Source organism: Alphaproteobacteria bacterium, from assembly GCA_020638555.1.
In the GTDB taxonomy this organism is placed as follows: domain Bacteria; phylum Pseudomonadota; class Alphaproteobacteria; order Bin95; family Bin95; genus JACKII01.
Genome location: JACKII010000005.1, coordinates 280683 through 322155, shown reverse-complemented (window position 1 = coordinate 322155; position 41473 = coordinate 280683). Strand labels below are relative to the sequence as shown.

Annotated in this window: 30 protein-coding genes and 1 tRNA gene (1 of these 31 running past the window's edge); 10 read left to right on the top strand and 21 right to left on the bottom strand. The window is 67.7% G+C overall.

The features are described 5' to 3' along the window. Window positions 1-110 precede the first annotated feature (110 nt). Window positions 111-290 (top strand): hypothetical protein, encoded by a 180-nt coding sequence (locus H6844_17810; protein ID MCB9931263.1) that lies wholly within the window; start codon window positions 111-113, stop codon window positions 288-290. Window positions 291-342: 52 nt separating this feature from the next. On the opposite strand, the gene glmS is transcribed toward H6844_17810, so the two are convergent. Together glmS and glmU are read right to left on the bottom strand one after the other, a co-directional pair. Further along, window positions 343-2166: a glutamine--fructose-6-phosphate transaminase (isomerizing) gene (gene glmS / locus H6844_17805; GenBank protein ID MCB9931262.1), complete on the bottom strand. Its 1824-nt coding sequence runs from the start codon at window positions 2164-2166 to the stop codon at window positions 343-345. A gap of 63 nt (window positions 2167-2229) precedes the next feature. Further along, window positions 2230-3588, bottom strand: coding sequence for a bifunctional UDP-N-acetylglucosamine diphosphorylase/glucosamine-1-phosphate N-acetyltransferase GlmU (glmU, locus tag H6844_17800; protein MCB9931261.1), 1359 nt, complete (start codon window positions 3586-3588; stop codon window positions 2230-2232). A gap of 224 nt (window positions 3589-3812) precedes the next feature. On the opposite strand from glmU, the gene H6844_17795 reads away from it, so the two are divergent. The 3 genes from H6844_17795 (at window position 3813) to chrA (ending at window position 7406) form a co-directional block, all read left to right on the top strand. After that, window positions 3813-4475 carry an HAD-IA family hydrolase gene (locus tag H6844_17795; GenBank protein MCB9931260.1) on the top strand — a complete coding sequence of 221 codons (663 nt, stop codon included), beginning with the start codon at window positions 3813-3815 and terminating at the stop codon, window positions 4473-4475. 93 nt (window positions 4476-4568) lie between these two features. Further along, window positions 4569-6143 (top strand): long-chain-fatty-acid--CoA ligase, encoded by a 1575-nt coding sequence (locus H6844_17790; protein MCB9931259.1) that lies wholly within the window; start codon window positions 4569-4571, stop codon window positions 6141-6143. 105 nt (window positions 6144-6248) lie between these two features. Beyond that, the gene (chrA, locus tag H6844_17785) at window positions 6249-7406 is read left to right on the top strand and encodes a chromate efflux transporter (protein ID MCB9931258.1); all 1158 of its coding nucleotides are present in this window, start codon (window positions 6249-6251) and stop codon (window positions 7404-7406) included. 168 nt (window positions 7407-7574) lie between these two features. On the opposite strand, the gene H6844_17780 is transcribed toward chrA, so the two are convergent. From H6844_17780 to H6844_17750, 7 genes are read right to left on the bottom strand one after another with little or no spacing between them, the layout of a single operon-like run. Beyond that, entirely contained in the window at window positions 7575-8093 is a 519-nt protein-coding gene (locus H6844_17780; protein MCB9931257.1) for a DUF2478 domain-containing protein, read from the bottom strand. 51 nt (window positions 8094-8144) lie between these two features. Beyond that, the gene (locus tag H6844_17775; protein ID MCB9931256.1) at window positions 8145-8960 is read right to left on the bottom strand and encodes a peptidylprolyl isomerase; all 816 of its coding nucleotides are present in this window, start codon (window positions 8958-8960) and stop codon (window positions 8145-8147) included. A 5-nt stretch (window positions 8961-8965) separates the two neighbouring features. Then, window positions 8966-9667, bottom strand: a complete 702-nt coding sequence (gene narI, locus H6844_17770) for a respiratory nitrate reductase subunit gamma (protein ID MCB9931255.1) — start codon at window positions 9665-9667, stop codon at window positions 8966-8968. Between the two features lie 11 nt (window positions 9668-9678). Beyond that, a complete protein-coding gene (narJ, locus tag H6844_17765; protein MCB9931254.1) occupies window positions 9679-10392 on the bottom strand; it encodes a nitrate reductase molybdenum cofactor assembly chaperone in 714 nt (237 codons plus the stop codon). Between the two features lie 2 nt (window positions 10393-10394). Beyond that, complete coding sequence (narH, locus tag H6844_17760) at window positions 10395-11921, bottom strand: nitrate reductase subunit beta (protein ID MCB9931253.1); 1527 nt, start codon at window positions 11919-11921, stop codon at window positions 10395-10397. Next, entirely contained in the window at window positions 11918-15658 is a 3741-nt protein-coding gene (locus H6844_17755; protein MCB9931252.1) for a nitrate reductase subunit alpha, read from the bottom strand. The genes narH and H6844_17755 overlap by 4 nt, the downstream gene beginning before the upstream one ends. 15 nt (window positions 15659-15673) lie before the next feature. Continuing rightward, window positions 15674-18403, bottom strand: coding sequence for an MFS transporter (locus tag H6844_17750; protein MCB9931251.1), 2730 nt, complete (start codon window positions 18401-18403; stop codon window positions 15674-15676). A gap of 258 nt (window positions 18404-18661) precedes the next feature. Here H6844_17750 and H6844_17745 point away from each other — a divergent pair, with 258 nt between their 5' ends. Next, on the top strand, window positions 18662-19360 hold the full coding sequence (locus H6844_17745; protein MCB9931250.1) for a helix-turn-helix domain-containing protein: 699 nt from the start codon (window positions 18662-18664) through the stop codon (window positions 19358-19360). 10 nt (window positions 19361-19370) lie between these two features. Here the strand turns inward: H6844_17745 and H6844_17740 are convergent, their stop codons facing one another. From H6844_17740 to H6844_17705, 8 genes are all read right to left on the bottom strand, one after another. Continuing rightward, window positions 19371-20000, bottom strand: a complete 630-nt coding sequence (locus H6844_17740) for a glutathione S-transferase family protein (protein MCB9931249.1) — start codon at window positions 19998-20000, stop codon at window positions 19371-19373. A 208-nt stretch (window positions 20001-20208) separates the two neighbouring features. Next, complete coding sequence (locus tag H6844_17735; protein MCB9931248.1) at window positions 20209-21063, bottom strand: fumarylacetoacetate hydrolase family protein; 855 nt, start codon at window positions 21061-21063, stop codon at window positions 20209-20211. A gap of 74 nt (window positions 21064-21137) precedes the next feature. Then, window positions 21138-22340 carry a CoA transferase gene (locus H6844_17730; GenBank protein MCB9931247.1) on the bottom strand — a complete coding sequence of 401 codons (1203 nt, stop codon included), beginning with the start codon at window positions 22338-22340 and terminating at the stop codon, window positions 21138-21140. A gap of 168 nt (window positions 22341-22508) precedes the next feature. Beyond that, window positions 22509-23435: a chitosanase gene (locus tag H6844_17725; GenBank protein MCB9931246.1), complete on the bottom strand. Its 927-nt coding sequence runs from the start codon at window positions 23433-23435 to the stop codon at window positions 22509-22511. Between the two features lie 125 nt (window positions 23436-23560). After that, window positions 23561-24151: a malonic semialdehyde reductase gene (locus H6844_17720; GenBank protein ID MCB9931245.1), complete on the bottom strand. Its 591-nt coding sequence runs from the start codon at window positions 24149-24151 to the stop codon at window positions 23561-23563. A gap of 65 nt (window positions 24152-24216) precedes the next feature. Beyond that, window positions 24217-25407, bottom strand: a complete 1191-nt coding sequence (locus H6844_17715) for a Rieske 2Fe-2S domain-containing protein (GenBank protein MCB9931244.1) — start codon at window positions 25405-25407, stop codon at window positions 24217-24219. A gap of 310 nt (window positions 25408-25717) precedes the next feature. After that, the gene (locus tag H6844_17710) at window positions 25718-26878 is read right to left on the bottom strand and encodes a MaoC family dehydratase N-terminal domain-containing protein (GenBank protein ID MCB9931243.1); all 1161 of its coding nucleotides are present in this window, start codon (window positions 26876-26878) and stop codon (window positions 25718-25720) included. A gap of 57 nt (window positions 26879-26935) precedes the next feature. Further along, entirely contained in the window at window positions 26936-28489 is a 1554-nt protein-coding gene (locus tag H6844_17705) for an AMP-binding protein (GenBank protein ID MCB9931242.1), read from the bottom strand. Window positions 28490-28630: 141 nt separating this feature from the next. On the opposite strand from H6844_17705, the gene H6844_17700 reads away from it, so the two are divergent. Next, entirely contained in the window at window positions 28631-29410 is a 780-nt protein-coding gene (locus H6844_17700) for an IclR family transcriptional regulator (protein ID MCB9931241.1), read from the top strand. Window positions 29411-29607: 197 nt separating this feature from the next. Here the strand turns inward: H6844_17700 and H6844_17695 are convergent, their stop codons facing one another. Then, on the bottom strand, window positions 29608-30990 hold the full coding sequence (locus tag H6844_17695) for an MmgE/PrpD family protein (GenBank protein ID MCB9931240.1): 1383 nt from the start codon (window positions 30988-30990) through the stop codon (window positions 29608-29610). A 226-nt stretch (window positions 30991-31216) separates the two neighbouring features. Beyond that, window positions 31217-33406, bottom strand: a complete 2190-nt coding sequence (gene scpA, locus H6844_17690) for a methylmalonyl-CoA mutase (GenBank protein MCB9931239.1) — start codon at window positions 33404-33406, stop codon at window positions 31217-31219. 207 nt (window positions 33407-33613) lie between these two features. Between scpA and H6844_17685 the strand changes: the two genes are divergently transcribed. Together H6844_17685 and lepA are read left to right on the top strand one after the other, a co-directional pair. After that, on the top strand, window positions 33614-35254 hold the full coding sequence (locus H6844_17685; GenBank protein MCB9931238.1) for a GMC family oxidoreductase N-terminal domain-containing protein: 1641 nt from the start codon (window positions 33614-33616) through the stop codon (window positions 35252-35254). Window positions 35255-35517: 263 nt separating this feature from the next. Further along, window positions 35518-37320, top strand: coding sequence for an elongation factor 4 (lepA, locus tag H6844_17680; GenBank protein ID MCB9931237.1), 1803 nt, complete (start codon window positions 35518-35520; stop codon window positions 37318-37320). 220 nt (window positions 37321-37540) lie between these two features. Here lepA and H6844_17675 read toward each other — a convergent pair whose 3' ends face one another. Continuing rightward, entirely contained in the window at window positions 37541-39028 is a 1488-nt protein-coding gene (locus H6844_17675; protein ID MCB9931236.1) for a radical SAM protein, read from the bottom strand. 263 nt (window positions 39029-39291) lie between these two features. Next, window positions 39292-40062, bottom strand: a complete 771-nt coding sequence (locus H6844_17670; GenBank protein MCB9931235.1) for a DUF3108 domain-containing protein — start codon at window positions 40060-40062, stop codon at window positions 39292-39294. 77 nt (window positions 40063-40139) lie between these two features. Here H6844_17670 and H6844_17665 point away from each other — a divergent pair. After that, window positions 40140-40214: transfer RNA gene (locus tag H6844_17665), tRNA-Val, on the top strand. 198 nt (window positions 40215-40412) lie between these two features. Continuing rightward, on the top strand, window positions 40413-41473 hold the 5' portion of the coding sequence (locus H6844_17660) for a DHA2 family efflux MFS transporter permease subunit (protein ID MCB9931234.1). It continues 457 nt past the right edge of the window; only the first 1061 of its 1518 coding nucleotides appear in the window; its start codon is at window positions 40413-40415; the stop codon falls past the right edge of the window.

Below are 41473 nucleotides of genomic sequence, written 5' to 3'. Positions count from 1 at the left end.
TCACCCACGACAATGGCGGCGAGTTCGCGAGGCATGGCGACCTCACGGAACAAATCGGCCTGCGTGCCTTTTTCTGGGACCCGTACAGGCCGTAGCAACGGGGCGGGATCGTGAACGTCAACGACCGGTTGCGCTGGGGACTTCCCCGGAAAGCCAACCTCCGAGCCTACACCGATGACGACATCGGCGACGTGATCTGGAGCCTCAACGCAACGCCTCGAAAATGTCTCGGTTTTCAAACCGCGATCGAGGCGTTCGCGGCCAACCGCGGTGTCACACTTGAAATGTGATTCCAGCCGGGACCACCTCTGCCGCCTTCGGGGCCGGCCTCCTTCTCCCGCCCTATTCCACCGTCACGCTTTTGGCCAGGTTGCGCGGCTGGTCCACGTCGGTGCCCTTGGCGACCGCGGCGTGGTAGGCCAGCAACTGCACCGGGATGGCGTAGAGGATCGGTGCCACGAACGGGTCGATCTCCGGCATTTCGATGGCGTGCACCGCATGGGCGCCGACCTTGGCAATGCCCTTGCGGTCGGCGAACAGGATCGGCTTGCCGCCGCGGGCCACCACTTCGTGCAGGTTGCTGGCGGTCTTCTCGAACAGCGGGTCGCCGGGCGCGATGAACACCACCGGCACCGAGTCGTCGATCAGCGCGATGGGCCCGTGCTTCATCTCGCCGGCGGCATAGCCCTCGGCGTGGATATAGCTGATTTCCTTCAGTTTCAGTGCGCCTTCCATGGCAATCGGGAAGGACGAGCCGCGGCCGAGATAGAGCACGTCGCGCGCCTCGGCCACCGAAAGGGCGATCTCGCGGATGCGGCCGTCATGGTTCAGCACCTCGGCGATGCGCGCCGGCACTTCCAGCAGGGCGGAGGTCAGCCGCGCCGCCTGCGCACCGTCGATACTGCCGCGGGCGACGCCAGTGGCGATCGCCAACGCCGCCAGCACCGTCAACTGGGTGGTGAACGCCTTGGTGGAGGCGACGCCGATCTCCGGCCCGGCCAGCGTGGCGAGCGTCGCGTGGCTCTCCCGCGCGATGGCGCTTTCGGGCACGTTCACCACCGAGATGATGGTCTGCCCCTGGCTTTTGGCATAGCGCAGCGATTCCAGCGTATCCACGGTCTCGCCCGACTGGCTGATGCACATGGCGACGCCGTTTTCCGGCAAGGGCGCCTCGCGATAGCGGAACTCGCTGGCGATATCGACGTCGCAGGGCACGCGCGCCACCTGCTCCAGCCAGTATTTGCCGACCAGGCCGGCATAATAGGCCGTGCCGCAGGCGTTGATGGTGAAGCGCGAGACCCGGCCCAGGTCCACCGGCAGCGGCGGCATCTGCACCGCCCGGGTCGACGGGTTGAACAGGGCGCGCAGCGTGTCGCCCACCACCGCCGGCTGTTCGTAGATCTCCTTCAGCATGAAATGGCGGTAATTGCCCTTGCCGATCATGGCGCCGGAGACGGCGCTTTCCTTGATCTCGCGCTGCACGGGGGTGTTGGCGGCGTCGTAGATCTGCGCCTCCGCACCGCGGATCACCACCCAGTCGCCTTCGTCCAGATAGCTGAGCCGGCGGGTGAGCGGCGCCAGCGCCAGCGCGTCCGAGCCCAGATACATCTCGCCGTCGCCATAGCCCACGGCCAGCGGGCTGCCGCGGCGGGCGCCGATCATCAGGTCATGCTCGCCGGTGAAGATCATGGCGAGCGCGAACGCGCCCTCGACCCGCCTCAGCATGCGGCGCACCGCCTCCACCGGCTCGGCGCCGGCGTTGAGTTCCTGGGTCAGCAGGTGGGCGACGACCTCGGTATCGGTCTCGGTGTTGAAGGTGTGGCCCTGGGCCTCCAGTTCGCCGCGCAGGGTCTGGAAATTCTCGATGATGCCGTTGTGAACCACGGCGACCCGGCCGGTCGCGTGCGGGTGGGCGTTCGCCTCGGTCGGCGCGCCATGGGTGGCCCAGCGGGTGTGGCCGATGCCGACAATGCCGCCGATGGGTTGGTGCTCGACCAGGGATTCCAGATTGGCCAGCTTCCCCTCCGCCCGGCGCCGGTCGATATGGCCGTCGACCAGGGTGGCGATGCCGGCGGAATCATACCCGCGGTATTCCAGCCGCTTCAACGCATCCACCAGGTGATGGGCGACCGGGCGCTGGCCGACGATGCCAATGATTCCGCACATAGACGAGAGAACTCCGAACGGGAGAAAACGAAAGAACGACAGAGGTGGGAGCGGGACCGCGGGTCAGTCCGCGGCGCGCTCCTGGCGGCGGCGACGCTTGCGGTCGCGGAATTTGGCGGCCCAGCCGGGCTTGGTCTCCTGCCGGGCGCGTTCGATGGCGAGCGCATCGCCCGGCACATTCTGGCTGATGACGCTGCCGGCGGCGGTGATGGCGCCGTCGCCGATGGTCACGGGCGCGACCAGCGCATTGTTGGTGCCGACGAAGGCGTCGGCGCCGATATCGGTGAAATGCTTGTCGAAACCGTCGTAATTGCAGGTGATGGTGCCGGCGCCGATATTGGCGCGTGCACCCACCCGCGCATCGCCGATATAGGCGAGGTGGTTGACCTTGGCCCCGGCTTCCACCGTCGCCTTCTTGATTTCGACGAAATTGCCGAGATGCGCGCCCTCGCCGATTTCCGCGCCCGGCCGCAGGCGGGCATAGGGGCCGAGAATGGCGTGGTCGGCGATGCGGGCGCCCTCGAAATGGCAGAAGCCCTTGATCTCCACGCCGTTGCCGACACTGACGCCGGGCATAAACACCGTGTGCGGCCCGACATAGACATCCTGGCCGAACCGGGTGTCGGCCGAGAGATAGACCGTCTCCGGCATGGGCATGGTCACGCCGGCCAGCATGGCCGCCTCGCGCAGGCGGGTTTGCAGCACCGCCTCGGCCATCGCCAGTTCGACGCGGGAGTTGACGCCCAGCAACTCGGCCTCCGCACCCTCGACCACGGCGCAACCGGCGCCGTCGGCGCGGGCGAGCGCGACCAGGTCGGTCAGATAGTATTCGCCCTTCTTGTTGTCGTTGCCGATGCGGCGCAGCCAGCCAAACAGGCGGGCGCCCTCCACCAGCATCACGCCGGAATTGCAGAGCGGCGCGGCCTTCTCGGCCTCGGTCGCGTCCTTGAACTCGACAATGCGTTCCAGGGTGCCGTCCGCCGCCTGGATCAGGCGGCCATAGGCGTTGGCGGCGGCGACGCGCATGCCCAGCACGACGACCGCCGGCGCGGCATCCGACCGGCGCGCCGCCAGCATGGCCCGGAGGGTGTCGGCGGTGATCAGCGGCGTGTCGCCGAACAGGATGAACACGTCGCCGGCGAAGTCGGCCATCTCGGCTGCGGCGGCGAGCGCCGCATGGCCGGTGCCGAGTGCCTCCGCCTGGATTGCGGTGCGGTGCGGTGCGACCGCGTCGGCGACGGCGTCCATTCCCGGCGCGACCACCACGCAGATCCGCGCGGGCGACAGCGCGCCGACCGTATCGGTCACGTGCCGCACCATCGCCTTGCCGGCCAGCTTGTGCAGAACCTTGGGCAAATCGGACTTCATGCGCGTGCCCTTGCCCGCGGCCAGAACGATTGCGCCGATCGTGTTGTTCGTCATGTCAGTCACCGGAACCGCCTGTCAGACACACCTGCTCTACTGGATTATCTTGGCATAATGTCGGTTGCAGATTGGTGATCGGGATCACAGAGCACCGTGAAACGCGCCCGCATTGCGCCCGGATGCGCAATAGACGCGGGCGTGCCGTCACGGCTGGTGTTGCTTTGTGCCATCTGCTTTAAGCTCTGAACACTCAAGTTTTGTTGCGGAAAGTTGCAATCCCGATGCATCCCGACGCCATCGTCTTCGACCTGGACGGCACGCTGATCGACAGTGCCGCCGACCTGACGTTAACACTTAACCTTTTGCTGGCAGAACACAAGCGTCGACAGCTTTCGGTTGAGTCGGTGCGCCGCATGATCGGCGACGGTGTCGGCGCCCTGGTCCGCCGCGGCTTCGCGGCCACCGGCGCCCAGGTCGATCCCGCGGATCACCCCGGCCTGACGCGCCGCTTCCTGGCCTTCTACACCGACCCGAACCGCGAGCATCTGGCCCGGGTCTATCCGGGCGTGCCGCAGACGCTTGCCGGTTTCGCGCGCCGGGGCATCCGCCTGGGGGTGTGCACCAACAAGGCCCAGGTCGCCACCGACCAGGTGCTGCACGAGGCGGGCCTGACCCCGTTTTTCGAGGCCGTTATCGGCCAGGACACCGCGCCGGCGCCGAAGCCCGACCCGGCCCATGTCCGCGCCGTCTGCGCGGCGCTGGGCCAGCCGGCGCGGGCGGTGATGATCGGCGACAGCGCCAACGACCTGCGCGCCGGCCGGGCCGCCGGGCTCGGCGTTATCCTGGTGACCTATGGCTATGGCACGCCGGAAGCCCTGGCGGATGCCGATGCGACGGTCGACCGCTTCGACCAGTTGTCCGAGGCCATCGCGCGGCTGCCGTAGGCGCGGGCACGGCAATCGTCCTTTACTCGGGCCGGCGCTGCTTGCACGATAGCGGCAAAAGCGTCTTGAGGCGCGAGGCAAGGGAGTTTCGCCATGTATCTGACCCAGGGGCTGAAGCGTTCGGCCCAGATCGACCGCGACGGCACGTCGACCTGCATCATGGCGCCGGACGGCGGGGAACGGCGCCGAACCTGGGCCGAAACCGTCGAGCGGGTGGCGAAACTGGCGGGGGCCATGCAAGGGCTGGGCCTGGGCGCCGGCGACCGCGCCGCCATCCTGGCGCTGAACAGCGACCGCTATTACGAGTTCTTCTTCGCCACCGCCTGGGCCGGCGGCGTGTTCGTGCCGATCAACATCCGCCTGGCGCCGCCCGAGGTGCAGCACTGGCTGAACGATTCCGAGGCGAAAATCCTGTTCATCGACGCCCAGTTCGCGCCGGTGCTCCAGGCCCTCGACGGCAAGCTGCCCCATGTGGAGCAGGTGGTCTATCTGGGCGACGACGTGCCGCCCGCCGGCATGCACGGCTATGAGGCGATCCTGGCCGCCGCCGATCCGGCGCCCGATGCCGAATGCGCCTATGAGGACCTGGCCGGCCTGTTCTACACCGGCGGCACCACCGGCCGGTCCAAGGGCGTGATGCTGTCGCACCGCAACCTGGTCTGCAACAATTTCAACGTGATGTCGGTGTTCGACTACAAGCCGGGCTCGCGCTATCTGCACGCGCCGCCCATGTTCCACATCGCCGACTGCGTCGCGGTGTTCGGCCAGACCCAGATGGGCAATTCCCACTATTTCATCCCGATGTTCACGCCCGAGGCGACCATGGACGCGATCCAGCGCTGGCAGATCACCGACACGCTGCTGGTGCCGACCATGGTGAACATGACCGTGAACCATCCGGATGTGGCGAAATACGACCTGTCCAGCCTGCAACGGCTGGCCTACGGCGCCTCGCCCATGCCGGAGGCGGTGATCCTGAAGGCGATGGCGGCGATCCCCAACGCGCAGTTCTATCACGCCTACGGCCAGACCGAGTGTGCGCCGCTGACCTCCACCAATGGCCCGGAAAGCCACGTGTTCGAGGGGCCGCTCGCCTACAAGTTCCGCTCGGTCGGTCGCTCGGCGCCGGGGGTGGAGGTGCAGATTCGCGACGCGGACGACGTGGAAGTGCCGCGCGGCGAAGTGGGCGAGATCTGCGTGCGCGGCCCCAATGTCATGCAGGGCTACTGGCGCCAGCCGGAGTTGACCGCCGAGGCGCTGCGTGGCGGCTGGATGCATTCCGGCGACGGCGGCTATATGGACGAGGCCGGCTATATCTATGTGGTCGACCGGGTGAAGGACATGATCATCTCCGGCGGCGAGAACATCTATTCGGCGGAGGTGGAGAGCGCGGTGCAGATGTTCCCGGCCGTGGCCGAATGCGCCGTCATCGGCGTGCCGGACGACAAATGGGGCGAGCGCGTGCACGCCATCGTCCGCCTGAAAGAGGGCATGAGTGCCACCGCCGACGAGATCATCGCCCACTGCCACGCCCAGATCGCCGGCTTCAAATGCCCGCGCGGCGTCGATTTCATCACCGAGCCGCTGCCGCTCTCCGGTGCGGGCAAAATCCTGAAAACCGCGTTGCGCCAACCCTATTGGGAAGGCCATACCAAACAGGTGAACTGAGCGGCGCGCCCGTTTCACCGGCCTGTCACCGGCCTGTCACCGGCGGTCGTTACGCAGGCGGGGAGTGCCGAACCGCCAGCACCGCATGACAGGGAACCGAACGGCATGGGCGCCGCTGACGTCTTCTGGACCTTTCTGAAGCTCGGTTGCACGTCGTTCGGCGGACCGTCGGCGCATCTGGGCTATTTCCGCACCGCCTTCGTGCAGCGGCTCGGCTGGCTATCGGAGGCGCGCTATGCCGAACTGGTGGCGCTGGGCCAGTTCCTGCCGGGGCCGGCGTCGAGCCAGGTCGGCTTTGCCATCGGCCTGGAGCGGGCAGGGGCCGCCGGCGGGGCCGCCGCCTGGGCCGGCTTCACCCTGCCATCGGCCCTGATCATGCTGGCCGCCGCCTTCGGCCTCGACGCCCTGCCGGCGGCATTGCTGCCGGGCGTGGTCCAGGGGCTGAAACTGGTGGCGGTGGCCGTCGTGCTGCACGCGGTGCTCGGCATGGCCGAAACGCTCTGCCGCGACCGGGTCCACCGCCTGCTGGGGGTGGGCGCGCTGGTGCTGAGCCTGCTGATGGAGGGCGTCGCCGGCCAGCTGGCGGCCCTGGTCCTGGCCGGCCTCGCCGCGTTTTTCGCCGCGACTCCCGCCGCCGCCGGGCCGTCCGCCGCGCCGGCGCCGAAGCGGGTCGGGTCATGGCCATTCCTGCTGATCGGCTGCGCCATCGCCCTGCTGCTTGTGCTGCCCTTCGCCCGCGCCCTGCCGGTCGCCGCCATCGCCGAACCCTTCTACCGCGCCGGCAGCCTGGTGTTCGGCGGCGGGCATGTGGTGCTGCCCTTCCTGGAGAGCGCCACGGTCGGCCAGGGCGGGCTGCCGACGGAAACCTTCCTCGCCGGCTATGGCATCGCCCAGGCCATTCCCGGACCGCTGTTCACCTTCGCCGCCTATCTGGGCGCGGCGAGCCACGGCATTGCGGGCGGGGTCATCGCGCTGGTGGCGATCTTCGCGCCCGGCCTGCTGCTGATGGCCGGCGCGCTGCCGCTCTGGACGCAGTTGTCGCACAAGCCGGGCCTGCGGCGCGCGCTCGGCGGTGTGAATGCGGCGGTGGTGGGCATTCTGGGGGCGGCGCTCTACGACCCGCTTTGGACCACCGCGGTGCACGGAACCGCCGACGTGGCGGCGGTCGCCGTCGGCTGGGCCATGCTCCAGGTGCTGCGCTGGCCGCCCTGGACCGTCGCCCTGGCCGGCCTCGCCTATGGCCTGGCGTTGGCGACGCTGTAGCGCCCCTGTTTCCCGGCCGAGCCGGAGGCGAGAGCCGGGACCGGTGTCTTTCGTCGAACACCCAGGCGGGCGGTGTTCGCGCGCCGCTACCGGCCCCGGATCGGCGCTCCGCACCGTCCGGGGTACGGCGATGCGATCAGGGAGCGCGCAATGCGGGTGCCGTTGCGATCACGCCGCCGCGGCGGCCATCTGGCGGGAAAGCCAGGCCTCCATGGCGGTGGCATCCGGGGAGAGCGGCGTCGCCAGGCCGTCGGCGAAGGCCAGGAACGCCTCCTCATTGCGCTTGTTGACGGAGACCAGGACGGGCACGCCCAGGGCCAGGGCCTTGGCGATCAGGTCGCGGAAGCCATGGCCCTCGGCCTCGTGCTTGCCGAACTTGTTGACGATCAGGCAGTCGGCGCCGGCGTCCAGTTCCGCCTCGACCAGCCCCACCGCCCCTTCCAGCGCGCCGGCGTCCAGGCGGCAGCCGCGCGCGAGCGCGCCGCGCTCCTCGGAGATGCGGATTTCCGGGCCGTCCGGCAGCACCCGCACGTCCATATCGCAATGGCCGCCGTTCGGGTTGTCGGTGTTGGTCTGCACCGTGCCGCAGACGCGGACGCCCCGCGCCAGCAGGCGGTCGGCAACCGCGATCAGCAGGGGGTCGATATGGCCGCGCTCGCGGCCGATCACATACGCGAGAATTTCCATGAGACGATCCGAAAGGGGCAAGAGGAAAACAGCGGAACCGGTAGCGACGGGTTACGACGGATCGGGCATCGCCACCGGATCGAAGCGCGCGCCGGAAATCTCCGCCGCTGCCACCAGATCCGCGGCGAAACCCCGGGCCGCCCGGGTCCAGGCGGCCTTTTCCAAGGCCTCGGCCAGGGTGCGTTCGACCGCCGCGAACGGCAGCACCTCGCCACCCGCGGCGGCGTCGAGGCGAATGACGTGGAAGCCGTAGTCGGTTTCCACCGGCTCCAGCGTCACCTCGCCCGGCCGCAACGCCCGCAGCGCGGCTTCGAAGGCCGGCACCGTGTCGCCGGGGCGAAGCTGGCCGAGCCGGCCGCCATTCGCGCGCGACCCGCAATCGCTCTGCTCGGCGGCGAGCGCGGCGAAGGTCTGGGGCGAGGCCAGCACATGGCCCAGCAAGCCTTCCGCCCGCTCCTGTGCCGCTTCCCGCGCCGCCGCATCGTCCGGCGCGGCGGCGCAGAGAATGTGCGACACCTCCCAGAGCGGCGGCGAACGGAAGCGCTCCGGGTCGCGCTGCCATTCGCGGTGCACGGTGGCCGCGTCCGGCGGATCGACCGCCACCGCCTGTTCCAGCACGGCGCGGATCAGCGCCTCCTCGTCGGTTTCGAAGCGGCCGGGCGCGACCTCTTCCGGGTCCGCGGTCAGGCCCAGCCGGCGCGCCTCCTGCAACAGCAGCGTGCGCACCGCCAGTGCCTCGGCCGCCCGGCGCCAGGCAAGGCCGGGCTTGCCTGCGGGCGCCGGGTGGTTCTGGGCTTCGGCGGCGATGGCGGCGCGGGGCACGCGCTCGCCATTGACCACCAGGTCGGGGAACAGGGCCGTCGCCATCCGCCCTACTCCGCCGGCGCCCGCACCGGCCCGGACCGGCGCGAACGGACGATCTGATAGCCGGGCCGGATCAGATAGCGCACCGGCGCCGACAGCATGTGCACCAGCCGGGTGAACGGGAACACGAGCAGGATGGTCAGGCCGACGAACAGGTGCAGCTTGAAGATCCACGAGACGTCGGCGATATACCCGGCCGCGCCGGAATCGAAGGTGAAAATGCCCTGGGCCCAGGCCATGAACTTGGTCATCTCGTGCCCGTCCAGGTGTTGCAGTGAGACGATGATGGTGCAGAGCCCCAGCACGAGTTGCACCAGCAGCAGCCCCAGAATGCCGATGTCGGCCAGGCTGGAGGTCTTGCGGATGCGCGGGTCGGTCCAGCGCCGGTGGAACAGCAGGCCGCCGCCCGTCAACGCCATCACGCCGGCGACGCCGCCCAGAAGGATGGCCAGCAACTGCTTGGCGCCGTGGCTGATGCCCAGCGTGTCGAACACCCAGATCGGCGTCAGCAGGCCGACCAGATGGCCGAAAAAGATCACCAGCACACCGACATGGAACAGCACCGAGCCGATCACGAACTGCCGGCGCCGCAGCAACTGGCTCGACGAGCTTTTCCAGCTGAAAGGGTCGCGCTCGTAGCGGGCGATCGAGCCGATCGCCAGCACTGAGAGGGCGATATAGGGGTAGATTCCGAAAACGAAATTGTGCATCGAAGCCTCCGTTATTCCGCGGCCACGCCGCGGGCGGGCGCTGGGGGCAGGTCCATCCGGGCGAGCATGTCGCGCACCTGCGGACAACCGGCATTCGGGTCGGGGCTGAAGCGCACCTCCGCTTCCTCCCAGACCGCGTCCAGGGCGTCGAGATCGCTGGGATCGTCCTCCGGCTGCTGCATCAGCTCGGCCACCGCCGCCGCGTCCGGCCGGGCCGAGGCCAGGCCGGTCAGCGCGGCGAACACCGCGGCATAGGGGCTCTGCCGCCGCGTCAGCCGCTGGTCGAGCGCCGCCAGGATCGGCCCCGCATCCTGCAACACCACCTGCGCCTCCGCCGGCGAGCGGGTCGCCAGGAATTCCAGCAGCACCGGCAGATGGTCCGGCAGTTCGCTGGTGGTCGGCTCGAAGCCGGCGTCGCGATAGGTCTCCAGCAGCGAGACCATGGCGCCGCCGCGCTCGCGGCTTTCGCCGTGCACGTGCTCGAACAGGTTCAGCGACAGGGTGCGCGAGCGGTCGAACAGCAGCACGAACCGCTCTTCCAGGTCATAGAGATCCCGGGTCGCCAGCTCGTCGAACAGGCGGGCGAGCCCGGCGCGGACGCCGGGGCGCAGGCGCCGGTCGGCGGCGACCACCGCCGCGATCTCCGGCATGGCCTGCTGCCATTCCCGGCTCGGATAGCTGAGGGCGAGCGACAGCGCCTTCAGGGTGCGGTCTTGCACGGTCATGCTCATTCCACCGTCTCCTTCGGCATCTGTAACGGCCGCTTGCGGCCACCGAACAGCGAGAAGTCGCTGAGGCCGTCCGAACAGCCATTGGTATCGGTGAAGCCGCAGCCGCCGCGCAGGTCGTAGGCCGCTTCCACCTGTTCGCGGTGGGTGGTCGGGATCACGAACCGGTCCTCGTAGTCGGCCAGCGCCATGATCTTGTACATGTCCTCGATCACCGCGCCCGAGAGGCCGACGCGCTCGGCAATGCCCTCGTCGATGACGCCGTCCACGGTCTTGGCCCGCATATAGCCGCGCATGGCCAGCATGCGCTCCAGCGCGTGGACGATGGGCGCCTCCTCGCCGGCGGTCAGCATGTTGGCGAGATAGCGCACCGGGATGCGCAGATTGCGCACGTCCGGCAGCCCGTCATTGGTGCTGATCGCCCCCGCCTCCGCCGCGTTCTGGATCGGCGAGAGCGGCGGCACATACCAGACCATGGGCAGGGTGCGGTATTCCGGATGCAGCGGGAAGGCCACCTTCCAGTCCATGGCCAGCTTCCAGATCGGGCTGTTCTGCGCCGCGCCGATCCAGTCCTCCGGGATGCCGTCGCGGCGCGCGGCCCGGATCACCTCCGGGTCGTTCGGGTCGAGGAAGATCGACAGCTGCGCCTCATAGAGGTCGGTGGTGCGCTCGGCGCTGGCCGCTTCCTCGATCCGGTCGGCGTCATAGAGGATGACGCCGATATAGCGGATGCGACCGACGCAGGTTTCCGAGCAGACCGTGGGGTTGCCGGACTCGATGCGCGGATAGCAGAGCGTGCACTTCTCCGACTTGCCGGTCGACCAGTTGTAATAGACCTTCTTGTAGGGGCAGCCGGAAACGCACATGCGCCAGCCGCGGCATTTCTCCTGGTCGATCAGGACGATGCCGTCTTCCTCGCGCTTGTAGATCGCGCCGCTCGGGCAACTGGCGGCACAGGCCGGGTTCAGGCAGTGCTCGCAGAGCCGCGGCAGGTACATCATGAAGGTGTTTTCGTATTCGCCGTAAATCTGCTTTTCGATGCCGGCGAAATTGTAATCCTGCGAGCGTTTGGAGAACTCGCCGCCCAGGATTTCCTCCCAGTTCGGGCCCTTGACGATCTTGTCCATGCGCTCGCCGGTGATGCGCGAGCGCGGGCGGGCGGTCGGGAAGGCCTCCATTTCCGGGGCCGATTTCAGATGGTCGTAGTCGAAGTCGAACGGCTCGTAATAGTCGTCGATTTCCGGCAGCGACGGGTTGGCGAAGATGTTGGCGAGGATGCGCCACTTCGCCCCCTGCATCGGCTGCAAGCTGCCGGAGCGGGTGCGCCGCCAGCCGCCTTTCCAGCGGTCCTGGTTCTCCCAGTCGGTGGGATAGCCGGTGCCGGGCTTGGTCTCGACATTGTTGAACCACGCGTATTCGACGCCCTCGCGGCTGGTCCAGACATTCTTGCAGGTGACGGAACAGGTGTGGCAGCCGATGCATTTGTCGAGGTTCAGCACCATGCCGATTTGCGCACGAACCCTCATTGCGCGGCCTCCTTCTGGGCGGCGGGGCGGTCGAGCCAGTCGACCTTGTCCATCTTGCGCACGATCACGAACTCGTCCCGGTTCGAGCCGACCGTGCCGTAATAGTTGAAGCCGTAGGACTGCTGGGCGTAGCCGCCGATCATGTGCGTCGGCTTCAGCACGGCGCGGGTCACCGAATTGTGGATGCCGCCGCGCTTGCCCGTGCGCTCGGAACCGGGCGTGTTCACGATCTTCTCCTGGGCGTGATACATGAAGGTGGTGCCTTCCTTGATCCGCTGCGACACCACCGCCCGGGCGGTCAAAGCGCCGTTGCTGTTGTACAGCTCCACCCAGTCATTGTCGGCGATGCCGGCGGTGCGCGCGTCGGTCTCGCTGATCCAGATCACCGGCCCGCCGCGGTTCAGCGTCAGCATCAGCAGGTTGTCGGTGTAGGTGGAGTGAATGCCCCATTTCTGGTGCGGCGTGATGAAGTTCAGCACCACGTGCGCGCGGCCGTCGCGGGCGCTGTCGTTGACCTGGTCGGTGACGCTCTTCAGGTCGACCGGCGGGCGATAGGTCATGAAGCCCTCGCCGAAGGCCAGCATCCACAGATGATCCTGATAGAGCTGCTGCCGTCCGGTCAGCGTGCGCCAGGGGATCAACTCGTGCACGTTGGTATAGCCGGCATTGTAGCAGACATGCTCGCTTTCCAGGCCGGACCAGGTCGGCGACGAGATGATCTTGCGCGGCTGGGCGGCGATGTCGCGGAAGCGGATTTTCTCGTCTTCCTTCGGCATGGCCAGATGGGTGTGGTCGCGCCCGGTCGTCTTGCCGAGCGCCTCCCACGCCTTGACCGCCACCTCGCCATTGGTTTCCGGCGCCAGCATCAGCACGACTTCGGTTGCGTCGATGTCGGTGACGATCTTGGCGCAGCCCTTGGCCGGGCCGTCCGCCCAGACGCCGTTCAGCGCGCGCAGCGACTCCACCTCGTGCTCGGTCTTCCAGGAAATGCCCTTGCCGCCATTGCCGATCCGGTCCATCAGCGGGCCGAGGGCCACGAACCGGTCGTAAATGGCGGTGTAGTCGCGCTCGACGGCGACGTAATTCGGCGCGGTCTTGCCCGGCACCAGATCGCACTCGCCCTTCTTCCAGTCCTTGACCTGGTCCTGCGCGATCTCCGCCGGGGTGTCGTGCAGGATGGGCAGGGCGACGATGTCGGTTTCCTGGCCCAGGATTTCCGGCGCCACCGCCTGGAACTTTTTGGCGATGGCCTTGAAAATCTCCCAGTCGGACTTGGATTCATAGGCCGGGTCCACCGCCGCCTGCAGCGGGTGGATGAACGGGTGCATGTCCGAGGTGTTGAGGTCGTTTTTCTCGTACCAGCTGGCCGTCGGCAGCACGATGTCGGAATAGACCGCCGTCGTGCTCATGCGGAAGTCGATGCAGACCAGCAGGTCCAGCTTGCCGCGCGGGCCTTCCTCGTGCCACTTGGCCTCTTTCGGCAATTGCCGGCCTTCCTCGCCCAGGTCGCGGCCGAGCACGCCGTGGTCGGTGCCGAGCAGGTGCTTCAGGAAGTATTCGTGGCCCTTGCCGGACGAGCCCAGCAGGTTGGAGCGCCAGACGAACAGGTTGCGCGGCCAGTTTTCCGGCGCATCCGGGTCCTCGCACGACATTTCCAGCCGGCCGGACTTCAACTCCTCGGCCACATGGGCACCGATGTCCTTGCCGGCCGCCTTCGCCGCCTTCGCCACCTCCAGCGGGTTGGTCTTGAGCTGCGGTGCCGACGGCAGCCAGCCCATGCGCTCGGCCCGGATGTTGAAGTCGATCAGCGAGGCGTCCCAATCGCCCTCCGGCGCGGTCGGCGAGACGATTTCCGCCGCCTGTACCGTCTCGTAGCGCCACTGGTCGGTGTGGGCATACCAGGCCGAGGTCGAGTTCATGTGCCGTGGCGGCCGGCCCCAGTCCAGCGCGAAGGCCAGCGGCAGCCAGCCGGTCTGCGGCCGCAGCTTCTCCTGGCCGACATAGTGGGCCCAGCCGCCGCCGGACTGGCCGACGCAACCGCACATCACCAACATGTTGATGACGCCGCGATAGTTCATGTCCATGTGGTACCAGTGGTTCATCGCCGCGCCGATGATGACCATGGACTTGCCGTTGGTCTTTTCCGCGGTCTCGGCGAACTCGCGCGCCACGTGGATGATGCGGTCGGCCTTGACGCCGGTGATCTTCTCGGCCCAGGCGGGGGTGCCGGGGACGTCGGCATTGTAGTCCGACGCGACCCAGTCGCCGCCCAGCCCGCGGTCCAGGCCGTAATTGGCGCAATAGAGGTCGAACACGGTGGCGACCGCCACCTCGCCCGCCGCCGTGGCGACGCGCTTGACCGGCACGTTGCGGGTCAGCACGTCGGGACGGGTGTCTCCGGTCGAGAACGGGTCGGACGCCTGGCCGCCGAAATACGGGAAGTCGACGCCGGCCACCGTGTCATGGTCGCCCTCGCCGACCAGGGTCAGCTTCAGGCGCGTCGCGGCATCGCCGGAGCGCTCCTCCAGGTTCCAGCGACCGGCCTCGCCCCAGCGATGGCCGATGCTGCCGTTCGGCGCCACCAGCCCGCCGGTGGTCTCGTCCACCGCCACCGTTTTCCAGTCCGGATTGTTGGCCTCGCCCAGGCCGCCGTCCAGGTCGGCCGCGCGCAGGAAACGGCCCGGCACCAGCCGGCCGTCGCGCTCGTCCAGGCGCACCAGCATCGGGAAGTCGGAATATTGCCGGCAATAATCCTGGAAATAGGGCACCTGCCGGTTCAGGTGGAACTCCCGCAGGATGACATGGCCGAACGCCTGGGCCAGGGCCGCGTCGGTGCCCTGCTTCACGTTCAGCCAGACATCGCCGAACTTCGCCGCCTCGGAATAATCCGGGCAGATCACCGCCGACTTGGCGCCGCGATAACGCGCTTCGGTGTAGAAGTGCGCATCCGGGGTGCGCGTCTGCGGCACGTTCGAGCCCCAGAGGATCAGATAGCCGGCATTGTACCAGTCGGCCGATTCCGGCACGTCCGTCTGCTCGCCCCAGACCATGGGCGAGGCCGGCGGCAGGTCGCAATACCAGTCGTAGAACGACATGCAGACGCCGCCGATCAGGCTCAGATAGCGCGAGCCCGCGGCATAGCTGATCATCGACATGGCCGGGATCGGGCTGAAGCCGAAAATCCGGTCGGGGCCATGGGTCTTGGCAGTGTAGGCGTTGGCGGCCGCCGTGATCTCCGTCGCCTCGTCCCAGGACGCGCGCACGAACCCGCCCTTGCCGCGCGTCTCCACATAGGAGGCGCGCAGGATCGGGTCGTTCTGGATCTGGGTCCAGGCCTGGATCGGGCTCAGCGTCTGGCGCAGCTTGCGCCAGACCTTCAACAGCCGCCCGCGCACCAGCGGGTTCTTCACCCGGTTGGCGCTGTAGAGATACCAGCTATAGCTGGCACCGCGGGCGCAACCGCGCGGCTCGTGGTTCGGCAGGCCCGGCCGCGTGCGCGGATAGTCGGTCGCCTGGGTCTCCCAGGTGACGATGCCGGACTTGACATAGATCCGCCACGAGCACGAGCCGGTGCAGTTGACGCCGTGGGTGGAGCGGACGGTTTTGTCGTGCCGCCAGCGGTTGCGATAGGTGTCCTCCCACGCCCGGCTCTCGCGGGTGGTCTGGCCGTAGCCGTCCGAAAACCGGTCGAGTTCGCGGGATTTCAGGAAGTTCAATCGGTCGAGCAGATGACTCATACGATCGGTCCTCGTCTATTTGGTGGCGTGGGCGACACGGGCGGGGGCATGGCGTTCCTGGTTGCGCAACAGGCCGCGAGGGCTGGTGTAGAACACCCAGGTAATAATAAGGCAGATCGCGTAGAACGCCAGGAAGGCCCAGAGTGCCGCGACCGGACCGCCGGTCATGGCGATGGAGGTGCCATACGCCTTGGGGATGAAGAAGGCGCCATAGGCCGCGATGGCGCTGGTAAAGGCGATGATCGCCGCGCTCTCGCGCTCCGCCTGGCGCCGGGTCGCGTCCGCGCCCAGGTTCGGCATCAGCCGCGGCACTTCCTTGCCCATGATGGCCGGGATCATCTGGAAGGTGGAGGCATTGCCGACGCCGGTCAGGAAGAACAGCGCCATGAACGAGGCGAAGAAGCCGGCAAAGCTGCCGCCCTCGCCGCCGGACGGCAGGAAGGTGATCACCCCGAACACGGCGACAATCATGCCGGCAAAGGTCCAGAAGGTCACACGGCCGCCGCCGAACCGGTCGCTGATCCAGCCGGTGCCGGCCCGCGACAGGGCGCCGACCAACGGCCCCAGGAACACGTATTGCAGCGCGTTCACCTCCGGGAATTGCAGCTTGGTCAGCAACGGGAAGCCCGCGGAATAGCCGATGAAGCTGCCGAACGTGCCGGTGTAGAGGATGCACATCAGCCAGTTGTGCTTGCGGCTGAAAATGATCGCCTGGTCCTTGAAGCTGGCCTTGGCGTCGGCAATGTCGTTCATGCCGAGCCACGCCGCGGCGGTCGCCACCACGATGAACGGCACCCAGACGAAGCCCGCATTCTGCATGAACAGCTCGCCGCCGGCCGACAGCGTCTGCGGCGCGCCGCCCACGGCGCCGAACACGCCGGTGGTGATGACGAGCGGCACCAGGAACTGCATGACCGACACACCCAGATTGCCGAGCCCGGCATTCAGCGCCAGCGCATTGCCCTTCTCCGCCTTCGGGAAGAAGAAGGCGATGTTGGCCATGGACGAGGCGAAGTTGCCGCCGCCGAGGCCGCACAGCAGCGCCAGCGTCAGGAAGATCAGATAGGGGGTTTGCGGGTCCTGCACCGCATAGCCGATGCCAAAGGCCGGCAGCAGCAGCGAGGCGGTCGACAGCGTCGTCCACAGCCGGCCGCCGAAGATCGGCACCATGAAACTATAGAAGATGCGCAGCGTCGCACCGGACAGGCCCGGCAGCGCCGCCAGCCAGAACAACTCGCTGGGGCTGAAATTGAAGCCGATCGACGGCAGCCGCGCCACCACGACCGACCACACCATCCAGACCGAGAAGGCGAGCAACAGCGCCGGGATCGAGATCCAGAGATTGCGCCGCGCAATGGCCCGGCCCTTGGACTGCCAGAAGGTCGGATCCTCCGGCTGCCAGTCCTGTAGGGTGCGCGCCATCACGGTTTCGCCGGGAATGTGGATGTCCTGCATTTCCGGAAGTTCCGGCAGGCGATCCAAGTCCTCGGCCATGGCGCTGCGCTCCATGGCACGGATCGAGAAGTGCATCCAGACCAGGGCGACCGCGACCAACAGGAACAGCAAGGCGAAACAACTGGTGTAAATGCCGGTCAGGTCCAGCAGCGCGCCGAAGATGATCGGCAGGATGAAGCCGCCGAGGCCGCCGATCATGCCGACCAGGCCGCCGACCGCACCCACATGCTGGGGATAATAGACCGGAATGTGCTTGTATACGGCCGCCTTGCCCAGGCTCATGAAGAAGCCCAGCGCGAACAGCACGGCGACGAACGGCCAGAGCGGCATTTCCGTCTCGAAATGCACCAGGCCGGCCTTGGTCTGGATGATGTATTCCGTCGGCGGGTAGGACAGCATGAACAGCAGGATCATGCTGAAGCCGAACGTCCAGTACATCACCGCGCGCGCGCCGAACCGGTCGGACAGGTGGCCGCCATAGGCGCGGAACAACGAGGCCGACAGCGAGAACGCCGCCGCCGCCATGCCAGCGGTTTCCACGTCGACGCCATAGACCTCGATCAGATAGTGCGGCGCCCACAGAGCAATGGCGACGAACGCGCCGAACACGAAGAAATAATAGAGCGAGAACCGCCAGACCTGCAGATTGCGCAGCGGGGCGAACTGCTCCGCCAGCGACGGCGCCCGCACCCCGGTCTTGCGCCGCTCCACCAGGGCCGGTTCGTCCTTCGCGAACAGGAAGAACAGCACGCCCAGGCCGGCCAGCACCAGCGCCCAGACGATGGCGACCCCTTGCCAGCCGACGGCAACCATGACGAACGGTGCCACGAATTTGGTGACCGCCGCGCCGACATTGCCGACGCCGAACACGCCCAGCGCCGTGCCCTGGAGGCGGGCTTCGTACCATTCGGACACATAGGCGATGCCGATGATGAACGACCCGCCGGCGAGCCCGATGCCCAGCGCCGCCAGCAAGTAGAGGGGATAGGAATCCGCGAAGGTCAGCAGCCAGGTTGCCAGCGCCGCCAGCAGCATCTGCAACGGGAAGACGATGCGGGCGCCATAGCGCTCGGTCCAAACGCCGAGGATGAGGCGGGTCAGCGACCCGGTCAGGATCGGCGTCGCCACCAACAGGCCGAACTCGAACTCCGTCAGTCCCAGTTCCGCCTTGATCGCAACACCGATGATCGAAAAGATCGTCCAAACCGCGAAACACGCGGTGAAAGCGATCGTGCTTAATCCCAGCGCCCGGTTTTGGTCCGAGCGCGAGACAGCCACGGCACCTCGCATCTGATTCCCTCCAGTCGTTTTCCTCCGGCATCCGCCGGATCCTCAGGTACGGGACAGACCATAGGTTTATTCACCGGATTCTCATTTGACTTAAATCACAAAAATGCCCTCTCGACCTATGAAATTATTTCCCGTTATTTTATCATATTACCATATGTATAATTGCATACTGGCGCTTGACCCAAATTCAATCTTATATTGACATTTATCAAGAGGTCGCCCAAGAATTTCCCGCCCCTGCACCCGCAATGGATGGATATGCCCGAACCGTATCACGCCGACATCCGCTCGCTCGATCTGTTCGCGCAGATGGAGTCCGACAAGTTCGAGGCGCTGATGCGGGGCTCGTACGTGCACAACTTTCCGCCGCAGATCCAACTGATTACGGAAGGCGAGCAGAGCGACTTCCTGCATATCGTGCTGTCGGGAACGGTCGAGTTGTTCTGCACCTGGAACGGGCGCGAAACCAGCATGGCCACGGTTCGCCCGGTTTCCACCTTCATCCTGGCGGCCACGATCAAGGACGCGCCCTATCTGATGTCGGCCCGGACGATGGAAAAAAGTCGCATCGCCCTGTTGCCCAGCCAGGACGTGCGCGCCGTGTTCGATGCCGATGCGAAATTCGCCCGCGCCATCGTCACCGAACTGGCGCAATGCTACCGCTCCGTCGTCAAGCACACCAAGGACCTGAAATTGCGCAATGGCCAGGAGCGGCTGGCGAACTACCTGCTGCGCGAACATCGCGCCGCCGGCGGCGCGCCGGCGTTCGAACTGCGCACCGACAAGCGCCGCCTGGCGGCCTTGCTGGGCATGACGCCGGAAAATCTGAGCCGCAGCTTCAACGGCCTCCGCGCCCAGGGCGTCTCGACCAAGGGCAGCACGGTCTCGATCGAGGACCCGGATCATCTCCGGGAGTTTGCCAAGCCCAGCCCGCTGATCGACGACCAGAGCCTCTGAGGCCGCCCGCCTATTTCAGGCGTTCGGCCGTCTCGCGGTCGGCCTGCACCGTGCGCTCATAGCTGGGCAGCGCGGTCATGCGCTCCCAGAAGCCCTGCACGTTCGCCGGCAGCGCCGCGCCCACATTGCGATGATAGCCTCGCAGGACATAGGCGTTGCTCAGGTCCGCCGCGCACATCGTGTCGCCCAGCAGGTAGGGCCGGTCGGCCAGCGCCCGGTCCAGCGCCTCGACGCACTGGGTGGCGCGGCCCTGCATCTCCGCCACCACATCCGGCAGTTCCGGGTTGAACTCGCGCCGGTGGTTGGTGATCTCGCCGAGCGGACGCTGGAAGGTCGCCTCCGAGAACCAGAGCCATTGCAGGAAATGGGCATAGTCCGGCGCGCCCGCCGCCGGTTGCAGGCGCCCCTCGCCATGGCGCGCCAGGATGTACTGGATCATAGCGCAGGACTCGTGCATGCGCAGGTCGCCGTCGTCCATCACCGGCACCTTCGCGACCGGGTGCATGGCCCGCCATTCGGGCGTGCGCCGGTAGTCGGCCGAGAAATTCACCGGCCGGATCTCGTAGGGCACGCCCAGCTCCTCGCACACCCACATGACGCGGAAGCCCCGGGTGCCGGGGGAGTGGTAGATGGTCAGCATGACAGGAGTTTCCTTGGCCGGCAGGCCGGAGAGAAAGGGGGCCCGGCTCGCCGGGCGGAGCGCCGGTGTTTCCCGGCCGCCGCGGAGCGGTGGGCCGGGGCCGGTCGCTGTCGCGAACACCGCCGCCAACGGTGTTCGAAGGAAGACACCGGCCCCGGATCGGCGCTCCGCACCGTCCGGGGAACACCGGCATCCGGTCCAATCGGCGTCAGGCCTTGGACCAGGCGACGATTTCCTGGCGCTGCTCGCCCAACCCCTCGATGCCGAGTTCGACCACGTCGCCGGCATTCAGGAATTTCGGCGGCGTCTTGCCGGCGCCGACGCCCGGCGGCGTGCCGGTCATGATGACGTCGCCCGGCAGCAAGGTCATGTATTCGGACACGAACGAGACGATCTTCTTCACGCCGAAGATCAGCTTGTCCGTGTTGCCGTTCTGCATCGTCTCGCCGTTCACCTTCAGCCAGATGCTCAGCTTCTCGGGGTTCGGCACCTCGTCCTTGGTCACCAGCCAGGGGCCGATGGGGGCGAAGCCGTCTGGGCTCTTGCCCTTGGTCCACTGGCCGCCCGGGCGCTCGGTCTGGAATTCGCGCTCGGAGACGTCATTGCCGACCGCATAGCCGGCGACGCAAGCCAGCGCCTCGTCCTCGCTCACATAGCTGGCGCGGGAGCCGATATAGACGCAAAGCTCCACCTCCCAGTCCAGCTTGGTGGAATGGGGCGGCTTCACCACCGGGCCGTTCGGCGCATTGTAGGCCGTCGGCGATTTCATGAAGATGATCGGCTCGCTGGGCGGCGTCGCGCCGACTTCGGCGGCGTGGTCCGAATAGTTCAGGCCGATGCACACCACCTTGGACGGGTTGGCGACCGGGGCGGCCATGACCGGCGAGCCGACGACCCTGGGCAGGCTGGCGGGGTCGATCAGGCCGATTTCGGCCAGGCCCTCGGGGCTGATGGTGTCGCCGTCGATATCCGGCACGACCGAGGACAGGTCGCGGATGGCGCCGGAGGCGTCGAGAATGCCGGGCTTGACCTGGTCGCCGGCGTGGTAGCGAACGAGTTTCATGCGAATGCTTCCCTATTCATTGGCCGGATCGGGAGATGCCCCACGGTGCGGCATCCCCCGAAAACCGGGATGTCTTACTCGGCCGCCGCTGCCAGCGCCGGATACTTGACCGCGCCGTTCGCCTTCATGCCGGCGATGTCGGCGGCGGAATAGCCCCACTCGGCCAGGATCTCGTCCGAGTGCTCGCCGATGGTGGGGGCGTGGGTGAGCGCGTCCGGCCCGGTGATGCGGGGCTGGCCCGGAATGTGCGGCATCGGGATGGTGCCGGTTTCCGTGTGGTCGACATAGGCGATGGCGTCCACGGCCTTCACCTGCTCGGCCTGCATCAGGTCGCCGTAATTCTGCACCGGCGCGTTCATGACCCCGGCCGCGGTCAGGCTTTCGGCCCAGTCCTGGGTCGAGCGGGTGGAGAACACCTCGCGGATCAGCGGCATCAACACCTTCTCGTTCGCGAGCCGCGCCTCGCGCGAATTGAAGCGCGGGTCGTCCTTCCAGTCCGGCTTGCCCATCACGTCGCAGAGCGAGTGATAGTGCGCCTCGCGCATGGCGGTGATGTTGATGAAGCCGTCGGTGGTCTGCATGGTGCCGACCGGCACGTAGAGCGGCTGGCTTTCGCCCTTCTCCAGGTAGAATTCCATGATCTTCGCCGCCTGGAAGGCCGCGGCCGACTGCATCAGATTGTTGTCGATATAGCAGCCGACGCCATAGCGGAACTTGCGCATCAGGGCGGTGGAGATCGCCTGGAAGGCGTAAAGGCCCGTGGTCACGTCCACCGGGATCATGTTCAGGCGCTGCGGCAGGCCGTCCTTGTCCTTGTTGACGGTCATCAGGCCGCTGAAGGCCTGGATCACCGCATCCGTCACCGGCAGCTTGGAATTGGGGCCGGTCTGGCCGAAACCGGTCACCGACAGATAGATGACGTTCGGGTTGAACGCCTTCACCTGGTCGTAGGACAGGCCGAACTTCGCCATCACGCCCGGGCGGAACGCCTCGACGATCACGTCGGCCTTCTCGGCGATCTTGCGGGCGACGGCCTGGGCGTCCGGCTGTTTCATGTCCATGGCCAGCGAGCGCTTGCCGCGGTTGAAGGCGATGGAGTGGGCGCACTGGTCGCCATACATCGCCCCCAGCGTCCGGCCCCAGTCGCCTTCCGGCGGCTCGATCTTGAGGACGTTCGCACCGTGCTGCGCCAGCAGCATGGTGGAATGCGGGCCGGCAACGCCCTGGGTGAAATCCAAAACATTGACGCCCTCAAAGGCGCGGGGCTCGGTGGTCATCGGGGGCTTCCTCCAACGGAAAATCGCAGCAGACACTTAAGTCGGATATCGTCCGGATAAAGCCATGGCAATCGCAGGGCGTCAATCGCCGCTGCGCCCGGCCGACGCGACCGCTGTCGCACCCCCTGCCGCAGCCCTCTTTGCCGCGATCATGGCCCGCCGCTGCGCCTAGGGCCTCAGCGCGGCCCAGGTCGCCGGCCCGACAATGCCGTCCACGGTCAGGTCGGCTTCGATCTGGAACTGGATCACCGCCCGTTCCGTCTCGCTGCCGAAAACGCCGTCGACGGACACCGCAACCCGCTTGTCCTTGAGCGCGGCCTGCAACGCGCGGACGTCGTCGCCGCGCATCATCGGCCGCGTCAGCTTCAGCACCCGCTCGTCCGGGTCTTCCGCGGTCACGCGCACCGTGCCCGCCAGCGCCGCCTCGTCGATGCGCACGCCGCGCACGGTCAGCGGCAGCGCCAGGGTCCAGGCCCCGGCGTCCGCCAGCGCCTGCAATGCGTCCATGCGATAGACGGTCTTGTGCAACAGGCTGTTGCCATGGGTGGCGAGCCAGTGCCGCCGGGTGGCGATATAGGCGGACACCCAGGCCTCCTCGCCCAGACCGGCCAGGGTGCCGTGCTCGGCATTGGTGCGGTCGCGCATCCGGTGCCAGGAGCCATGCACCCGGCTGTCATAGACCACGGCCGCGGTCAGCGGTTGCGCGCCGCCCAGAAAGGCGAGGCTGTTGATCGCCGGCTGCCAGTAGACCCGGTCGAAAAACGCGTCCTGCACCGCCTGCATTACCGGATCGTCGCCCGCCTCGCGCAGCAGGCGGCGGAACGGCCTGTCCCGGTCCAGCGACAGGTCGCGCAACTCGACCCGCGCCAGAAAGGGCAACAGGTCCGCGGCAAAGGTGGCCCCCTCGGCGCGGCAATAGTCGCCGACCAGCAGGGCCAGATTGCCGCTCGCGAGCGTCGTCTGCGCCTTGCCATAGGTGAGGTGGCCGGTATCGCCCGCCAGCAGGGTCACGGCGCCATAGTCGCCGCGGACCCGGCCGGTCTCGAAGATCTGGACGATCGCCTGGGCGGTCTGTTTCTGGGTCTCGGTCAGCATGGCCCGTTCCTCCGCACGAATGGCAGTTTTGACAATTTACCATAAATACGCGCGCTTCGCTGCCGCCATGCGCCCGGCCGCAGCCGGCCGTTCCGGGGCGTCGCTCCGGAACGGGGCCGGGGCGGTCACACCACCTGGCAGGCGTCCTCGAAGGCCAGCTTGGGGTGGCGGTCGAACAGCTTCGACGGGTCGCCCTGGCCCAGATTGACCAGGAAGTTGCTGCGCCAGGTTGTGCCGGCAAAGAAGGCCTCGTCCAGCTTGGCGTTGTCGAACCCGCTCATCGGGCCGCAATCCAGGCCCAGCGCGCGGGCGGCGATGATCAGATAGGCGCCCTGGAGCGTGCCGTTGCGGAACGCGGTCTCGTACGCCAGCTTCTCGCTGCTGGTGAACCAGTTCCTGGCGTCGGGATTGTGCGGAAACAGTTCCGGCAGTTTCTCGTAGAAGGCCGCGTCATAGGCGACGATCACGCTCACCGGTGCGGCCATGGTCTTGTCCAGATTGCCGCTGGAGAGCGCCGGCCGCAGTTTCTCCTTGCCCTCTTTCGAGCGCACGAACACGAAGCGCGCCGGCGAGCAATTGGCGGAGGTGGGGCCGCATTTCACGATGTGATAGAGCCGCTGCAGCGTCTCGTCGGTGATGGCCGCCTGCGGCTCCACCCAGCCATTGTGGCTGCGGGCTTCGCGGAACAGCAGGTCGAGCGCGGCGTCGTCAATCATGGGAACTCGCTTGGGTTCAGGGACAGGCATCGAAGGATCGCCCGCGATCCTAGCGCACCCGCCCGCTACGGCAAGGGTGCGTCCCGAAACCAGTTCCCGGCCGCCGACTCAACCAAGGCGTCTGCCGGCGCGAACGCCACGCCCGCCGGGTCCTCGCCCGCCGCCACCCTGGCCGCCTCCGCGCGCAGGCGCTTGCGCAGCAGGATGATGCCGCGGTCGCTGGAGCCCAGATGCTCCTGGGAGTGATAGGTGATCGGCCCCTGGCCCACCTGCGCCTCCCAGTCGCCCGGCAGGTCCTGGTGTTCCCGCTCGGAAAGCTCCGACCAGAGCCGGCCGCCGAAGCGCGAGCGGATGCGGCCGAGCGTGCCCGCCTCCCGCACCCGCGCGGCGGTGAACACGGTGTAGGTCTCGGAATCGATCGGCAGCACCCAGCCGATGCTCTCGCACCGTCCGGGCGTCAGGCGCGGGCTGGCGACGACGCGCACGGTCGGCAGCACGGTCTCGGTGATGCGGTTCAGCACGCCGCCCTCCGGCAGTTGGCGCACCTGGTAGGAACGCACGCCGTGGGCGAAGGGCTCGAACCGCACGTCCGGCACGATGCCCATGGGGGCGACGAACTGGGTGCCGCTGAAGCCATCGTGCAGCACCGGCACGTGCAGCGGGTCCATGACGTTCTCATAGTGCTGCAACCAGTTGCAGGGCGCGACCGGGCCGCCGCCGGTGCCGATGCCCTGGTCGTCCGCCTCGACGAACTCGCCGTCGTCCAACTCCTCCAGAACGGTATAGCGCGGCAGCAGCGGCTGGCGCGCCGGCGGGCCGAGATAGGCGAAGATCAGGCCATAGCGCTCGCGGAGCGGATACCAGGGCTGGCGCACCTTGCGCCGGAAATTGCCGCCGCCCTCCGGCTCCATCGGCATGTCGAGGCAATGGCCCTCCGCATCGAACAGCCAGCCGTGATAGCAGCAGCGAATGCCGCCCGCCTCGACCTTGCCGTAATAGAGCGTGGTGCCGCGGTGGCAGCAGCGCGGATAGAGCAGGCCGGGCCGCCCGCCACCGTCGCGGAACAGGATCAGGTCCTCGCCCAGCACCCGCACCGGCTTCGGCCGCGCCGAGGCGTCGCTTGCCAGCCCGACCGGGTGCCAGTAGCGGCGCAGCAATTCACCCATGGGCGTGCCGCGCTCGACCCGGGTCAGGGCCGCGTCGTATTCGGGTGCGGGCAAGTCATAGGCAGAGCCGTCTGGCGGGCGGCGGGGCATCGGCGGGCCTCCGTGGGAGAGGGAGAACACAGGAACGAACGCGCGCGACGCGTGGGCGGATGCTCTTCCTTCCGGCGCGATGTTCCCCGGGCGAGGCGGAGCCGAGACCCGGGGCCGGTGTCGTCTGTCGAACATCATCGCCGCCGGTGTTCGCGAGATCAACCGATCCCGGACGCCCGCTCCGCAGGCTCCGGGACACAGTTGTCCTGTCCGAGGCGTCCCCCCAACATCCGGGCTCCGAGAGGCTCTCCGGCGTGGACTCCCGCCTCCGCGGGAGAAAGGGGGAGAAGGATACCTCGGCCGCCCGGTATCAGGCGCCGCGGCGGGGCAGTTCGACCACGGCCGAGCCCATGGCCGACAGCTCGCCGTCCTGGTTTTCCGCCCGCTGCGAGATCTCGACCAGATGCCGGCCGTCCTCGACGAATTTCCGCGCCACCTGGGCGTGGATCTGCAACAGGTCGCCTTCCGGATTGTGGCGGCGCACCTGGCATTTCGCCTTGCGCAGAAATCCGTCGTCGCCCATCCAGTTGGTCGCCTGGTGGGTCAGCCACGAGCAGCGCTCGGGGCCGTAGTCATAGGCGCCGGGCGCGCCGACCTTCAGCGCGAATTCCTCTTCCCAGTGCACCCGCTCCGGGCAATCGGGAATGCCGCGCCGGTTCTCGATGCCGAGCCCCGCATGCTTGGACTGCTGCTGCCAGGCCAGCTTGTTGGCGCGGATATAGAGGCCGCCCCAGCCCTGGGCATAGGCGATGAAGCCGGTCACGGTCATCGGCCCTTTCGCCATGGTCGGCAGGTCCTCGCCCTCGCGCACGTCGTCCCAGTAGCGGGTGTCGGCGCCGCGGATATCCTCCTGCTCATAGAGGCGGTTGAAGGCGTCCAACTCGTCGCGCGTGTAGGTGCGCAGCGGGCGCGAGCGGACGTCGGTGTATTTGGTGCCCTTTTCGCGCGCATGGTCGCGGTCGGTGCGGAAACACCAGCTGTCCGCCTCCGCCAGCAGGTCGCCGTTGGCAGAGTCATAGAAGTTCACGTGATAAATCTGCTGGATCGCCTTGCCGGCGAAGCGCGTGTCGTGCTCCACCAGATCCTTCAGCCAGGCCTCTGTCCGCACCTCGGTGTTGCGGCGTACCGGCTTGTGCCAGGTCCAGTCGGCGCCGGACCACATGGCGTGCACGCCCGGCAGCCCGCCGACATAGCCGGAAATGATGCGGCTGGTGGCGAACAGGAAGCTCGGCGGCGCGATCACGTCGCCGTAGTGCGTCTGCCGCGCATAGGCGGGGTCGCACCAGAGCGGGTTGTCGTCGCCGATGCCGTGGGCGTAGTGGCGGATATTGTCCCGCGTCGCCTCATAGCACCACGGCTCCACCGTGTTCTCGATCTTGACGCCGATGCGCTGGCGCAGTGCCGCGACGCCGTCCTCGGTGATTTTGGGAAACGCGGTCTGGGAATTTGTGGTCTGGGAATTTGCGGTCATGGGGGGTTCTCCTGAAAAGACGGTTCGGCCGGCGCCGCGATGGTGGAGGGGGCGCGGTCAACCGGTGGGGGCGCCGGCCAGCGCGTCGCGCAGCGCCTTGCGGTTGACCTTGCCCGCCGGGGTTTTCGGCAGGGACGCGACATAGGCGATTTCGCGCGGATATTCGTGGCGGCTGAGATTGGCGCGCACCAGGTCCTGGATCTCTTCGGTCAGGCCCGGCACGGGCTCGCCCTTCGGCACCACATAGGCGCGCACGATCTGGCCGCGGGTTTCGTCCGGCACGCCGATGGCCGCGGCTTCGGCCACCCGCTCGTGCTTCAGGATGGCGTCCTCGATCTCGACCGCGCTCATGGTCCAGCCGGCGGAGATGATGACGTCGTCGGCCCGGCCCGCATGGTAGAAATAGCCGTCGGCGTCGGTCCGACCCAGATCCTTGGTCGGGAACCATGCGCCGCGCCGGCGCACCACCAGTTCGCCGATCTGGCCGGGCGGCAGGCGCGCGCCGTCGGCCCCGTGCACCTCCACCTCGACCCCCGGCACCGGCTTGCCCAGCGAGCCCGCCCGCACCTCCAGGTCGTCGGCGCCGGGATAGCTGGCCAGGATCACGCCCACCTCGGTGGTGCCGTACATGCTGCAAACCTTGGTTCCGAACAGCGCCTCGCAATAGGTTGCGGTCTCGCTGTCGATGGGCTCGCCGGTGAAGGAGAGCTTGGCGATCCGGTAGGCGAAGTCCCCGGCCCGGCCGCAATTGCGCATCAACCGGTAATGGGTCGCCGCCGCCGAAAGATTGGTGATTTCGAATTCCGCCAGCGCCCGCAACAGGCGCACCGGGTCGAACTTGCCGCTGAACGTGCCGGTCGAGACGCCCAGGGCCAGCGGCGCCAGCGTGCCGTGCCAGAGCCCATGGCCCCAGGCCGGCGAGGACGGGCAGAAAAACCGGTCGCCGGGGCGGATGCCGGTCGCATAGAGCGCGGCGATCATCAGCGTGACGATGGAACGATGCGTGTGGCGCACCGCCTCCGGCAACGCCCGTGTCGTGCCGGACGTGTATTGCAATACCGCCAGATCGTTGCCGGCCGTGTTCGGCTCGAACCGGTCGGGGAAACGGGCGAGGTTCTCCAGGAACGCCGCATCCGCGACCACCACTTCCGGCCCGCCGGCAAAACGGGCGTCGGCGGCCTTGTCGGCGCTGGTGACGAGCAGCCGGGGCCGGCAATCGTCGACCCGGAGGCGGATGCCGTCCGGCCCGAACAGGGTGAACATCGGCACGGCGACCGCACCCGCCTTCATCGTGCCGAACAGGGCGGCATAGAAGGCCGGCGAGGGCTCCAGCATCACCGCGACCCGCTCGCCCGCCGCCACGCCCTTGGCCCGCAGATAGTGGGCGAACCGCGCCGACGCGGCGGAGAGTTCGGCAAAGCCGATGGTCTCGCTCCGGCCGTCGGCATAGGCGAGGCAGAGCGCCGTGCCGCCGCCGGCCACGTGCCGGTCGACGCATTCGTGGGCGATGTTCAGCCGCTCCCGGTCGCCATCGAACAGGTCCCACAGCGCCTGGGGCGAGAAATGCCGCTGCGCGTCCCGATAGGAGCGATAGTCGGTGAGTTTGGCCATCTGCGGTTTCCTTCCCGGAACGGGCCGACCGGTCTCCGCCGGCCGCTCCCGATGGTGGACAGCCTAGCGCCCGGCAAATTTTATTGTCAATATGAAATTGTTATTGTATATAGACAATAATATATCCTCTGGAGAGCCTCAATGGCGGACCCGAAGCCCAGCAGTGCCACCCACCGGCCGGTGCCGGCGGTGACCCGCGCCATCCGGATTTTGCGCCGGCTCGGCGCCGCGGCCGAGCCCATGGGCGTCAACCCGCTGGCGCGCGACCTGGGCCTGGTGCCCAGCACCTGCCTGCACATTCTGCGGGTGCTGACCGCGGAAGGTTTGGTGGAGTTCGACCCGGCCTCGAAGCGCTATTCCATCGGCGTCGGCATTCTGCCCATCGCCCGCAGCGCCATTCAGCGCAACGGCTTCGCCACCCTGGCCCAGCCGATGCTGGCGGCGCTGTCGGAGCAATTCGGCGTCACCGCCATGGCGACGCAATTGGTCGAGCCGCAGCAAATGGTGGTGGTGGCGCTGTCGCACGCGAACCTGCCGCTGCGCCTGTCGGCGGAACTGGGCAGCCGCTTCCCGGAGCTTATCAGCGCCACCGGCCGCTGCGTCGCCGCCTTCAACGGCTATGACGCGGCGACCTTGCGCCAGCGCTTCGCGCAACTGCACTGGGACAACCCGCCGGCCTTCGCCGCCTGGATGGAGGAGGTGGAGCAAACCCGCCGCGACGGCCATGGCATCGACCGCGGCGCCTATATCGGCGGCGTGACCATCGTCGCCGTGCCGCTGTTCAACGACGCGGGCGCCATGGTGCGGGGCTTGGTCGGCATCGGCCTTTCGGACCGGATCGAGGCCACCGGCATCCCCCGCATCGCCGCCGCCCTTCGCGAGCGCCGCGATGCGCTGGCCGGTCTGCTGGTCAGCGGCTGAGCCGCCCGCCTGCGCGTTCTCGGGGGCGCGAGCCGGGACCTCTTACCGTCTGGTGTGTCCCGGGCCTGACCCGGGACCGCTGTCCGAGCCCGTCTCCCAAGCCGGCCCCGGGTCAAGCCCGGGGAACAGAATAGGCCGAGCCAGTCTCTCAAGCCGGCCCCGGGTCAGGTCCGGGGGACAGAGGTGTCCGCCCCGGCTCAGGCGGGCCGCAGTGCCGCGCCCAGGTCGGCGGGTGTCCGCTCGTCCAGTTGCAGCACGATTTCGCGCACGCGCTCGGCCTGGTCGGTGCCGAAGGCCATGGCGGCGCAGGCGCGGTATTTCGCACTGACGCCGTCCACGTCCAGGGCGCGCTCGCCGGCGCCGCTGTTGATCGGCACATGCTTCGCCAGCCGCCGGCCGTCCTTCAGCGTCACGACAACGCCGCCGGAGAAATAGGTGGGAAACGCCGTGTCCGGGTCGGCCTTGCATGCGACCTTGGCCGCCAGGTCGAGCAAGGCGCGGTCGGAGAACGCCGTGTCCTGCAACTCCGCCAGGCCGAAGCGCCCGTGCGCCAGGCAGGTCGCCAGCACGAACTGCGCGCTGAACTTCGCCTCATAGTCGGTGGTCGGCACGATCTTGGCCGCGTGCGGTTCGGCGACGATGGGCAGGGTCGGCTCCGGCAGCAGCGCCTCGACGGCGACGATATCGCCCGCGTCGATCTCGTGGCTGAGCTCGATGGCGGCATCGGCGGCGCCGTGAATGAAATGGCAGACCGGATAGGGCTTGATCGCCGTCTCGGCCAGCACCCAGCGCTCGCCCAGCCCCGCGTCCAGCCTGGCGATATCGGTGTCGCCGATATGCTCCTGGAAATGGGTCTCGAACAGGCCGAACTTGCCCTCATAGGGGCGCCGCGGCCCGACAAAGCCGTTCTGGGCCAAGGTCGCCGCGGTGATGCCGGCGACCGCGCCCCAGCCCGGGTGAAAGCGCTTGGTCCAGGCGCCTTCCTCCAGAAACACCTGGATGCCGGCGGCGCTGCTGCCGGCAATGCCCTGGGCCATGGTCAGCGCGTCGGCGTCCAGCCGCATCAGCTTGCCGGCGATGATCGCCGAACTGAAGTGCGAGGCGAGGGCGGTCGCGTGATAGCCGGCATGGTGGAAGGCGCCGTTGGCCGCCAGCCCGATGCGGATCGCCGTTTCCATGCCGGCAATATAGGCCACCAGCACGTCGCGGCCGCTGGCCCCGGTCGCCTCGCCCATGGCCAGCGCCGCCGGCAGGCAGGCCACCGAGGCGTGGATGATGCTGCCCAGATGCGTGTCGTCGAAGTCCAGGCCGTGCATCAGCATGCCGTTCGCCAGCGCCGCATCGCGCGCGCTCAGCCGCTCCGTCTCGCCGATGACCGAGCAATCGCCGCGGCCGCCCAGCGCCTTCACGCCGGCAACCGCGCGCGTCGCAAAGGGATAGGCGGTGGCGGCGATGCCGGTGCCGACCGCATCCAGGATTTGCAGCTTCGCCCGCTCGCGCACCGCCGGCGGGATGCGCTCCCAGGTCAGGTCGGCGGCAAAGGCCGAAAGGGCTTCCGCCTTGGAGGGTGTGCTTGCCATGGTCATTGCTCTCCATCATGCCCGACGCGGCGGGTCGGCTTGGCCGCAACCGGCCGCGGTTCCGATATCCTCATCCCCCCCTGTTCCGCTGGACCGTGCCGGAGCGCGGCTCTCCGGCAGAGACCCCGGCTCAAGGCCGGGGAAGCGGGAGAGACGATCGCGGGGCGGGATCAAGGGCCGCCGGGAATCCGGCCGGCCCGCATTTCAAACCTGGCGGCGTCTCGCCTCAGGCGTAGCCCAGCTGCTTGTTCAACTGCTCCAGCAGGCCCTTGGCCGCCTCGGCGATCACGGTGCCGGGCGGGAAGATGGCGGCGGCGCCGGCGGCGTACAGTTCGTCATAGTCCTGGGGCGGGATCACGCCGCCGACGACGATCATGATGTCCTCGCGCCCCTCGGCCGCCAGCGCCTTTTTCAGCTCCGGCACGAGGGTGAGGTGGCCGGCGGCCAGCGAGCTTGCACCGACAATGTGGACGTCGTTCTCCACCGCCTGGCGCGCGGCCTCGGCCGGCGTCTGGAACAGCGGGCCGATATCGACGTCGAAGCCCAGGTCGGCGAAGGCGGTGGCGATCACCTTCTGGCCGCGGTCGTGGCCGTCCTGGCCCATCTTGGCGATCAGGATGCGCGGGCGGCGGCCGTCCTGCTCCTCGAACGCTTCCACCAGCTTGCGGACCTCCTGCACGATCGGCGTCCCCTGTCCGACTTCCTGGGAATAGACGCCGCTGATCGCCTTGATCTGCGCGACATGGCGGCCCCAGACCTTTTCCATCGCCTGGGTGATCTCGCCGACGGTGGCCTTGGCCCGCGCCGCATCCACCGACAGCGCCAGCACATTGCCCTGGCCGGTTTCGGCGGCCTGGGTCAGCGCCGCCAGCGCGGCGTCGACCGCGCCCTGGTCGCGCTCGGCCCGCAGGCGTTGCAGCTTTTCGATCTGGGCGGCGCGCACGGCGGCGTTGTCGACCTTCAGGACATCCACCAGCCGGTCGTCGGTCGGCTTGTACTTGTTGACGCCGACCACGGTCTGCCGGCCGGAGTCGATGCGGGCCTGGGTGCGGGCCGCGGCTTCCTCGATCCGCATCTTGGGCATGCCGGCCTCGATCGCCTTGGCCATGCCGCCCATCTCGTCCACCTCCTGGATATGCTCCCAGGCCTTGCGCGCCACTTCCTGGGTCAGCCGCTCCACGTAATAGGAGCCGCCCCAGGGGTCGATCACCTTGGTGGTGCCGCTTTCCTGCTGCAACACCAACTGCGTGTTGCGGGCGATGCGGGCGGAGAAGTCGGTCGGCAGCGCCAGCGCCTCGTCCAGCGCGTTGGTGTGCAGCGACTGGGTGTGGCCCTGGGTCGCCGCCATCGCCTCGACGCAGGTGCGCACCACATTGTTGAACACGTCCTGCGCCGCCAGGCTCCAGCCGCTGGTCTGGCAATGGGTGCGGAGCGCCAGGGATTTGGGGTTTTTCGCCCCTTCCGCCTGCATCAGCTTCGCCCAGAGCAGCCGCCCGGCGCGCATCTTCGCGACTTCCATGAAGAAGTTCATGCCGATGGCCCAGAAGAATGACAGCCGCGGCGCGAACGCGTCCACGTCCAGCCCGGCCTTCTTGCCGGCCCGCACATACTCGACGCCGTCCGCCAGCGTGTAGGCGAGTTCCAGGTCCGCCGTCGCGCCCGCCTCCTGCATGTGATAGCCGCTGATCGAGATCGAGTTGAACCGCGGCATGTTCTGCGAGGTGTAGGCGAAAATGTCGGAAATGATCCGCATCGACGGCTGCGGCGGATAGATATAGGTGTTGCGGACCATGAACTCCTTCAGAATGTCGTTCTGAATCGTGCCGGTCAGTTGCTCCGGCTTCACGCCCTGTTCCTCCGCCGCGGCGATATAGAGGGCGAGCACCGGCAGCACGGCGCCGTTCATGGTCATGGACACGCTCATCTGGTCGAGCGGGATGCCGTCGAAGAGCGTGCGCATGTCATAGATCGAGTCGATGGCGACGCCGGCCATGCCCACATCCGCCGCCACGCGCGGATCGTCGGAATCGTAGCCGCGGTGGGTCGCCAGATCGAAGGCGATGGAGAGGCCCTTCTGCCCCGCCGCCAGATTGCGCCGGTAGAAGGCGTTGGAATCCTCCGCCGTCGAGAAGCCCGCATACTGGCGCAGCGTCCAGGGCTTGTTGACATACATGGTGGGGTAGGGGCCGCGCAGATAGGGCGCGATGCCCGGCATGGTGTTCAGGAAGTCCAGGCCTTCCAGGTCCTTGGCCGTGTAGACCGGCTTGACGGCGATGCCCTCCGGCGTCTCCCAGGCCTCCGGCTTGTGCCCCAGTTCCGCCGCGGCGGCCTGCTCCCACGCGGCCAGATCGGCGGCGGGCGGCGGCGCGTTCTGCGGTTCCAGGTGGACGTCGGCAAAGCTGGGAATGGCGGACATGGGACGGGACTCGCAACAGGGGTGGGCGCGCCAAGCGCACGATTCGCTCGGAAATTAGGGGAAAACGGCGGGGCGGTCGAGTCTGGCGGTCCAGCCGTGCGGCAACAAACCTGGACAAGCCCGCCGCCGCGGCTAGCCTTGTTCCCTAACACCAGGACCACGCACAAGGGAGCGGTGCTCCGCTAGCGGCGCGCCGAACGCCAAGCCATGGCAGACATGTTCGACTACGTCATCGTCGGCGCCGGTTCCGCCGGCTGCATTCTCGCCAACCGGCTCTCGGCCGACGGCCAGCATTCCGTCTGCCTGCTGGAGGCGGGGCCGCCGGACCGCAACATCTACATCCACATCCCGGCGGGCTTCATCAAGAACCTGGACAACTCTTCCATCAACTGGATGTACCAGGCCGAATCCGGCCCGCACATCAACGGCCGCAAGATGCCGGTGCCGCGGGGCAAGACGCTGGGCGGCTCGTCGTCCATCAACGGCATGATCTACAATCGCGGCCAGCGCCTGGACTACGACCACTGGGCGCAGCTCGGCAATCGCGGCTGGGGCTATGCGGACGTGCTGCCCTATTTCAAGCGCTGCGAGGCCCGGGTCGGCGAGGGCGACGACACCTATCGCGGCCGCGCGGGCGGCATGACCGTCGAGACCATGCCCTACCGCCACCCGCTCTGCGACGCCTTCATCAAGGGCGCGGCGGAGATCGGCATCCCGCTGAACCCGGACTATAACGGCGCCAAACAGGAAGGCATCAGCTATGTGCAGCGCACGGTCCGCGGCCGCCGCCGCGTCAGCACCGCGCGCGCCTATCTGCACCCGGCGAAGTCGCGCCCGAACCTGACCGTCATTACCAACGCCTTTGCCACCCAAATCCTGCTGGAGGGCAAGAAAGCCGTCGGCATCGCCTATAATAAGGGCGGCAAGGGCGGCACGCCCCTGGAGGCGCGGGCGAACCGGGAGGTGATCCTGTCGGGCGGCGTCATCAACTCGCCGCAACTGCTGCAACTCTCCGGCATCGGCCCGGCGGGACTGCTGCAGGACCTGGGTATCGCGGTGCAGCACGAACTGGCCGGCGTCGGCGAGAATCTGCGCGACCACTACGCGCCGCGCTTCGTCGTCCGCGTCAAGAACGCCGAGACCCTGAACGAGCGCGCCCGCGGCCTGCGCCGCACCTGGGAGATCGCCAAATACCTGGCGGGCGGCAAGAGCATCGTCAACCTGAACCCGTCGCTGGTCTATGGCTTCTGGCATTCGGACCCGGTGGCCAGGAGCAGCGACCTGCAATTCATCTTCACCCCCGCCAGCTATGACGAGGGCAAGCACGGCGTGCTGGCGGACTGGCCCGGCTTCACCGTCGCCGCCTGGCAGCACCGGCCGGAGAGCAGCGGCTATGTGCGGGCGAAGTCCGCCGATCCGTTCCAGAAGCCGGCGATCCAGCCGAACTATCTGGCGCACGAGACCGACCAGCGGGCGGTGGTGGCCGCCATGCGGCTCGCCCGCAGCCTGATCCACAGCCGGGCCATGGCCCCCTATTACGACGGCGAGGAACTGCCGGGCGAGGCGGTGCAGAGCGACGACGAATTGCTGGACGCCGCCCGCCGCATCGGCGCCACCACCTACCACCCGATGGGCACCTGCCGCATGTCGCCCGCCACCGACCCCACCGCCGTGGTGGACGACCGCTTGCGGGTGCACGGCCTGGAAGGGCTGCGGGTGGTGGATGCCTCGGTCATGCCGCGCATGATGTCGGCCAACCTGGCCGCCGGCACGATGATGATCGCGGAGAAAGCCTCGGACATCATCCTGGGCAAGCCGGCCCTGGAGCCGATCATCACGCCGGATTGAGGCGGCGGCGGGCGGCAGCGGATATTTTCCCGAATTTGAGAGCCTTGCGGGCTGGAGGTTCCGCTCGCCGATCGGGCCCCAATATCCCATGGAAAACGCCTTGTCGCTGCGGGGCCGATGGAGCCGTGGGCCGGGCGTCCGCCTTGCCCGTCCCATCCGGCAGGTGGGTTTCCCACGCCTCCGCGGATGTCCGGTGGAATCGCGCTGAAACGTGCCACAAAGGCCTCTCGCCAGCCGCGGGCGGATCGCTTATATGAGCGCGCATGACAGACCTCGCCCATATCCGCAATTTCTCGATCATCGCCCATATCGATCATGGCAAGTCGACGCTCGCCGACCGCCTGATCCAGCAATGCGGCGCGCTCACCGACCGTGAGATGCAGGAACAGGTCCTGGACAATATGGACCTGGAGCGCGAGCGCGGCATCACGATCAAGGCCCAGACCGTGCGCCTGGTCTATCCGGCCCAGGACGGCGAGACCTATTATCTGAACCTGATCGACACCCCCGGCCATGTCGACTTCTCGTACGAGGTCAGCCGGTCGCTGGCCGCCTGCGAGGGCTCGCTGCTGGTGGTGGACGCCACCCAGGGGGTGGAGGCGCAGACGCTGGCCAATGTCTACCAGGCCATCGACAACGACCACGAAATCATCCCGGTCCTGAACAAGATCGACCTGCCGGCGGCCGAGCCCGACCGGGTGAAGGAGCAGATCGAGGACGTGATCGGGCTCGACGCCTCGGACGCGCTGGAAGTCTCGGCCAAGACCGGCCTCGGCATTCCGGAGGTGCTGGAGGCGCTGGTGCACCGGCTGCCGCCGCCGGAAGGCGACGCCAAGGCGCCGTTGCAGGCGCTGCTGGTCGATAGCTGGTACGACCAGTATCTGGGCGTGATCGTGCTGGTGCGGGTCATGCACGGCGTGCTCAAGAAGGGCATGCGCATGCGCATGATGCAGACCGGCGCGGTCTACGAGGTGGACGATGTCGGCGTGTTCGCGCCCAAGCGCACGTCCACCGGCGAGCTGGGGCCGGGCGAGATCGGCTGGGTCAACGCGGCGATCAAGGCGGTGGCCGACACCAATGTCGGCGACACCATCACCGACGACCGCAAGCCGGCGCCGGAAGCGCTGCCGGGCTTCAAGCCGAACCTGCCGGTGGTGTTCTGCGGCCTGTTCCCGGTCGACGCCGCCGATTTCGAGCATCTGCGCGACAGCCTCGCCAAGCTGCGCCTGAACGATGCCAGCTTCGAGTTCGAGCCGGAAAGCTCGCCGGCGCTGGGCTTCGGCTTCCGCTGCGGCTTTCTCGGCCTGTTGCATCTGGAGATCATCCAGGAGCGGCTCGACCGCGAATTCGATATCGACCTGATCGCCACCGCGCCCAGCGTCGTCTACCGCATGCACATGACCAACGGCACGGTGCAGGAAATGCACAACCCGGCGGACATGCCGGACGTGGTCAAGATCGAGTATATCGAGGAGCCCTGGATCCAGGCGACGATCTTCCTGCCGGACGAGTTTCTGGGCCCGGTGCTGAAGCTCTGCGAGGAGCGCCGCGGCATCCAGCAGGAGCTGACCTATGCCGGCAGCCGCGCCATGCTGGTCTACAAGCTGCCGCTGAACGAGATTGTGTTCGACTTCTACGACCGGCTGAAGTCGATCAGCCGCGGCTATGCCAGCTTCGACTATCACATCACCGGCTATGAAGAGGGCGACCTGGTCAAACTCTCGATCCTGGTGAACAGCGAGCCGGTGGACGCGCTCTCGACCATCGTCCATCGCAGCCAGGCGGAACATCGGGGCCGGGCGCTGTGCGCGCGGTTGAAGGACCTGATCCCGCGGCAGATGTTCAAAATCCCGATCCAGGCGGCCATCGGCGCCAAGGTCATCGCCCGCGAGACCATCAGCGCGCTGCGCAAGGACGTCACCGCCAAATGCTATGGCGGCGACATCAGCCGCAAGAAAAAGCTGCTGGAGCGTCAGAAAGAGGGCAAGAAGCGGATGCGCCAGTTCGGCAGCGTCGAAATTCCGCAAAGCGCCTTCATCGCGGCCCTGAAAATGGGCGAGGACTGAGCGCCCCGCCCGCTTGCGTCATCCCGCTTGGGGTGTTTTCGGCACGGGTTGTACCCTTCTCCTGCCCCATCTCCCGCGGAGGCGGGAGCCCATGCCTGAGAGCTTCTCACAGGAGGCGGACTCTGTCTTTGTCTCTCAGGCTTGGGTCCCCGCCTCCGCGGGGACAGGGAAGCTGGGGTGGTGAGCCAGCGGGAAAAGACTCCGCTCTGCATCACCCCGTCTACATCACCCCGTCGAACACCTGCGCATGGGCGCGGAGCGGCCGGCGGTTGATCGCATGGGCGGCACCCAGCAGCCGGAACAGCGCGCGATAATAGCCGGGTTCGTCCGGGGCGGTGCTGCGGTGCGGGACGATGGCCTCGCCCAGGTCGGGAGCGCCGCCCGCGACGATGTCGGGAAACCGCTCCGGCTGGCGCGCGATGCGCCCGGCGAGCGGCGTGCCCAGCATGATCGAGAACCGGTTCACCATCACCCGCTCGATATGGGGCGCGTTGGCCCGGAGGAAGGCGGTCGTGGCGGCGAGGTCGGCGGCGGTTTCCCCGGGCGAGCCGACAATCGCGGTCAGGCGGACGCTCAGCCCGGCATTGCCGGCGTCGCGGCAGAAGGCGGCGACGCGCTCGGCCTGCGTGCCCTTGCCCATGGCGTTCAGCACCCGCTGGCTGCCGGACTCCAGGCCGGTGGTGACACGGGCGAGCCCGGCCCGGCGCGCGGCCCGCAACGCCTCCGGCCCCAGGCCGTTGTCGGCCTCGTTGCCGACATGCACCGCGCAGGTCCAGACCGGGTCCCGGACCAGTTGCGGCAGCCGGTCCAGCAGGCCGTACCACAGGTCGAGGTTCGAGTTCAGCTTCAGGTCGTGGAAGACCATATGGCGGGCCTTGTGCCGGTCCGTCAGCGTGCCGATGACCTCGACGGCGCGGCTCAGGCTTTGCGAGCGGAAGGTCCGGCCCATGACGCCCGTCACGTCCGAGCAGAACTGGCAGGCGCCCCAGCCGCAGCCCCGCGACGTCATCAGCGGGACGATGCGCAGCGGATAGGCCTGCCAGGGGAAGTCGGAATAATCCGGAACCGGCAGGGCGTCCAGGCTCTGCAACGGCGCGGCCGGTGGCCGGATGGCGGTTGCCGCGGTCGAGGTGCCGGGGAAGCGGTCCAGCGGCCGGCCGGCGGCGGCCGCGGCCGTCAGATCGGCGATATAGGGCTCCGCCTCGCCGGCCACGACGGCGCTCACCCCCGCCAGTTCCAGCCAATGGCGCGCAATCGCCGGCTCGCTGAAAGAGGGGCCGCCGACGATCAGCGGGATGCCGCGCGCGCGGCAGATGCGGGCCATGTCGCCGACAATGGCGCGGTACAGGGTGTAGGCGGACACCAGGACGACGTCCGGTTGCCAGTCAAGCGCCTGCCCGAAGCCGGCGACGATCCGGTCCCGGACGCGGTCGTTTCGCGGGGTCATGGCCTTGCGCAGCCGGCCTCTCGCCCGCCGGACGGAGTCGCAGCCGGTCATGGCCGACCAGAAGCGCAACGGGTCCAGCAGGCGGTCCGCGCGACGGGCGCGACTCTGGCGTTGGAAGCCGGAAACGCCGATGGCGAGCGGCGAATACAGCCTCACACGCTGGCCCGCAGACCGCAGGGCTGCGATCAGGTGGCCGACCGGAATGGTGGGGTAGTGGGAGAAATTGTTCAGATCGATGAACAGGATCGACGGAGACGTCATCGGGCGGTCTCACAATCTGTGTCGACCCCGATCGGCGTTTTCGGACCCCAAGCGTGTCGGTGTGTCATGCCCCTGCCTTCCAACCAAAACTATCGCTGCCCGAGCGAACGATACCGTGCCCGGTTCGATCCGGCCAGAGTTCCGCTCTCATGGCCGCTGCGTTTCGTCACAACAGTGTACCGCGCACTATACGATGCGCACAATTCGCAATCGCGCGTATCGGCGGTTCCGGTCCGGCGGCGTGCGGATACCGGGGGAGGGCGTTAGCGGCGATCCGAGGCCGAAACCATGTGGACGAAGGCCGTGCCGTAGCTGGTGTCGATCTCCACCCGCACCGGCAACAGCGGCAGGGAGGCGTCGAGCTTCTGCATCCAGAGCGTGCCGGTAATGCCTTTCCAGCGCTTGGCGTTCGGGCGGTAGCCGGCAAGGCGCACGAAATGAAAGGCGCAGCGCAGCGTCTCGCGCGGGCCGGCGGGGCCGGTATAGGTCTCCCGGCCGCGGTCCTCCAGCACCGTGTCGTAGCGGCGGCGGCCGTCGAACACCGGCACGGAGGCCTGGCAGCGCCCGGCCTCGCTGGTCTTCAGGCTGAGGGCGAACGCCGCCGACAGCGGGTCGAGCACGCCCTTCAGCAAACCGGCCGGCACCGGCGAGCGCGCCTCGGTGGCCGGGTCCGGGTCGGCGGCGACCACCCTGGCCCCGTCGGGCGTGAAGGCCAGTTCGACCCAGTTGCGGTTATCGCCGTCGGCATTGTGGTTGCGGTGATGCTCGGCCCGCGGCAGCGGCGCGAGCCGGCCTTCGGACGAGGCGCTCTGGTCGATGCTCATGAACCAGCCCAGCATGCCGGCGGTGCGCGCGTGCAGCGCCAGGGTATAGCGCGACCGGCCCCATTGCAGATGGCTGTCGGCCTCGCCGATCTTGAAGCCGCTGTAATAGGCTTCGTAGGAAAACCGGTAGTCGCCGGAGGGGGCCTCTGCCGCGGCGTGCGCCTGGAATGCCAGGGTTGCGAGGCCCAGTGCCAGCAGCCATCGCAGCATGATCGGTCCTTTCCTGCATGCGGCCGCACGCCGCTTGACGGCTCATCCGGCCTCGGCTATTACCGCGCTTCCCAACCGGGCGCGTAGCTCAGCGGTAGAGCACCACGTTCACACCGTGGGGGTCCGTGGTTCGATCCCACGCGCGCCCACCATCCTCCCAAATGATATCATCCGGTACCGATTGCCAGAGGCAGCGGCGGATTTTTGCAGGATGGTGGCCGGTTCGCCCGTCGGGGCGGGCCAGGGTTGCCAAAAAAACATCCCGCTTTCTTTGCGTTTTGCGTCAAAATGAGGGTCGGCTTAGCGCCGATACCGCGTTACGACGCAACGTTCACAGGCCGGGATGCCGTATGCCGCTCATTTCCAAGCCCGCGACGGGTCCGTTCACCTCAACCGAACGGACAATCATCACCGTGCCGGTGCTGGCGGCGTCGTTGCTGCACTCCATCAACATGTCGAGCGCCTATGTGGCCCTGCCGCAAATGCAGGGCAATCTGTCGGCGACGCCGGACCAGATCGGCTGGGTGATCACCGCCTTCGTCGTCGCGACGGCGGTGGGCACGATCCTGACCGGCTGGTTCAGCCAGCGCTTCGGCCGCAAGGTCGTGTTCCTGGGGGCGATTGCCGGCTTCACGCTGACCTCGCTGCTCTGCGCCTTCGCGACGGGGCTGGAAGACCTGGTGGCGTACCGCGCCATGCAGGGGTTCGTCTCCGCGCCGCTGCTGCCGGTGGCCCAGTCGATCATGCTCGACACCTATCCGCGCGAGCGGCACGGCTTCGCCATGTCGATCTGGTCCATGGGCATGATCATCGGCCCGGTGGTGGCGCCGACCCTGGGGGCGTTCCTGACCGACGAGTTCGGCTGGCGCTATCTGTTCTACATGAACATTCCCATGGGCGTGCTGGCCTTTGCCGGCATTCTCGTCACCCTGCCGTCGGCCAAGAGCCAGACCCAGCCCATGGACTGGCTGGGGGTGGTGACGCTGATCGTCGGCGTGTCCTGCCTGCAACTGGTGCTGGACCGGGGCGAGCGGCTCGGCTGGATGGGATCGACGGAAATCGTGGTCGAGGCGGCGCTGGCCGGGCTCTGCCTCTATGTCTTCGTCGTGCACTGCCTGACCGCGCGGCGACCGTATCTGAATTTGACCATGTTCCGGGACCGCAATTACGTCATCGGCCTGATGCTGATTTTCGTCTTCGGCGTCGCCGTGTTCGCGAGCCTGTTCATCCTGCCGCTGTTCATGCAGAACGTGCAGGGCTATCCGGTGATGACGGCGGGCTGGATCGTTTCCGCCCGCGGCATCGGCACCATGATCGCGATGCTGAGCGGCGGCTTCCTGGCGGACCGGATCAGTGGCAAGTATCTGATCCTGACGGGGCTGGTTGCGGTCTGCGCGTCCAATGCCTGGAT

What these genes read in the sequence shown, in the direction of transcription:
- narH (MCB9931253.1), bottom strand. Translation starts at nt 11,921, where the DNA reads ATGAGGGTTCGTGCGCAAATCGGCATGGTGCTGAACCTCGACAAATGC.
- H6844_17740 (MCB9931249.1), bottom strand. Translation starts at nt 20,000, where the DNA reads ATGCTGACCATCTACCACTCCCCCGGCACCCGGGGCTTCCGCGTCATG.
- narJ (MCB9931254.1), bottom strand. Translation starts at nt 10,392, where the DNA reads ATGACCGTGCAAGACCGCACCCTGAAGGCGCTGTCGCTCGCCCTCAGC.
- H6844_17790 (MCB9931259.1), top strand. Translation starts at nt 4,569, where the DNA reads ATGTATCTGACCCAGGGGCTGAAGCGTTCGGCCCAGATCGACCGCGAC.
- H6844_17715 (MCB9931244.1), bottom strand. Translation starts at nt 25,407, where the DNA reads ATGCCCCGCCGCCCGCCAGACGGCTCTGCCTATGACTTGCCCGCACCC.
- H6844_17730 (MCB9931247.1), bottom strand. Translation starts at nt 22,340, where the DNA reads ATGACCACCGAGCCCCGCGCCTTTGAGGGCGTCAATGTTTTGGATTTC.
- H6844_17670 (MCB9931235.1), bottom strand. Translation starts at nt 40,062, where the DNA reads ATGCTGCGATGGCTGCTGGCACTGGGCCTCGCAACCCTGGCATTCCAG.
- H6844_17750 (MCB9931251.1), bottom strand. Translation starts at nt 18,403, where the DNA reads ATGCGAGGTGCCGTGGCTGTCTCGCGCTCGGACCAAAACCGGGCGCTG.
- H6844_17675 (MCB9931236.1), bottom strand. Translation starts at nt 39,028, where the DNA reads ATGACGTCTCCGTCGATCCTGTTCATCGATCTGAACAATTTCTCCCAC.
- H6844_17735 (MCB9931248.1), bottom strand. Translation starts at nt 21,063, where the DNA reads ATGAAACTCGTTCGCTACCACGCCGGCGACCAGGTCAAGCCCGGCATT.
- glmU (MCB9931261.1), bottom strand. Translation starts at nt 3,588, where the DNA reads ATGACGAACAACACGATCGGCGCAATCGTTCTGGCCGCGGGCAAGGGC.
- H6844_17700 (MCB9931241.1), top strand. Translation starts at nt 28,631, where the DNA reads ATGGCGGACCCGAAGCCCAGCAGTGCCACCCACCGGCCGGTGCCGGCG.
- H6844_17795 (MCB9931260.1), top strand. Translation starts at nt 3,813, where the DNA reads ATGCATCCCGACGCCATCGTCTTCGACCTGGACGGCACGCTGATCGAC.
- lepA (MCB9931237.1), top strand. Translation starts at nt 35,518, where the DNA reads ATGACAGACCTCGCCCATATCCGCAATTTCTCGATCATCGCCCATATC.
- H6844_17780 (MCB9931257.1), bottom strand. Translation starts at nt 8,093, where the DNA reads ATGGAAATTCTCGCGTATGTGATCGGCCGCGAGCGCGGCCATATCGAC.
- H6844_17695 (MCB9931240.1), bottom strand. Translation starts at nt 30,990, where the DNA reads ATGGCAAGCACACCCTCCAAGGCGGAAGCCCTTTCGGCCTTTGCCGCC.
- H6844_17745 (MCB9931250.1), top strand. Translation starts at nt 18,662, where the DNA reads ATGCCCGAACCGTATCACGCCGACATCCGCTCGCTCGATCTGTTCGCG.
- chrA (MCB9931258.1), top strand. Translation starts at nt 6,249, where the DNA reads ATGGGCGCCGCTGACGTCTTCTGGACCTTTCTGAAGCTCGGTTGCACG.
- narI (MCB9931255.1), bottom strand. Translation starts at nt 9,667, where the DNA reads ATGCACAATTTCGTTTTCGGAATCTACCCCTATATCGCCCTCTCAGTG.
- H6844_17685 (MCB9931238.1), top strand. Translation starts at nt 33,614, where the DNA reads ATGGCAGACATGTTCGACTACGTCATCGTCGGCGCCGGTTCCGCCGGC.
- H6844_17710 (MCB9931243.1), bottom strand. Translation starts at nt 26,878, where the DNA reads ATGACCGCAAATTCCCAGACCACAAATTCCCAGACCGCGTTTCCCAAA.
- H6844_17720 (MCB9931245.1), bottom strand. Translation starts at nt 24,151, where the DNA reads ATGATTGACGACGCCGCGCTCGACCTGCTGTTCCGCGAAGCCCGCAGC.
- H6844_17705 (MCB9931242.1), bottom strand. Translation starts at nt 28,489, where the DNA reads ATGGCCAAACTCACCGACTATCGCTCCTATCGGGACGCGCAGCGGCAT.
- scpA (MCB9931239.1), bottom strand. Translation starts at nt 33,406, where the DNA reads ATGTCCGCCATTCCCAGCTTTGCCGACGTCCACCTGGAACCGCAGAAC.
- glmS (MCB9931262.1), bottom strand. Translation starts at nt 2,166, where the DNA reads ATGTGCGGAATCATTGGCATCGTCGGCCAGCGCCCGGTCGCCCATCAC.
- H6844_17755 (MCB9931252.1), bottom strand. Translation starts at nt 15,658, where the DNA reads ATGAGTCATCTGCTCGACCGATTGAACTTCCTGAAATCCCGCGAACTC.
- H6844_17775 (MCB9931256.1), bottom strand. Translation starts at nt 8,960, where the DNA reads ATGGCGACGGCCCTGTTCCCCGACCTGGTGGTCAATGGCGAGCGCGTG.
- H6844_17725 (MCB9931246.1), bottom strand. Translation starts at nt 23,435, where the DNA reads ATGCTGACCGAGACCCAGAAACAGACCGCCCAGGCGATCGTCCAGATC.